The sequence below is a fragment of the Kitasatospora sp. NPDC036993 genome (genome assembly GCF_055607525.1).
Genome location: NZ_JBVJRP010000029.1, coordinates 1 through 57,671, shown reverse-complemented (window position 1 = coordinate 57,671; position 57,671 = coordinate 1). Strand labels below are relative to the sequence as shown.

General features: G+C 73.9%; 42 protein-coding genes, 1 rRNA gene and 1 pseudogene (1 of these 44 running past the window's edge). 11 read left to right on the top strand and 33 right to left on the bottom strand.

What is annotated here, in order from left to right:
• Together eccCa and ACZ7C5_RS36280 are read left to right on the top strand one after the other, a co-directional pair.
• Positions 1-3,573, top strand: partial view of a type VII secretion protein EccCa gene (gene eccCa / locus ACZ7C5_RS36285; RefSeq protein WP_470324316.1) — the 3' portion only. The gene continues 372 nt to the left of window position 1, outside the view; only the last 3,573 of its 3,945 coding nucleotides appear in the window; the start codon falls outside the window, past its left edge; its stop codon occupies positions 3,571-3,573.
• 466 nt (positions 3,574-4,039) lie between these two features.
• Entirely contained in the window at positions 4,040-5,443 is a 1,404-nt protein-coding gene (locus ACZ7C5_RS36280) for an APC family permease (RefSeq protein ID WP_188295048.1), read from the top strand.
• Between the two features lie 140 nt (positions 5,444-5,583).
• Here ACZ7C5_RS36280 and mycP read toward each other — a convergent pair whose 3' ends face one another.
• From mycP to ACZ7C5_RS36260, 4 genes are all read right to left on the bottom strand, one after another.
• Positions 5,584-6,819: a type VII secretion-associated serine protease mycosin gene (gene mycP, locus ACZ7C5_RS36275; protein ID WP_470324315.1), complete on the bottom strand. Its 1,236-nt coding sequence runs from the start codon at positions 6,817-6,819 to the stop codon at positions 5,584-5,586.
• A 99-nt stretch (positions 6,820-6,918) separates the two neighbouring features.
• Complete coding sequence (locus tag ACZ7C5_RS36270; RefSeq protein WP_401092527.1) at positions 6,919-7,209, bottom strand: WXG100 family type VII secretion target; 291 nt, start codon at positions 7,207-7,209, stop codon at positions 6,919-6,921.
• A gap of 120 nt (positions 7,210-7,329) precedes the next feature.
• On the bottom strand, positions 7,330-7,635 hold the full coding sequence (locus tag ACZ7C5_RS36265) for a WXG100 family type VII secretion target (RefSeq protein ID WP_401092529.1): 306 nt from the start codon (positions 7,633-7,635) through the stop codon (positions 7,330-7,332).
• A 185-nt stretch (positions 7,636-7,820) separates the two neighbouring features.
• On the bottom strand, positions 7,821-9,515 hold the full coding sequence (locus ACZ7C5_RS36260) for a type VII secretion protein EccB (RefSeq protein ID WP_401092531.1): 1,695 nt from the start codon (positions 9,513-9,515) through the stop codon (positions 7,821-7,823).
• A gap of 374 nt (positions 9,516-9,889) precedes the next feature.
• Between ACZ7C5_RS36260 and eccE the strand changes: the two genes are divergently transcribed.
• The 3 genes from eccE to ACZ7C5_RS36245 all read left to right on the top strand — a co-directional run bounded on the left by eccE (position 9,890) and on the right by ACZ7C5_RS36245 (position 14,114).
• A complete protein-coding gene (gene eccE / locus ACZ7C5_RS36255; protein ID WP_470324314.1) occupies positions 9,890-11,110 on the top strand; it encodes a type VII secretion protein EccE in 1,221 nt (406 codons plus the stop codon).
• Entirely contained in the window at positions 11,110-11,877 is a 768-nt protein-coding gene (locus tag ACZ7C5_RS36250; RefSeq protein WP_470324313.1) for a hypothetical protein, read from the top strand. Before eccE ends, ACZ7C5_RS36250 begins: the two co-directional genes overlap by 1 nt.
• A 131-nt stretch (positions 11,878-12,008) precedes the next feature.
• On the top strand, positions 12,009-14,114 hold the full coding sequence (locus ACZ7C5_RS36245) for a MinD/ParA family ATP-binding protein (RefSeq protein ID WP_470324312.1): 2,106 nt from the start codon (positions 12,009-12,011) through the stop codon (positions 14,112-14,114).
• 60 nt (positions 14,115-14,174) lie between these two features.
• On the opposite strand, the gene ACZ7C5_RS36240 is transcribed toward ACZ7C5_RS36245, so the two are convergent.
• From ACZ7C5_RS36240 to rimP, 10 genes are all read right to left on the bottom strand, one after another.
• A complete protein-coding gene (locus ACZ7C5_RS36240) occupies positions 14,175-15,152 on the bottom strand; it encodes a bifunctional riboflavin kinase/FAD synthetase (protein WP_401092538.1) in 978 nt (325 codons plus the stop codon).
• 92 nt (positions 15,153-15,244) lie between these two features.
• Entirely contained in the window at positions 15,245-18,904 is a 3,660-nt protein-coding gene (locus ACZ7C5_RS36235) for a serine protease (protein WP_470324311.1), read from the bottom strand.
• A 202-nt stretch (positions 18,905-19,106) separates the two neighbouring features.
• Positions 19,107-20,036 carry a tRNA pseudouridine(55) synthase TruB gene (truB, locus tag ACZ7C5_RS36230; protein WP_401092542.1) on the bottom strand — a complete coding sequence of 310 codons (930 nt, stop codon included), beginning with the start codon at positions 20,034-20,036 and terminating at the stop codon, positions 19,107-19,109.
• 41 nt (positions 20,037-20,077) lie between these two features.
• On the bottom strand, positions 20,078-21,184 hold the full coding sequence (locus ACZ7C5_RS36225) for a DHH family phosphoesterase (RefSeq protein WP_401092544.1): 1,107 nt from the start codon (positions 21,182-21,184) through the stop codon (positions 20,078-20,080).
• 2 nt (positions 21,185-21,186) lie between these two features.
• The gene (rbfA, locus tag ACZ7C5_RS36220) at positions 21,187-21,627 is read right to left on the bottom strand and encodes a 30S ribosome-binding factor RbfA (RefSeq protein WP_401092546.1); all 441 of its coding nucleotides are present in this window, start codon (positions 21,625-21,627) and stop codon (positions 21,187-21,189) included.
• Between the two features lie 153 nt (positions 21,628-21,780).
• The gene (locus ACZ7C5_RS36215; RefSeq protein WP_401092548.1) at positions 21,781-22,077 is read right to left on the bottom strand and encodes a DUF503 domain-containing protein; all 297 of its coding nucleotides are present in this window, start codon (positions 22,075-22,077) and stop codon (positions 21,781-21,783) included.
• Positions 22,078-22,228: 151 nt separating this feature from the next.
• Positions 22,229-25,378, bottom strand: a complete 3,150-nt coding sequence (gene infB, locus ACZ7C5_RS36210; RefSeq protein WP_401092550.1) for a translation initiation factor IF-2 — start codon at positions 25,376-25,378, stop codon at positions 22,229-22,231.
• A gap of 229 nt (positions 25,379-25,607) precedes the next feature.
• Positions 25,608-25,901: a YlxR family protein gene (locus ACZ7C5_RS36205; RefSeq protein ID WP_224282505.1), complete on the bottom strand. Its 294-nt coding sequence runs from the start codon at positions 25,899-25,901 to the stop codon at positions 25,608-25,610.
• A 76-nt stretch (positions 25,902-25,977) separates the two neighbouring features.
• Complete coding sequence (gene nusA / locus ACZ7C5_RS36200) at positions 25,978-26,979, bottom strand: transcription termination factor NusA (RefSeq protein WP_401092552.1); 1,002 nt, start codon at positions 26,977-26,979, stop codon at positions 25,978-25,980.
• Between the two features lie 54 nt (positions 26,980-27,033).
• Positions 27,034-27,573 carry a ribosome maturation factor RimP gene (gene rimP / locus ACZ7C5_RS36195; protein WP_188301487.1) on the bottom strand — a complete coding sequence of 180 codons (540 nt, stop codon included), beginning with the start codon at positions 27,571-27,573 and terminating at the stop codon, positions 27,034-27,036.
• Positions 27,574-27,855: 282 nt separating this feature from the next.
• Between rimP and ACZ7C5_RS36190 the strand changes: the two genes are divergently transcribed.
• Both ACZ7C5_RS36190 and ACZ7C5_RS36185 read left to right on the top strand, forming a co-directional pair.
• Complete coding sequence (locus tag ACZ7C5_RS36190; RefSeq protein ID WP_470324318.1) at positions 27,856-28,803, top strand: ferritin-like domain-containing protein; 948 nt, start codon at positions 27,856-27,858, stop codon at positions 28,801-28,803.
• Between the two features lie 362 nt (positions 28,804-29,165).
• Positions 29,166-30,083, top strand: a complete 918-nt coding sequence (locus ACZ7C5_RS36185) for an aminoglycoside phosphotransferase family protein (protein ID WP_470324310.1) — start codon at positions 29,166-29,168, stop codon at positions 30,081-30,083.
• Here ACZ7C5_RS36185 and ACZ7C5_RS36180 read toward each other — a convergent pair.
• The 5 genes from ACZ7C5_RS36180 to dxr form a co-directional block, all read right to left on the bottom strand.
• Positions 30,080-30,643, bottom strand: coding sequence for a GNAT family N-acetyltransferase (locus ACZ7C5_RS36180; protein WP_401092693.1), 564 nt, complete (start codon positions 30,641-30,643; stop codon positions 30,080-30,082). The two genes, ACZ7C5_RS36185 and ACZ7C5_RS36180, sit on opposite strands and share 4 nt — an antisense overlap.
• 69 nt (positions 30,644-30,712) lie before the next feature.
• Positions 30,713-31,588 (bottom strand): GNAT family N-acetyltransferase, encoded by an 876-nt coding sequence (locus ACZ7C5_RS36175; protein WP_188301483.1) that lies wholly within the window; start codon positions 31,586-31,588, stop codon positions 30,713-30,715.
• Positions 31,589-31,757: 169 nt separating this feature from the next.
• A complete protein-coding gene (gene ispG, locus ACZ7C5_RS36170; protein WP_188301482.1) occupies positions 31,758-32,918 on the bottom strand; it encodes a flavodoxin-dependent (E)-4-hydroxy-3-methylbut-2-enyl-diphosphate synthase in 1,161 nt (386 codons plus the stop codon).
• Positions 32,919-33,061: 143 nt separating this feature from the next.
• The gene (locus tag ACZ7C5_RS36165; protein ID WP_470324309.1) at positions 33,062-34,366 is read right to left on the bottom strand and encodes a M50 family metallopeptidase; all 1,305 of its coding nucleotides are present in this window, start codon (positions 34,364-34,366) and stop codon (positions 33,062-33,064) included.
• Positions 34,367-34,436: 70 nt separating this feature from the next.
• A complete protein-coding gene (dxr, locus tag ACZ7C5_RS36160; protein WP_401092699.1) occupies positions 34,437-35,678 on the bottom strand; it encodes a 1-deoxy-D-xylulose-5-phosphate reductoisomerase in 1,242 nt (413 codons plus the stop codon).
• A gap of 79 nt (positions 35,679-35,757) precedes the next feature.
• On the opposite strand from dxr, the gene ACZ7C5_RS36155 reads away from it, so the two are divergent.
• Entirely contained in the window at positions 35,758-36,426 is a 669-nt protein-coding gene (locus ACZ7C5_RS36155) for an NAD(P)-binding oxidoreductase (protein ID WP_470324308.1), read from the top strand.
• Between the two features lie 109 nt (positions 36,427-36,535).
• On the opposite strand, the gene ACZ7C5_RS36150 is transcribed toward ACZ7C5_RS36155, so the two are convergent.
• The 3 genes from ACZ7C5_RS36150 to ACZ7C5_RS36140 form a co-directional block, all read right to left on the bottom strand.
• On the bottom strand, positions 36,536-37,978 hold the full coding sequence (locus ACZ7C5_RS36150; RefSeq protein ID WP_401092703.1) for an aldehyde dehydrogenase family protein: 1,443 nt from the start codon (positions 37,976-37,978) through the stop codon (positions 36,536-36,538).
• Positions 37,979-38,163: 185 nt separating this feature from the next.
• Positions 38,164-39,732 (bottom strand): PucR family transcriptional regulator, encoded by a 1,569-nt coding sequence (locus ACZ7C5_RS36145; protein ID WP_470324307.1) that lies wholly within the window; start codon positions 39,730-39,732, stop codon positions 38,164-38,166.
• A gap of 154 nt (positions 39,733-39,886) precedes the next feature.
• A complete protein-coding gene (locus ACZ7C5_RS36140; RefSeq protein WP_470324306.1) occupies positions 39,887-41,989 on the bottom strand; it encodes an ATP-binding protein in 2,103 nt (700 codons plus the stop codon).
• 241 nt (positions 41,990-42,230) lie between these two features.
• Here ACZ7C5_RS36140 and gabT point away from each other — a divergent pair, with 241 nt between their 5' ends.
• Both gabT and ACZ7C5_RS36130 read left to right on the top strand, forming a co-directional pair.
• Positions 42,231-43,586 (top strand): 4-aminobutyrate--2-oxoglutarate transaminase, encoded by a 1,356-nt coding sequence (gabT, locus tag ACZ7C5_RS36135; protein WP_188301475.1) that lies wholly within the window; start codon positions 42,231-42,233, stop codon positions 43,584-43,586.
• Positions 43,587-44,067: 481 nt separating this feature from the next.
• A complete protein-coding gene (locus tag ACZ7C5_RS36130) occupies positions 44,068-44,730 on the top strand; it encodes a phosphatase PAP2 family protein (protein ID WP_470324305.1) in 663 nt (220 codons plus the stop codon).
• Here the strand turns inward: ACZ7C5_RS36130 and ACZ7C5_RS36125 are convergent.
• Positions 44,703-45,035, bottom strand: coding sequence for a DUF2218 domain-containing protein (locus ACZ7C5_RS36125; protein WP_188301473.1), 333 nt, complete (start codon positions 45,033-45,035; stop codon positions 44,703-44,705). The genes ACZ7C5_RS36130 and ACZ7C5_RS36125 overlap by 28 nt on opposite strands.
• A gap of 167 nt (positions 45,036-45,202) precedes the next feature.
• Here ACZ7C5_RS36125 and ACZ7C5_RS36120 point away from each other — a divergent pair, with 167 nt between their 5' ends.
• On the top strand, positions 45,203-45,727 hold the full coding sequence (locus ACZ7C5_RS36120; protein WP_470324304.1) for a MarR family winged helix-turn-helix transcriptional regulator: 525 nt from the start codon (positions 45,203-45,205) through the stop codon (positions 45,725-45,727).
• 31 nt (positions 45,728-45,758) lie between these two features.
• Here ACZ7C5_RS36120 and ACZ7C5_RS36115 read toward each other — a convergent pair.
• From ACZ7C5_RS36115 to rrf, 10 genes and pseudogenes are all read right to left on the bottom strand, one after another.
• Positions 45,759-45,935 (bottom strand): annotated as a pseudogene (locus tag ACZ7C5_RS36115) (EamA family transporter); the annotation flags it as partial.
• A gap of 198 nt (positions 45,936-46,133) precedes the next feature.
• A complete protein-coding gene (locus ACZ7C5_RS36110; RefSeq protein WP_470324303.1) occupies positions 46,134-46,898 on the bottom strand; it encodes a ZIP family metal transporter in 765 nt (254 codons plus the stop codon).
• A 280-nt stretch (positions 46,899-47,178) separates the two neighbouring features.
• Positions 47,179-48,951 (bottom strand): restriction endonuclease, encoded by a 1,773-nt coding sequence (locus tag ACZ7C5_RS36105; RefSeq protein WP_470324302.1) that lies wholly within the window; start codon positions 48,949-48,951, stop codon positions 47,179-47,181.
• Positions 48,952-49,065: 114 nt separating this feature from the next.
• A complete protein-coding gene (locus ACZ7C5_RS36100) occupies positions 49,066-51,009 on the bottom strand; it encodes a hypothetical protein (protein ID WP_470324301.1) in 1,944 nt (647 codons plus the stop codon).
• 264 nt (positions 51,010-51,273) lie between these two features.
• Positions 51,274-51,930, bottom strand: coding sequence for a YigZ family protein (locus tag ACZ7C5_RS36095; protein ID WP_401092718.1), 657 nt, complete (start codon positions 51,928-51,930; stop codon positions 51,274-51,276).
• A gap of 270 nt (positions 51,931-52,200) precedes the next feature.
• Positions 52,201-53,490: a DUF6986 family protein gene (locus tag ACZ7C5_RS36090; protein WP_470324300.1), complete on the bottom strand. Its 1,290-nt coding sequence runs from the start codon at positions 53,488-53,490 to the stop codon at positions 52,201-52,203.
• A gap of 111 nt (positions 53,491-53,601) precedes the next feature.
• Entirely contained in the window at positions 53,602-55,128 is a 1,527-nt protein-coding gene (locus tag ACZ7C5_RS36085) for a DUF2637 domain-containing protein (RefSeq protein ID WP_470324299.1), read from the bottom strand.
• Positions 55,129-55,351: 223 nt separating this feature from the next.
• On the bottom strand, positions 55,352-56,017 hold the full coding sequence (locus tag ACZ7C5_RS36080; protein WP_470324298.1) for a response regulator transcription factor: 666 nt from the start codon (positions 56,015-56,017) through the stop codon (positions 55,352-55,354).
• Positions 55,969-57,378, bottom strand: coding sequence for a sensor histidine kinase (locus ACZ7C5_RS36075; protein ID WP_401092724.1), 1,410 nt, complete (start codon positions 57,376-57,378; stop codon positions 55,969-55,971). Before ACZ7C5_RS36075 ends, ACZ7C5_RS36080 begins: the two co-directional genes overlap by 49 nt.
• A gap of 202 nt (positions 57,379-57,580) precedes the next feature.
• Positions 57,581-57,671, bottom strand: a 5S ribosomal RNA gene (rrf, locus tag ACZ7C5_RS36070); the annotation flags it as partial.

Sequence of the window (57,671 nt, the reverse complement as noted above, 5' to 3'; positions counted from 1 at the left end):
TTCCTGAACCCGGCGCCGGACCAGCTGTGGTCGATCGTCGAGGACGGCCGGCGGCTGTGGGAACGGCGCACCGGGGACGGCGACTTCGCGCAGATCCGGGTGGGCCTCGGGCCGGTCCAGCTGTCCACCCCGCTGGTGGCGCCGCAGACCGCGCCGATGGACGAGCTGGAGCCGCTGTCGGCGGCCGCGATGCACTCCTTCCTGAAGGCCCACGGCACCCTCCAGGACCTGCCGCTGGCGGTCTCGCTGCGCGCCTTCTACCACATCACGGTGTGCGGGGACCCGGACTCGGTGTACGGCAACGTGCGCGCGATCCTCTCCCAGCTGACCACCCTGCACTCGCCGGACGACCTGATGGTGGCGGTCGCGGCGGCACCCGGCGCGGCCGAGGAGTGGGAGTGGACCAAGTGGCTCCCGCACAACCAGCACCGCAAGGAGGCCGACGGCGCGGGCTCGCGCCGGCTGTTCGCGACCGACCTGGGCGACCTGGAGTACCTGCTCCAGGACGAACTCTCCGGCCGCCAGCGCTTCGTGCGCGAGGTGGCGCCCCCGGCCGACCAGCCGCACCTGGTGGTCGTCATGGACGGCGCCGGGGTGCCGCACGACTCGCTGCTGGCGAGTCCCGAGGGCGTGCAGGGCGTGACGGTCATCGAGGTGGTGCCGGGCGAGGTCGACGAGCCCAGCGGGCACCTGATGGTGACGGTCGGTGCCGACAAGCTGGTGCTGCGCTCGGCCTCCGGCGCGACGTACACCGGCAAGCCCGACCTGCTCTCGGTGTGGCAGTCCGAGGCGCTGGCGCGGCAGTTGGCGCCGTACCGGATCTCGGCCGGCGGCGACGACGAGCCGCTGCTGTCCAACCTCGACTTCACCGACATGATGAGCTCGGGGGACCCGGGCTCCTTCGACGTGGCCCGCAGCTGGCGCCCGCGCGCCCAGCACGAGCGGATGCGGGTGCCGATCGGCATCGGCGCCAACGGCGAGCACGTCTACCTGGACATCAAGGAGGCCGCGCTGGAGGGCATGGGCCCGCACGGCCTGTGCGTGGGCGCGACCGGTTCCGGCAAGTCGGAGCTGCTGCGCACGCTGGTGCTGGCGCTGGCGATGACCCACACCTCGGAGATCCTGAACTTCGTCCTCGCCGACTTCAAGGGCGGTGCGACCTTCTCCGGCATGGCGGACATGCCGCACACCTCCGCGGTGATCACCAACCTGGAGGGCGAACTCACCCTGGTCGACCGCATGCGCGACGCGATCGAGGGCGAGCTGCACCGCCGCCAGGAGCTGCTGCGCTCCGCGGGCAACTACGCCAACATCCACGAGTACGAGCGGGCCCGGGCGGCCGGCGCGGCACTGGACCCGCTGCCCTCGCTGGTGCTGATCATCGACGAGTTCTCCGAACTCCTCGCCGCCAAGCCCGACTTCATCGAGATGTTCATCCAGATCGGCCGGATCGGCCGCTCGCTGGGCGTGCACCTGCTGCTGGCCTCGCAGCGCCTGGAGGAGGGCAAGCTGCGCGGCCTGGACACCTACCTGTCGTACCGGATCGGTCTGCGCACCTTCTCGGCCGCGGAGTCCCGGGCGGCGATCGGCGTGCCGGACGCCTACCACCTGCCGCCGGTGCCCGGTGTCGGCTACCTCAAGTTCGGCGAGGACGTGATGGACCGGTTCAAGGCCGCCTACGTCTCGGGGCCCTACCGGGCGCCGGGGCAGCAGCGGTCGACCGGCGGCCGGCGGATCAACGCGCGCCCGGTGGAGTTCACCGCGGCCTTCGTGGACCTGCCGGACCCGGTGGAGGAGGAGGTCGCGCCGCAGGCCCCGGAGCAGGACGACGCGCTGGTGGACACCGTGCTGGACGTGTTCGTCCAGCGGATGGCCGGCCAGGGCCCGGCCGCGCACCAGGTGTGGCTGCCGCCGCTGGAGGAGGCGCCGAGCATGGACCACCTGCTGCCGCCGCTCCAGGTCGTGCCGGAGCGCGGGCTGACCGCGCCCGGCTACCCGGCGGGCCGGCTGCGGGTGCCGATCGGCATCGTCGACAAGCCGCGCGAGCAGAAGACGGACATCCTGGAGGTCGACTACGCGGGGGCGGCCGGCCACGGCCTGGTCGTGGGCGGCCCGCGCTCGGGCAAGTCGACCGTGGTGCGCACCACGGTGGCCTCGTTCGGCCTCACCCACACGCCGCTGGAGGTGCAGTTCTACCTGCTCGACTTCGGTGCGGGCAGCTTCCAGTCGCTGGCCGGGCTGCCGCACGTCGGCGGGGTGGCCGGGCGCCTGGACGTGGACAAGGTGCGACGGATGGTCTCCGAGGTGCACGGAGTGCTGAACCGGCGCGAGGAGCTGTTCCGGGTCGCCGGGATCGACACCATCGCCACCTACCGGGCCCGCCGGGCGGCCGGCGGGCTGCCGGACGAGGCGTTCGGCGACGTCTTCCTGGTGATCGACGGCTGGAACACCTTCAAGCAGGAGTTCGAGGGCCTGGAGCCGGTGATCGGCGACATCGCCCAGCGCGGCCTCGGCTACGGCGTGCACCTGGTCGTCACCGCGACCCGGTACGCCGAGGTGCGCCCGGCGCTGAAGGACCTGCTCCAGAACCGGACCGAGCTGAAGCTCGGTGACGCGATGGAGTCCGAGGTCGACCGCCGGGTGGCGCAGAACGTCCCGGCGCTGGCCGGGCGCGGCATCACCGCGGAGCGGCTGCACTTCCTGTCCGGCCTGCCGCGTCTGGACGGCTCCTCCTCGGTGGACGACCTCCAGGACGGCGTGGCCGGGCTGGTCGGCGCCGTCGACGGCGCCTGGACCGGCCCGCGCGCCCCGCAGGTGCGGATGCTGCCGGCCGTCCTGGACGGCAACTCGCTGCCGAAGGGCTCCGAGCACCCGGAGCGCGGCGTCGCCTTCGGCGTGGACGAGGCGGAGCTGGCTCCGGCCTTCGTCAACTTCGAGACCGACCCGCTGTTCATCGTCTTCGGCGACACCGAGTCCGGGAAGTCGGCGGTGCTGCGGATGCTGATCAAGCAGATCACCGAGCGGTACACCCCGGACCAGGCGGGCATCGTGGTCGGCGACTACCGGCGCGCGCTGCTCGGCACGGTGCCGCAGGAGTACCTGGTGGAGTACGCGGCCGCGCAGCCGGCCATGGCGGCCATCGTGGACATGCTGCGCGGGGCCTGCTCGCGCCGTCTGCCGGGCCCGGACGTGACCGCCGAGCAGCTGCGCAACCGCAGCTGGTACAGCGGCAAGGACATGTTCGTGATCGTCGACGACTACGAGCTGGTGGCGACGAGCTCGGGCAACCCGCTGGCCCCGCTGGCCGAGTTCCTGCCGTTCGCCCGTGACATCGGCCTGCGGGTGATCGTGGCCCGCAGCGCGGGCGGCGCCGGCCGCTCGCTGTACGAGCCGGTGCTGCAGCGGATGCGCGAGCTGGGCGGGCAGGGCGTGATCCTCTCCGGCAACCGGGACGAGGGCACGCTGCTGGGGACGGTCAAGCCGCAGGCGCTGCCGCCGGGCCGAGGGGTCTACGTGTCACGCAGGGTGACCGGCGGGCAGATGGTCCAGACGGGCTGGCTGCCGGTGGCGTAGCCGCGCCACCCGTCACGGATGGTGATCGAAGGGGCCGGACTCGTGGAGTCCGGCCCCTTCGGCGTCCCGGGTTCCGAAACGTTACCCGGCGATTTCCGGACGGCGGCTGCGGTTCCCGCACCCGGCCCAGGCGTTGCGGGACGCTCCGGGGCCGCCTGGGCCTGTCGCCATCCATTCGGAAGACGACCTTCGAATCACATCCACCCTCTTTTGTTAACCTTCGATTCAATTGGAATGTGGCCAAGGTAACAAGTCGGGCAAAGCTCGCAATGACTGAATGTGATCATCGGATCGTATGTCCGTACCGTTCTTCGCAACGGATTCCGAAGCAGTTCCGACGTTGACGCGATCGATACGCCCAAGGTTCCATGGCGGCCCGGGAGCGACTGGAAACGGACACCGAGCAACCAGCCAGCGGAGGCGATACCGCTCCCACTCCAGGACCGCACAGCCGATCGGAAGCCACATGACCGACACGCTTCGCCCGCCACAGACCGTAGCCGCCCCGGCGGCCGAGGCGGCAGCGCCCCAGCAGCTCAAGCGCTCGATCGGCGTCGTGGGCGGCACACTGCTCACGCTGTCCTGCGTCACACCGGCCTCGACGCTCTTCGTGATCGTGCCGGAGCTGTTCTCCAGCATCGGCAGCGCCACCGCGCTGGCCATCGCGATCGGCACCGTGCTCTGCGTCGCGGTCGCCTTCTGCTACTCCGAACTCGGCACCCTGATCCCCAGCGCCGGCGGCGAGTACGCCATGGTCGGCACCCTGGCCGGCCGGCTGATGGGCTGGCTGGTCTTCGTGCTCTCGCTGATCGTGGTGATGATCGTCCCCTCGGTCATCGCCCTCGGCACCGCCGACTACCTCGCCCCCGTCCTGCACCTGGACAAGGCCATGACCGGCGCCGCCGTGATGCTGGCCGCCACCCTGGCCGGCCTGCTCGACCTGCGCGCCAACGCCTGGATCACCGGCGTCTTCCTGGTGCTGGAGGTCATCGCGGCCGGCGTGGTCTCGGTGCTCGGCTTCGCCCACACCAACAGCGACGCCCCCAGCCTGCTGCACGGCGTGGTCACCGGGGAGGGCGGCGCCACCACCACGGTCAGCGTGGGCGCCATCGTCGGCGCGCTCGGCATCGCCCTGTTCATCACCCAGGGCTTCTCCACCGCGGTCTACCTGTCCGAGGAGCTGGAGAACCCCCGCCGCAACGTCTCGCGCACCGTGCTGTGGACGCTCGGCATCTCCTCGGCCATCATCCTGGTCCCGGTCGTCGCCATCACCATGGGCGCCCCCGACCTCCAGACCCTGGCCGCCGGCGACATCTCCGGCATGGTCACCGCCTGGAGCAACTCCGCGGTCGGCACCTTCATCAGCCTCTGTGTCGCGCTGGCCATCATCAACGCCGGCATCGTCATGGTCATCCAGAACTCCCGGGTGCTGTTCGCCTCCGCCCGCGACAAGGCCTGGCCGGAGCCGGTCAACAAGGCCTTCGGCACCCTCGGCCGGTTCGGCTCGCCGTGGATCGCCACCCTCGCGGTCGGCCTGCCCGGCGCCGCGCTCTGCTTCGTCAAGGGCGAGCTGCTGAGCAACATCACCGGCGTCGCCGTCACCGGGATGTACCTGCTGGTCGCGATCGCCGCGCTGCTCTCCCGCCGCGCCCACCACAAGCACGCCTCCGCCTGGCGGATGCCGCTGTGGCCGGCCGTCCCCGTCGTGCTGATCGTCGTCCTGGTCTACGTGATCACCAAGCTGGACGCCGAGCCCCTGCTGTGGACCGGCGGCATCACCGCCGCCGCCACCCTCTACTGGCTGTTCTACCTGCGCCCCCGGCAGGACACCCGCTGGGTGATCAGCCTCCCCGAGGACCAGCAGGACTGACCCCCACCCCTCCCCCACACGGCGGTGCCCCGGGCCTCCCCCAGCCCGGGGCACCGCCACATCCGCGCGGGAGTTCCGGCGGGCCCCGGCGGGCCTCGGTAGGGCCGGTGGGTCCTGGTGGGGCCGATTCCCGCCGGTCGTCAGTCGGCGGACCTGCGCCGCTGGTCGCGCAGCACCACGCCGCCGCCGATCAGCAGGGCGACCAGCAGGGCGCCGATGCCGAGGACGTACGTCGCGGTGCGGCCGTCGCGGTCGGCCTGGGTCTCGCCGAGGCCCACCGGGCGCGGCACGATCGGCGCGGCGGCGAGCTGCACCGGGGCGTCCGCGGCCGCCGCGAAGGGCGCGTCGTCGGGCGCCTTGGTGACGGCCCTGACCGGGTCCACCACACCCCAGCCGACGAACTCGTCCGGCTCCCGCTGGGTGCGCTGCGCGGTCTGCTCGATCCAGGCCCGCACCTGGGCCGCCTTCCAGCGCGGGTGGGCGCCCCTCAGCAGCGCGGCGAGCCCGGAGACGTACGGGGCGGCGAAGCTGGTGCCGTTGTCCACGCACTGGCCGCTCCCCGGCACGGTGGACAGCATGTCGACACCGGGCGCGGCGACCTTCACGAAGCCGCCGTACTGGGAGAACGGCGCCCGCTCGTTGTTGCGGTCGGAGGCGCCGACGGCCAGCACGGTGGGGAAGGCTCCCGGATAGGTGTCGCCCTCCTTGCCGTCGTTGCCGGTGGAGGCGACCACCACGACGTCCTTCGCCTCGGCGTACTCGACGGCGGCCTTCAGCTCCTGGTAGCCGCCGAAGTGCGCGTCGCCCGCGCCGCGGACGTCCTGGGAGATGTTGATGACCCTGACACCGGGCTGGTCGACCGCCTTCCTGATCGCCGTGACCAGGGTGGAGACGTCGCCGTTGCCGTCGCTGTCGTTCTGCCGGACCGAGAAGATCCGGGCGTCGGGGGCCAGTCCGACGAAGCCCGTCCTGGGGCTGCGGCCGGCGGCGATGATGCCGGCCACCTTGGTGCCGTGGCCGACCGGGTCCTCGATGGACTTGCCCTGGACCGCTTCCTTGGTCTCCCGGTTGACCAGCAGGTTGGGGCCCTCGTCGACCTTGCCGGTCAGCTGCGGGTTGGTGATGTCCACCCCGGTGTCGATGACCGCGACGGTGACGCCCGCGCCGGTGGTCCGCCCGCCCTGCCACAGCTCGTCCAGCAGCAGCCGCTGCAACGACCACGGCACGGTCTGCACGTCGGGCGCGTTCTTGGGGCAGTCGCCGGCCGCGGCCAGTCCGGTCCCGCCGTCGGCGTGCGCCGGAGCGGCGAGCGGGCCGCCCAGCACCGCGAACGCGGCGAGCGCCGCGGCCGCCTTCCGGTACCCGTGTCGGGACACCCTGCCACCCCTCATGTCGTCCACCCGTGCCGCGCGTCGGGGGCGGGCGCCCGGAATCCGGGTACCCGCCCCCTGCCGTTCCTCTGTGGAACCCGAACGTCAGCCCCAGAGCTTGGAGTTGGCGTCCTCGGTCGTCTTGTAGCTCTGCGCGGCCTGGTCCAGCGAGGTCGCGATCTTCGCGCAGGTCTGCTGGAGGTCGTTGGCGCGGGTGTCCCACTGGGTCTGGTGCTGCTGGTAGCCCTGCTGGGCGGCACCCTGCCAGCTGGCGGCGATGCGCGTGACATTCGCCTTGAGGTCGTTCAGCAGGTGGTCGATGCGGCCCGCCGAGGCGCGCACCTCCTCGGCCGCCTGGTGAACGGTCTGGAAGTTGACGAGGATCTGGTCGGACACGTTGTCTCCCTTGACGAGGGCGCGGAGCGCCACGCGGTCAGTGGCGGGCGCTCCGCGGAGCGGTGGATCGGGACAGAACGGCGATCGCCGCGGCCGCGGTGATCAGCGCGAATTCGGTGGTCAGCCCTGGGCCGAGCCGAACATCGCCTTCTGCTCCTCTTCGGTGCTCGCGTAGTGCTTGGTGGTCAGCTCGATCGCGTGCTTGATCGCGGTCAGCGAGTCCTTGAGCTTCGCGATGTCGTCGTTGACCCTGCCCTGCAGAGTCGTGTAGGCCGTGGCCGCCTGGCCCTTCCAGCCGCTGGTGACACCCGAGACCGTGCTGATGAGCTTGTTCCGCTCAGCCTCGATCTTGCCGATGGCCTCTTCGATCTGCTTGGCGAAAGCCAGCATCTCCTGAGCGGTCATCGTGAACTGACCCTGAGCCATGCTCCACCGTCCCCCATGAGACAACATTCTTGCGTGTACGGAGCGCCCGGTGCGGGCCGTCCGTCCCATCACCCGTGTGATGTCCAGCAGCACTGTAGTCGGCACACGCAACTCACCCAACACCGAGCAGGGAGTAGTTACCAGACCATGACACTGAGGCCAATTCGGTTGCCGCGCTTGGCCGGTCAGGCGTTCTGCGGCTGGGCGGCGCTCTTCGCCGTCAACGGCGGGCCCGCCGGAACCAGGTTGGACCACTCCTTCGGTACCGGCAGCGGCTGGACTCCCTGGTAACCCAACCTGGCCTGGTTGCCGCCGGGTTCCTCCGGCTGCTGGGACGGCTGCTGGCCCGGCAGCTGGGACTGCGCCCCCGGGGCCGGGGTGCCCGACGGCGGCGCCGACGGCTTCGGGGTGCCGCTCTGACCGGGCTGCGGCGTGCCGGTGGGGCGCCGGCCGCCGTCCCCGTTGGCCGGGACGGAGTAGCGCAGCCCGGTCTCGGTGATCAGGAAGTCGCTTCCCGAGCCGGCGGTGGAGTGGTCCAGCGAGCGGTAGAACAGCCCGTGACCCGGGGTCACGTACGCGGCCCCGGCTCCGTTGTTGTACGGCGCCGGGTACGAAGTCCCGGCCCAGACGCTGCGCCTGGCCGTGCCGCCGTCCTCGGCGACGCCGTCGAAGGTGCTGCACACGACCATCCGGGCGTCCTGGCGGTCCTGCCAGTTGTTCACCGGGGCACCGGCCTTCAGCGGCCAGTCCGCCGCGGTGTCCGGCAGCCGGACGTCGCCGCCCCACTGGGCGTTGTCGGACGGGGTCATCTCGTCGCTGCGCGGCTTCTTGTCCTGGTCGTACTTGTAGAGCACCTGGAAGGCCGGGTTCTGCCGGATCAGCTCCGCCTGGAACGCGGTGACCAGGTGGAGCTGGTCCTTGCCGACCACGTAGTGGCGGTCCTGGTAGTGCACCAGCCGGCCGACCCTGCGGTCGGCCTGGTTGCTCAGCTCCACCTTGCTGTTGCCGCCCTGGGTGTCGGCGACGCCCTCGACCTTCGGGAAGGTGATCGGGGTTCCGCTCACCAGGGTCTCCAGCCAGTCCCGCTTGACCCGCTGCGGCACCGCGTTGGGCCCGAACACCGCGGTGATCAGCGCCTTGCGCTCCTTCTCGTCCGACTGCGGGGAGCCGATCGGGTGCTTGCGGCCCTGCGCGTCGACCAGGAACACCGCCGCCCCCGCGGCGGCCGGCTGGCCCGGCGCCGGCGCCGCCGACACCTGCTGCTCGTCCGCCTGCTGCACCAGCATCAGCTGGTCGGGGCCGAGCATCCGGTCCTTGGCCGCCAGCGCCGCCGCGTCCGCGCCGGCCACCACGAACACCGCCTGGTTGACGGTCTCCTGCTTGTCGTCCGAACCCGGGCGGTCGCACACCGCCCACTTCATCGGCTTGCTCGCGTTGTCCGTGGTCGGCAACTTGTCCGGCGCGTACGGGATGCCGATCGTCGGCCCGTGGTTGGGGTACCGGTCGAGCACCCCGTCGTCCACCACCACGACCTTGGCGCCCGCGGGCAGCACCAGCCGCGCCGAGGACATGTTGAGCACCTGGTGCAGCCGCCTGGTCCTGCCGTCCGGATCGGTGAGCACCACGTACCTGGTGGTCGACTGCTTGCCCTGGATGACGTTCTTGCCGTCGTCCCACTTCACCGGCGCGCTCGGCTTGAACACCCCCCACAGCCCGAAGCCGGCCACGATCACCACCCCGGCCAGCACACTCGGCAGCACCGCCTTCACCGGACGCGGCGCGTCCTCGTCGCTGCCCCCGCCCGCGGGCAGCAGGAAGGCGCCCACCGTGCGCTTGCGGGCGAAGGTGTACGCGTTCAGCTCGTCCCGGCGCGATGCCATCGTCGTCGTCCCCCTTGTCAGACCTTGCCGGACCCCGTCAGACCGGCCTGCCCCGTGGTCACCCGCCGGGCACGAACCGGCGCGAACCCTCTACGATGCGGCAGCAGACGGTGAGTACGGTACGGGTACGGTCCGCGAACCAGCCAGCCGGGCCGCGGCAACGGATCAGAGAGGGCCACCGGGGGATGCCAAGCCAGACCGCTCCAGGACGCCGCCGCAGCGCGGGCGTCGGGAGGTCGCGCCGGGCCGACCGGGCGCAGCACAGCGCACCGGCGACCGAGGCCGGGACCGCCCCGCCGCAGCCGACCGGCACCGGGGGCGGCGGCGCCGTGCAAGTCCGGGTCAATCCCCGACCCGGGCTCCTCGGCGGCCGGTTGAAGCTCCAGCAGCTCGTCCTGGTCGAGGTCGCGGCGGCCCTGGTCGCGGTCGGCTGGACGATCAGCCGCCCGGTCGCGGCCGGCTTCGGCGCGGTCGCGCTGGTGCTGCTCGTCCTCGCGGTCGTGCCGGTGCGCGGGCGCACCCTCCCGGAACTGCTGCGCGTCAGGGCCGCCCTCAAGTCCCGCCGCAGGAAGGCCAGGACGCTGCTGCCGCCGGCCGGCACCGACCCGGCGCTGGCGCCCGCGCTGGAGCTCGAACCGGGACTGCGCACCTGCACCCACGCCACCGAGGCCGAGTTCGGCGGCCGCCCCGTCCGCCGGGAGACCGGCATGGTCGGCGACGGGACCTTCCTCAGCTCGGTGCTGCTCGTCCAGGCCAAGGACCAGCCGCTGCGCCCGGTGCGCACCGCGCTGCCGCTGCCGCTGGACGTGATCTGCTCGGCGCTCACCGTGGACGACATCACCCTGGAGTCGGTGCAGCTGGTCCAGCACACCCAGCCCGCCCCCGCCCCCCACCTGCCCGAGCAGTCGCTGGCCGCCCGCGCCTACCGCGAACTGCCGGACGGCACCTCCACCCCTGGACTGCGGCTGACCTGGGTCGCGCTGAAGCTCGACCCGGATCGCGCGGCCACCGCCGTCCGGGCCCGCGGCGGCGGCGAGGAGGGCGCCCGCAAGGCCCTGCAGCGGGTCACCGACCAGCTGGCCGGACGGCTCAACAGCGCCGGGTTCAACGCGACCGTGCTGGACGAGCGCGAGCTGATCGCCGCCCTGGCCATCTCCACCTGCGCCAACCCGATCGCGGTGGCGGGCCGGCAGGGCACCGGCAGCGGCGGCGGCACCACCCGCCGCACCCAGGAGGGCAACCGGTTCTGGCGGATCGACGACCGCTGGCACACCACGTACTGGATCTCCCGCTGGCCGCAGCTGAGCCGCCCCGGCGGCGCGCCCGGCCGGGTCGCCGCGCCGGACCTGGTCAACCTGATCACCGGCTCCCCGGCCCTCGCCAGCACCTTCAGCCTGACCGCGGGGCACGGCACCGGCGGCTCGGTGACGGTCAGCGGACACCTGCGGGTGACCGGCCGCAGCGAGAGCGAGGTCGGGCAGGCCGGCCGCCAGGTGGAGACCAGGGCACAGAGCACCGGGCTCGGGCTGGTCCGGCTCGACCTGGAGCAGGCACCCGGCATGCTCGCCACCCTGCCGCTCGGAGGGGCTTCCTGATGGCGTACCAGTCCTATCCCACCCTCGGCCCGCAGCCGGGCGCCGAGCAGCGCCGGACCAGGCCGCGGATCCTGCCAGGCTTCGGGCTGCGCGGCCCCCGCCGGGAGAAGCACGTCCTGGAGGCGGCCGACCTCGCGGCGCTGGCCCTCCCGGTCGGCGACGACGGCGTGGTCATCGGCGTCGACCCGCAGGGGCTGCCCGCGGTGCTCGGCCTGTTCCGCCCGACCTCGTACGACCTGGTGCTGGTCGGCGGCATGTGGACGGCGCAGGTCATCGCGCTGCGGGCGGCCGCGATCGGCGCCCGGGTCGCGGTGGAGACCGCCCGCGCGCAGCTGTGGGGCCCGATGGCCCAGGCGGCCGGCGGCGGCCAGCCGTGTGTGACGGTCCATCAGGTCGGCCGGCTCGGCCCGCAGGGCGCCTCGGTGGCCTCGCCGGTGCTGGTGGTGCGCGACCTCGGTGCCCGACCGCCGCGCAGTCGGCTCTCCGCCGCGCCCTGGCAGACCACCCTGACGCTGCTGCCCTACCTCGGTCCGAACGCCTCCCGGGTGCTGAACGCGGCCGACCTGGTCGGCGTGCAGCGGATCTCGCCGCAGGAGGCGGAGCTGACCGGCCGGGTGCTGTCGCTGCCGCCGGAGGACGTGGCCGCGCTGCCCACCCTCGGTGACGACCTCACCCTGTGGGCGACCCGGATGCGGCGTCAGTACGTCCGGGCCGTGGCCGGACAGGCCGAACAGCAGGTGCTCGGCGGCCCGCGCCGGATGGACTGAGCAGCGGCTCGCCGCACCGGGCGGGCCGGAAGGGAAGCGAAGCCGCCTTCAACGGGGGTTGCCGTACGGCCTAGTCTTTGATGCGGCAACGGCACCGCTGAACAAGCGGCGGCGAACACGAGGGAGCCAGAGTGAGCAGCGATCGGGACGGCGTCTACGTCGGCGACAACGCGGCGGAGGACGACGACGACTGGTCGGACGCGCCTGACTACACTCCCCCGTCCTGGTACGTGCAGACCGAGACCTCGGCGGCACCGGCCGCTGCGGCCGCTGCGGCTGCGGCCCCCGCTGTGCCGGGGGCGCCCGGTGCGGCGGCGCCCGGGCCCGACGCCCCGGTGGCCGCCGCCGTTCCGACGCAGGCTCAGCAGGCCCAGGCCCAGGCCCAGACTCCGGCGGCCGACCAGGCCGCGGCGCCGCTCGCCGTCCCCGCTCCGACGCCCGCACCCGCGCCCGCCGTGCCGGCCCCGCCGGCCCCGCCGGTGCAGGCCGAGGCGCAGCACGTCCCGTTCCCCGCCGCCGCGGTGGCTCCGCCGGTGGCCGAGCAGCCGCAGGCCGCCCCCCCGGCCTGGCCGACTCCGGAGGCCGCGGCGCAGCCGCCCGCCGCCCAGCAGCCCCTGCCGCACCCGTACCCGGCGCCGGTGCCCGCCGCGGCCGCGCCGCCGGTGCACCCCGCCCAGCCCGTCCAGCCCGCCCAGCCGCAGAACTTCGCGCAGCCGCCCGTCCAGCAGGCCCCGCCGCAGCTCCCCCAGGACCCGCAGGGCCCGCCGGCCGGCTGGGACCCGCAGGCCGCGTGGGCCGCCCAGCAGGCCGCCGCAGCACAGCAGGCCGGCCCGGCGCCGCAGCCTGCCCCGGTGCCGCAGCCCGGCCCGGTGGACCCGCGCCAGGGCGGCTGGCCGCAGCCCGCCGCGTACCAGCAGCCGGCCCAGCCGCAGCCCGGCCCGCAGGTCCACCCCGGCCAGCCGCAGCCCGGCCAGCCGCAGCCGGGCCAGCCCTGGCAGCAGCAGCCGCAGGCCCCGCAGCCCAGCGCGTTCCAGCAGGCCGCCGCCCCGCAGCAGACCGCGCACGGCGCGCCGCTCGGTTACACCGCCGCCGTCGAGCTGTCCTCGGACCGGCTGCTGCGCAGCCAGCCCAAGCAGCAGCGCCAGCAGCCGCGCTTCCAGTTCGGCGGCAAGGCGGCGGCGGCCGAGAAGGCCCGCAAGCTGGAGATCATCCGCACCCCGGTGCTGAGCTGCTACCGGATCGCCGTGATCAGCCTCAAGGGCGGCGTCGGCAAGACCACGACCACCACCGCGCTCGGCGCGACCCTGGCCAGCGAGCGCCAGGACAAGGTGATCGCGATCGACGCCAACCCGGACGCCGGCACCCTGGGCCGCCGGGTCAAGCGCCAGACCGGCGCGACCATCCGCGACCTGGTGACGGCCATCCCGCACCTGCGCAGCTACATGGACATCCGTCAGTTCACCTCGCAGGACCTGAACTCGGGCCTGGAGATCCTGGCGAACGACGTCGACCCCGCGGTCTCCACCACCTTCAACGACTCGGACTACCGCCAGGTGATCGACGTGCTGGGCCGCCAGTACCCGATCATCCTGACCGACTCCGGCACCGGCCTGTTGTACAGCGCGATGCGCGGGGTGCTGGACCTGGCCGACCAGCTGATCATCGTCTCCACCCCCAGCGTGGACGGCGCCTCCAGCGCCTCGACCACCCTGGACTGGCTCTCCGCGCACGGCTACGCGGACCTGGTGCAGCGCAGCATCACGGTGGTCTCCGGAGTCCGCGAGACCAGCAAGATGATCAAGGTCGAGGACATCGTCGCGCACTTCCAGACCCGCTGCCGCGGCGTGATCGTGGTGCCGTTCGACGAGAGCCTGGCGGCCGGCGCCGAGGTCAACCTCGACATGATGCGGCCCAAGGTCAGGGAGGCGTACTTCGAGCTGGCCACCCTGGTCGGCGAGGACGTCGCCCGGGCCCAGCAGGCCGCCGCCCAGCAGTCCGGCTGGCAACAGCAGGCCCAGGCCTACCCGCAGCCCTACGCCGACCCGCAGCAGCAGCCCCGGCCCTACCCGCAGCACGCCGGCCTGCCCGCCCCCGGGGCCCCGTGGGCACCGCAGCCCGGCCAGGCCCCGCCGCCCCCGCCCGGGTACGGCTACCCGCAGCAGCCCGCTCCGGGGACGCCCTGGCCGCAGCAGCCGGGCCCCGGCTACGGCTACCCGCCGCAGGCGCCCCAGCAGTGAGACAGCGGAAGGGGGCCCGCCGACACCGGTCGGCGGACCCCCTTCCGTCGTTGCGGGCGCTCAGCCGCCGTCGGTCAGCTCGCGGGCCTGCTTGACGTCGTCGGCCATCCGGTCCAGCAGCGCGTCGATGGAGTCGAACTTCTCCATCCCGCGCAGGTAGGCCAGGAAGTCCACGGCCACGTGCAGCCCGTACAGGTCCAGGCCGACCCGGTCGATGGCGTACGCCTCCACCGTGCGGGCGGTGCCGTCGAAGGTCGGGTTGGTGCCGACCGAGATCGCCGCCGGCATCCGCTCTCCCCGCGTGCCCTCGGGCAGGAGCGGCCCCTCCCCCTCGACGGTCAGCCAGCCCGCGTACACGCCGTCCGCCGGGATCGCGCTGTGCGGCACGGTGTCCACGTTGGCGGTCGGGTAGCCCAGCTCGCGGCCGCGCTGCGCGCCGCGCACCACCACGCCCTCGACCCGGTGCGGGCGGCCCAGCACCTCGTTGGCTCCGGCCATGTCCCCGGTCGCGACCAGCCTGCGGGTCAGGCTGGAGGAGAACGGCTCGCCGTCCCCGGCCGTGCCGCACACCTGGAGGTCGATCACCTCGACCTCGAAGTCGTCCGCCCTGCCCAGCTCGCCGAGCAGCGCGACGTTCCCCGCGGCCCGGTGCCCGAAGCGGAAGTTGGGGCCCTCGATGACGAGCCGCGCGCGCAGCGCGTCCACCAGCACCTGCCGGACGAAGGTCTCCGGGGACTCCTTCGAGAACTCGGTGGTGAACGGCAGCACCAGCACCGCGTCCACGCCCAGCTCCGCGATCAGCTCGGCACGGCGCGAGTGCGGCGCGAGCAGCGGTGGGTGACTGCCCGGGCGGATCACCTCGCGCGGGTGCGGGTCGAAGGTCACCACCACCGAGGGGAGGCCGAGTTCGCGGGCGCGCTCGACCGCCCGCCCGATGATCAGCTGATGTCCACGGTGCACCCCGTCGAACGAGCCGATGGTGACGACGCTGCGTCCCCAGTCACCGGGGATCTCCTCCAGGCCACGCCAGCGCTGCACCTGACCGCTCCTTGTTCCGTACGGTGCGTACCCTCTGTACGCTCAAACGCTCACAACCGAACCCCTATAGCGTGCCATGCGCCTGCCCCGGCTCAGGCACCGGAATACGGGTTGAGCGCACCGACGGCCCCGTCGGCCGACCGGGGCACCGCCCGCTCGGCCTCGGCGGCGGCGCGCTGAGGGGCTCTCCCGGCCCCCGTCAGGACCGGCGTCCGGGCCGTCCGGGGGCCGTCCGCGGCGGTCGGCGCGGCCCCGGACGGCCACCGGGCGAGCAGCCCGGCGAAGGCCGCCGACCGCCCGGCGCAGCGCAGCAGCAGGTCGTCCGCGCCCGGCAGCCCCGGGGTGGCCCTGGCCAGCACCGCCCGGGCCCGGGCCGGGTTCTCGGCCGCGCAGTGCTCGGCGAGCCGCTCCACGGTCGCGGTCAGCACCGCCGGGTCGGTCTCGGTGGCGAGCAGGGTGTCCAGCAGCTCGCAGCGCAGCGCGTCCGCCGCCGGGTCGGCCACCGGGACGGACAGCGCCTCGGCGAACGGCCGCCGGACCGCCGCGCTGCGGGCGGCCAGCGCGGCGCCGAGCAGCGCCCGCAGCTCCAGCCGGTCCGCCGGGCCGACGGCGACGGCACGCGCCAGCCGGCGGCCGAGGTAGTCGACGGCGACCGGGCCGGCCAAAACCGGGTCCGCCCGCAGCAGCCGGGCCGCCAGCTCGGCGCCCCGCCGGACGGCGGCCGGGGCCACCGCGTCGGCGAGCACCCGCAGCGTCTCGGCGGGGGCCCCGCCGGGGGCGGCCGCCCGGTCGGCGAGCGCGGCCAGGACGGGTTCCGGGTCGCTCTCCAGGGCCGGGGCGAGCGCCCGCGGGGTGAGGAGGGCGTCGCCGCCCGCCCTGAGCCGGGCGAGCGCGGCCGGCAGGTACCCGGCCCGGGTCGCCGGATCGCCGGCCAGCAGCGCCAGCGCGGCGCCGTGCAGGCCCGGCTCGTCCTCGCGGGCGAGCAGCGCGAACGCGGTGTGGCGCAGCAGCTCCGCCCCGGCACCGGAGGCGTACGGGGCGGTCCGCAGCGCGTGCACGGCGGCCGCGACGTGCCGTTCGGGCCGCCGGTCGTGGCTCCAGCGGTCCACCGCGCGGCAGAGCGCGGACGGCTCCTCGGCGGCGAGCACGGTGAGCAGCGCGTCCGCCCTCGGGTGCGCGGCGGCGGCCAGGGCGTCGGCCAGCTCGTCCAGCGCGAGCCGGCGGTGGGCGTGCAGCAGGTCGTGGGCGAGGTCGGCGACGGTACGGCCGGGACGGCCCGGCAGGCCGCGCACGTCCTCGAACCAGGCGCACAGCAGCGGGAACACCGTGACCGGGTCGGCGCGCAGCCGCCCGGCCACCACGCCGAGGAAGCGCTGCCCCGGGCCGTCGGCGGCCACCAGGCGGCGCAGCAGGGCGAGTTCGTCCTCGACGGGCAGGCCGAGGCCGGTCCAGAAGGCCGGGCCGAAGCGGCCGAGCCCGGCCGCCGGGAGCGCCGCCGCCCCCACCGGGCCCGCCCGCTCGGCGATCCGGGCCGCCAACTGGTCGAGCAGCGCCCGGTGTTCGGCCGGTTCCGGGCTGGCGGCCAGGCCCGCGGCGAGCAGCCTTGCCGCCCACCAGGCGGGTTCGCTGCCCGGCGGGCGCAGGTCCAGGGCGCGCCAGATCCGGTGCAGCCACGGATCGAGCGCGCCGGCGCCCCACGTCTCGGCGACCCGGCGCAGCGCGGCGGCGACCGGGCCGATCCGGTGCCGGGGGACGGCGCTCGCCCCGGCGTCCCGGCCCTGGCCCGCTCCCCCGGCCGGGTCCTCGGGCGGCGGCTCGTCCCCGGGCCACGGCCGCTCGTCCGTGGGCCACGAAGGCTCGTCCGCGGGCCACGGCGGGGTGTCCTCGGCCTCGCCGAGCAGCAGCCGCAGGGCGGCGTCCAGATCCAGGTGCCGGCCCTGCAACCAGTCCGCGAACTCCCCGTGCGCGAAGCGGAATCCGGGACCGGCCGGGACGAACAGCCCCTCGGCGAGCACCGCCGTGGCCCAGCCGCCCTCGACCGGGAACAGCTCCTCGAAGACGGCCCGGTCCAGCCCGCCGCCCGCCTCTCCGCCGAGCATCCGCCGGGCCGCCTCGTGCACCCGCCCGGCCACCGCCGCCGCGAGCCGGCGCTCCCGCCCGTGCCGCGGACCACCCGGCCGCACCGCGCCCCTGCGGTGGGCGCCCGGGCGGCGCGGCCGGCCGTCCTCGGCCAGCCGCCGGGCCACCCGCAGGCAGCGCAGGTCCAGGAAGGCGCCGAACAGCTCGCCCCGGCACAGCGGACCGTCGCGCAGTCCCTGGGCCCACAGCTCCCCGGCCAGCCGGACGGCCAGCGGGTGCCGCGCGTCCTCGGCGGCGGCCGGGTGGCCCGGCGGCAGCCCGTACCGGCGGCGCACCCGCTCGGCCGCCTCGGGGGGCAGCGGGCCGAGCCGCTGACCGGCCAGGCTCGGCCCGCCCGGGCCACGGCCGTCCATCCGTACGGTGGGGGCGCTGCCCAGGTCGCCGTCCGGGTGCGGCTCCTCCGCGCGCCGCGGTCCCGGGCCGCCGCTCCCCCAGTCCTCGGCCGCGAGCCGCTCCCACAGTTCCTCGCCGCAGGCCGTCACCAGCCGGGCCCCGCAGCCGGTCAGCCACTGCCCGGCGCCGCGCAGCCAGCGCGCGTCCACCGGCAGCGGGGCCTCCTCGGGGCCGTCCAGGACCACCAGCAGCGGCCGGCCGGCCGCCGCGCACAGGGCCGCCACCGGCTCCGGCGCGGGCGCCGGGGTGCCGAGTGCGGCCGCCGCGGCGGCCAGCGCCCGTTCCACCGGCTCGGCGAGCGAGCGGTCCCCGGCGCGCAGGTCCGCGCCGCGCAGCCAGAGGGTGGGCAGCGGGTGGGCGGCGGCACCCCGGCGGGCGGCCAGCGCGGCCAGCTCGGTGGTGCGCCCGCTGCCGGGGGCGCCGACCAGCGCGGTGAGGGTCGCGGCGGGCTCGTCCCCGGCCAGGCCGTCCGGCCGGTCCACCCGGTCGGCGGCCAGGTGGGCCACCCGCCCCGGCCCGGCGCCGGCGGCCGCCAGCTGGGCGGCGGTCAGCCGCAGCACCCCGGCCAGGCCGAGCGCCGGCCCGTACCCGGGCACCGCCGCCACGTTGCCCGCCGACAGCCCGGCCGGTGCCTCGGCGCCCCGACTGCCTCCCCCGGCCGCCAGGGCCGCCACGGCCGCCAGCGCCCCACCGGTCCCGGGCCCGCGCACGGCGGGCGAGGCCAGGGCGACCACCGCCCCGCTGCGGGCGTCCAGCACCGGCGAGCCGGCCGGCACCGTGACCCCGCCGACCACCGGCACGTCCAGCAGCAGGACCCCGCCCAGCCGGTGCCCGCGGTACACCGCGCCGGTGATCCCGAGCAGCCCGCAGCGCAGCACGACCACCCGGCCGTCCTCGCCCGCCAGCGCGGGCAGCAGCACCTCGGGCCCGGCCCCGACGGCGGGCGGCGGCAGCGGCGGCACCGACAGTCCGCCGACCGCGTCGGTGCGCAGCAGGGCCAGCCCGTGCTCGGGCAGCGGCAGGACCGCCTCCGGGCCGAGCACCCGGCTCTGCCCGCCGGGGGTGTGCAGGACGACCCGGTCCAGGCCGGCCACGCTCTCGTGCGCGGTCAGGACGCTCCCCTGCGGGCCGGCGACGAACCCCAGGCCGCGCAGCCGCCCGTCGAGGTCGCGGATCCGCAGCAGGTACCGCCCCGGATCGCCCTCCGCACACCCCGGCATCCCGTGTCCTCTCCGCCGCCGCTCGCCCGCTGCTCGCCCGCCGCCGGGAGCCTGCCCGCCGGAGCGGCGGCCCGACCACGCCCGCGCCGCTCACCACCGGCGAACACTTCGCGCGCTCCCTCGTCCGGGTGAAGGGAATCCGGGAACGGGAGAGCCCCCGTCGGGATGACTCCCGACGGGGGCTCGGAACGGCACGGGACCGTCAGCCGACGAAGACCGCGACCGGCTTCGCCTGTCCGCCGTTCTCCTCGACCAGCGCGAGGAAGCGCCCGTCCGGCCCGAACACCGCGATCGGCCCGTCCACACCCATCCCCGGCGCCTTCAGCCGGGCACCGTGCGACAGCTTCTGCGCCGAGGCCTCGTCCAGGTCCCAGCGCGGGAAGGCGGCCGCCGCGGCCTCCCCGATCGGCAGCACCTCCAGACCCTTGGCGGACTCGCCGGTGACCTCGGCCTCCAGCTGCTCCAGGGTGCGCGCCGACTCCACCCCGTACGGCCCGACCCTGGTGCGCCGCAGCGCGGTCAGGTGCCCGCCGACGCCGAGCCCGGCGCCGAGGTCCCTGGCCAGCGCCCGGATGTAGGTGCCGGAGGAGCACTCGACGGTGACGTCCAGGTCGATCACCGGCGTGCCGTCCTCGGCGACCGCCGCGCGCTGCCCGTGCACCGTGAACGAGTGGATCGTGGTCGGCCTGGCCGCGAGCTCGAAGTCCTCGCCCTCGCGCACCCGCGCGTACGAGCGCTTGCCGTCGATCTTGATCGCGCTCACCTTGGACGGCACCTGCAGGATCTCGCCGGTGAGCGCCGCGATCCCGGCGTCGATCGCCTCCCTGGCGACCGCGCCGGCCGCGGTCGAGGAGGTGACCTCGCCCTCGCGGTCGTCGGTGACGGTGGTCTGGCCGAGCCTGATGGTCGCCTCGTAGGTCTTGGCGGTGAGCATCAGGTGGCCGAGCAGCCGGGTGGCCCGCTCGATGCCGATCACCAGCACGCCGGTGGCCATCGGGTCCAGCGTGCCGGCGTGGCCGACCTTCCGCGTCCCGGCCAGCCACCGCAGTTTGGCGACGACCCCGTGCGACGTGATGCCTTCGGGCTTGTCGACGATCACCAGGCCGTCGGGGCCGGTGCCTTTGCGCTTCATCGAGTTCTTCGGGTTCTTTCTCTGAATGACAGGAGGAACGATCAACGTACCGGTCGCAGCGCGCCCCGGAACCGCTCGACCACCGGGGCCACGTCCTCCCGGACGCTGAACCCGGCCGCGAAGACGTGTCCCCCGCCGCCCAGTTCGGCGCAGGCCGCGGCGACGTCCACCGCGCCCTTGGAACGCGAGGAGCCGCGCAGCGTGCCGTCCGGGTCCTGCTTGAGCACCAGCGCCACCTCGGCCTCGGCCGGGCGGCGCAGGATGTCGATCAGCCCCTCGATCTCCTCGACCGTGACGCTGAACAGCGCGAGGTCCTGGTACGGCACCCAGGTCCACACCAGACCCAGCCCACCGGCCGCCTCCGGCTCGTAGACGGCCCGGTCGAGCGCGCCCGCGAGCACCTTGAGGTAGCCGAAGGAGGAGGTGTCCCACAGCTGCCGGGAGATCAGGTCGTGCCGGATGCCGGTGGCCAGCAGCCGGCCGGCCAGTTCGTGGGTGGCGGGCGTGGTGGCCCGGTACTTGAAGGAACCGGTGTCGGTGGCGACACCGGTGTAGAGGCAGGTGGCCAGGTCCCGGTCGAGTTCGACGCCGAGCCGGCGCAGCAGTTCGTCGACCAGCACCGCGGTGGCCGGCGCGGTCGGGTCGATCAGCTGGTGGGTGCCGAAGCCCGGGTTGGAGGCGTGGTGGTCGAACACCACCAGGACGGGCGCGGCGAAGGCCTTGTCGTGCAGCAGGCCGAGCCGGCTCTCCGCGGCCACGTCGAAGCAGAGCACCAGCTCGGGCACGTCCGGCACCCCGGCCGCGGGCACGATCAGCTCCTGCCCCGGCAGGAAGGCCAGCGACTCGGGCACGACCTGCGGGTCGTCGCCGAACGAGACCCGGACCTGCTTGCCGAGCGCGCGCAGCGCCAGTGCGGCGGCCAGCGAGGAGCCCAGCGCGTCGCCGTCCGGGCAGATGTGGCAGATCAGGTCGATCGAACGGGCCCGCCCGATCTCCGCCACCGCCTGCTGCCAGACCAGCTCGAACCCGCTCTCCTCGGCGCGCGGACCGGGGAGCGCCGCGAGGGCACCCTCCACCGTGCTGGTGGAGGGCGCCCCCGTGGTGGTCGAGCCGGCTCGCGGGGCGGCCTGCGCCGGCTCACCCGCCATGACTACTCGTCCTCGTCGTCACGCTCGGACGCCGGGACCCGGTACGGGTCCGCGGCGCCGGCGTAGTCCGCCCCGGCCGCCTGGGTGCGCACCGCGGCGTCGGAGCTGCGGGCCCGGTCGAGCAGGTCGTCGATGTTCCTGGCGTTGTCCGGCAGCGCGTCCGCGACGAAGGTCAGCGTCGGGGTGAAGCGCACCCCGATCTTGCCGACCTCGGAGCGGATCACGCCCTTGGCGCTCTCCAGCGCGGCCGCGGTGGCCTCGCGCTCGGTCTCGTCACCGAAGACGGTGTAGAAGACGGTGGCCTCGCGCAGGTCTCCGGTCACCCTGGTGTCGGTGATGGTCACGAACCCCAGACGGGGGTCCTTGATCCGCCGTTCCAGGGTCTGGGCGACGACCACCTGGATGCGGTCGGCGAGCTTGCGCGCCCTTGCGGTGTCGGTCACTTTGCCTCCTCGTGCAGTGGGCCCGGTACCCGGGTGGACTGCGCACCCGTCGGGGCCCACGCCCCAAAGTACCGGCCCGCGCCCGGCCTTGCGGGCGCTCTCGGTCCTGATCCGTGTGAGAACGGCGACTTCCGCCGGCCGCCTCCACGGTCCTCATTCGTCGTCGTCGTTGTGGTACCTCCTCCTCGCGGAGAGGAGCTGTACCTCGGGGCGGCCGGCGACCAACCGCTCACAGCTGTCCAGGACCTCGGTGACGTACCCGGCGTCGCCGGCCACCACCGCCAGGCCGATCTCGGCCCGCCGGTGCAGGTCCTGGTTCCCGGTCTCGGCAGCGCACACGCTGTACTTGCGCTGCAGTTCGGCCACGATGGGCCGCACGATCGAACGCTTCTCCTTGAGCGAGTGGACGTCGCCCAGCAGCAGGTCGAAGGTGAGTGTTCCCACGAACATGTATGACAGGTCTCGCCGACCTGGAAGGCCTCGGGGGGCAGCCCGGAACCGGGCTGACGTCGCTACGTCTGGACTACCCAGGACCCTACACAGCGAGACCGGGGCCGGTCGACGGAAATACCACCCGTCGACCGGCCCCGGCTGACACCGACTAGGCGCGCGGCTTCTCGCGCATCTCGTAGGTCTCGATGATGTCCTCGACCTTGATGTCGTTGAACGACCCCAGGGTGACACCGGCCTCGAAGCCCTCGCGGACCTCGGTCGCGTCGTCCTTGAAGCGGCGCAGACCCTCGATGGTGAGGCTCTCCGCCACGACCTTGCCGTCGCGCAGCAGGCGGGCCTTGGCGTTGCGGCGGATGATGCCGTCGCGGACCAGGACACCGGCGATGTTGCCGAACTTGGAGGAGCGGAAGACCTCGCGGATCTCCGCGGCGCCGAGGCGCACCTCCTCGTACTCCGGCTTGAGCATGCCCTTGAGGGCGTTCTCGATCTCCTCGATCGCCTGGTAGATGACCGAGTAGTACCGGACGTCCACGCCTTCCTTGTCGGCCGCGGCGCGCGCACGGCCTTCGGCGCGCACGTTGAAGCCGATGATGATGGCGTCCGAGCCCATCGCCAGGTCCACGTCGGACTCGGTGATGGCACCCACACCGCGGTGCAGGACCCGGAGCTCGACCTCCTCGCCCACGTCCAGCTTGACCAGGGCGTCCTCGAGGGCCTCGACCGAACCGGAGACGTCACCCTTGATGATGAGGTTGAGCTGCTCGATGGAGCCGGCGGCGATGGCCTTGTCCAGGTCCTCCAGGGACACCCGGACCCGACGCTGCGCGAAGGCGGCGTTGCGGTCGCGGGCCGAGCGCTTCTCGGCGATCTGACGGGCGGTGCGGTCCTCGTCGACGACGATGAAGCTGTCGCCGGCGCGGGGCACCGAGGTCAGACCGAGCAGCAGCACCGGGCGGGACGGGCCGGCCTCGGCGAGGCTGTTGCCGTTCTCGTCCAGCATCGCGCGGACGCGGCCGTAGGCGTCGCCCACGACGATCGAGTCGCCGACGCGGAGGGTACCGCGCTGCACGAGCACGGTCGCCATGGCGCCACGGCCCTTGTCCAGGTGCGCCTCGATGGCGATACCCTGCGCGTCCTGCTCCGGGTTGGCCCGCAGGTCCAGCGAGGCGTCCGCGGTCAGGACCACGGCCTCCAGCAGCTGGTCGATGTGCAGGCCCTGGCGGGCGGAGATGTCGACGAACATGGTGTCGCCGCCGTACTCCTCGGCCACCAGACCGAACTCGGTCAGCTGACCGCGGACCTTGGTCGGGTCGGCGCCCTCGACGTCGATCTTGTTGACCGCGACCACGATCGGCACACCGGCGGCCTTGGCGTGGTTCAGCGCCTCGATCGTCTGCGGCATGACACCGTCGTTGGCCGCGACCACCAGGATCGCGATGTCGGTGGACTTGGCACCACGGGCACGCATGGCGGAGAACGCCTCGTGACCCGGGGTGTCGAGGAAGGTGATCGGACGCTGATCGCCGTTCACCTCGGTGACGACCTGGTAGGCACCGATGTGCTGGGTGATGCCACCGGCCTCGCCGGCCACCACGTTCGACTTGCGGATGGCGTCCAGCAGGCGGGTCTTACCGTGGTCGACGTGACCCATGACGGTGACGACCGGCGGGCGCGGGGCCAGCTGGTCCTCGTCGCCCTCGTTGGCACCGAAGTCGATGTCGAACGACTCCAGCAGCTCGCGGTCCTCGTCGTCACGGCTGACGATCTCGAGCTGGAAGCCCATCTCGTCGGCCAGCAGCTGCAGCGTCGCGTCGGAGACCGACTGCGTCGCGGTGACCATCTCGCCGAGGTTGAACATGACGGAGACGAGCGCGGCCGGGTTGGCGTTGATCTTCTCCGCGAAGTCCATCAGCGAGGCGCCGCTCGACAGGCGAACGGTCTGGCCGTTGCCGCGAGGCAGCATCACACCGCCGACGGACGGGGCCTGCATGGCCTCGTACTCCTGGCGCTTCGCCCGCTTCGACTTGCGGCCACGAGCCGGGCGACCGCCCGGACCACGACCGAAGGCACCCTGCGTGCCACCACGGGCACCCGGGCCGCCGGGACGACCGCCGAAGCCGCCGGGACGCGGGCCGAAGCCGCCGCCACCGCCGGGGGCACCGCCACCGGGACGCGGACCGCCGAAGCCACCGCCACCGGCCGGGCGCGAGCCCGGACCGGCCGGACGGCCCTGGAAGCCGGGACGGGCACCGCCGCCGCCACCACCCGGACCACCCGGACGGCCGCCGGGGCCACCCGGACCACGGCCACCCGGGCCCGGACGCGGGCCGGCCGGACGCTGCGGCATCATGCCCGGGTTCGGGCGCGGCATGCCGGACGGGCTCGGGCCACCGGGACGCGGCGCGGCCGGACGGGGCATGCCGTCGGGACGCGGACGGTCGCCACCGGGACGCGGGGCACCGGCACCGGGAGCACCGGCGGGACGCGGACGGTCGCCACCCGGACGCGGGGCACCGGCACCGGGAGCACCGGCCGGACGCGGACGGTCGCCACCCGGACGCGGGGCACCGGCACCGGGAGCACCGGCCGGACGCGGACGGTCGCCACCCGGACGCGGACGGTCGCCACCCTGGGCACCACCCGGACGCGGGGCACCACCCTGACCGCCCTGACGGCGGTCGCCGGGGCGGCCCATGCCGGTGGCGCTACCCGAGGTGAACGGGTTGTTGCCCGGACGCGGGCCGGCCGGACGCGGGCCCGGACGGGCACCGCCGGAGGCCTGCGCCGCCGGACGCGGGGCCTGGGTGGCCGGACGCGGGGCGTCACCACCGGCCGGAGCCGGCGAGGAGAACTCGGCCGCGGGCGCGGCCGGGGCCGCCGGAGCCGCCGGAGCGGCGGGACGCGCAGCCGGGCGCGGGCCCGGAGTCGGCGCGCTCTGCCGCGGGGCGGCGGCAGCGGCGGGGGCGGCCGCGGCCGGCGCGGAAGGCGCGGCGGCAGCCGGGGTCGGACGGGGACCAGGGGTCGCGCTGGGGCGCGGACCCGGGGTCGGAGCCCCCGGCTTCGGGGTACCCGAGCCGGCAGCGGGGGAGGGCGCCGCGGTCTTCCGCGGGCCCGGCTTGGCGGATCCACCACCGGTGGGGGCCACACCAAGCGCGTCAGTCAACTTGCGCACGACCGGCGCCTCGATCGTCGAGGACGCCGAACGAACGAACTCGCCGAGCTCGGTGAGCTTGGCCATGACGGCCTTGCTCTCCAAGCCAAGCTCCTTGGCGAGTTCATAAACCCGGACCTTAGCCACTTCACTCCTGTCTATGAGTCCGGGGGTCTCGTCCGCCGGACTGTCGCTACTTCATGGGCGTACTCATCGCGTACTCATCGCGTACTCATCGAGTGCTCATCGCAATCTCGACCTACTTCCACATCGCGAGGTACCTGACTGGTGGCACGGCGCGCGGCGGCCCGCGCGCTGGGCTTGTTGCGGTGGTTCCCCGCCGCGCGAGCGGCGGCTGTCGCGGAAGGCGGCCCGCCTAGGAGGCTCCGCCCGCCCGCTCCCCGATGAACTCGCGGAGCCGCTCCGTGTCGAGCGCGCCCTGGAGCCGGAAGGCCCGGGGGAACGCCCGACGGCGGACCGCGAGGTCGAGGCAGGCCGGATCGGGGTGCACGTGAGCGCCCCGGCCCGGGAGTGCGCCACGGGGATCAGGGACGCACTCGCCCTCGACCGCCGTGACACGCAACAACTGGTGCTTGGCCGCGCGCTTGCGGCAGCCCACGCAGGTGCGTTCCGGGCGTGCTCGGACATGCGTCCGGCCAGACGAAGGCAAGTCTACCCCTCCGAAGGGACATGGCGCCGCCCTGCCGGTCCCGGAGGACCGACGAGGACGCCCACGACGACACTGATCACCGGGCCTGCGATTCCTCGGCCTGGCCCTCGGTGTCCGGCCGGATGTCGATCCGCCAGCCGGTCAGACGCGCGGCCAGGCGGGCGTTCTGGCCCTCCTTGCCGATCGCCAGCGACAGCTGGTAGTCCGGCACGATCACCCGCGCGGAGCGCTGGACGGCGTCCACGATCTCCACACTGGTCACCCGCGCGGGCGACAGGGCGGCGGCCACCATCTCCCTCGGGTCCTCGGACCAGTCGACGATGTCGATCTTCTCGCCGTGCAGCTCGCCCATCACGGCGCGCACCCGGGCGCCCATCGGGCCGATACAGGCGCCCTTGGCGTTCAGGCCCTGGCGGCGCGACCAGACCGCGATCTTGGTCCGGTGGCCGGCCTCGCGGGCGATCGCCGCGATCTCCACGCTGCCGTCCGCGATCTCCGGGACCTCCAGCGCGAACAGCTTCTTCACCAGGCTCGGGTGGGTGCGCGACAGCGTCACCGAAGCCCCGCGCACGCCGCGGCGCACGGCCACCACGTAGCACTTCAGCCGGGTGCCGTGCCGGTAGTCCTCGCCCGGGACCTGCTCCTGCGGCGGCAGGATGGCCTCCAGCTTGCCGATGTCGACCAGCACGTTCTTCGGGTCGTTGCCCTGCTGGACGACACCGGTGACGATGTCGCCCTCCTTGCCCGCGTACTCACCGAAGGTCTGGTCGTCGGCGGCGTCGCGCAGCCGCTGCATCATCACCTGGATGCCGATGCTGGACGCGATCCGGCCGAAGCCGCTCGGGGTGTCGTCGAACTCCTTCGGCTCGACGCCCTCGTCCAGCTCCGCCGGGTCCTCCATCGCCCACACGGTGACGTGGCCGCTCTTGCGGTCCAGGTGCACCCGGGCCCGACGGCGCGAGCCCTCGGTGCGGTGGTACGCGGTGAGGAGGGCCGACTCGATGGACTCGACCAGCAGGTCGAAGGGGATGTTCTTCTCGTTGACCAGCGTGCGCAGGGCACTCATGTCGATGTCCACGGCTACGCCTCCTCGTCTTTCGTCACGTTCGTCATGGTCGTACGGCGTCCGGAATCACTCGGTGCCGTCGTCCCCCTCGTCGATGTCCGCGGCCTCGTCCAGGAGCTCGTCGTCACCCTTGCGGTTGAACTCGACCTGGACGCGCGCCCGGGCCACCTCGGCGTACGCCAGACGGCGCTCCTTCGGGCGGCCACGCCCCTTCACCGGCTGCACCTCGACCAGTGCGCCGTCCTCGTCGGCCTCCAGCACCCGGGCGACGATCTCCCCGCCGTCCGCCAGGTGGATCTTGGCCAGCCGACCCTCGGCGCGCTGCCAGTGCCGGGGCAGGACCAGCGGACGCTCCGCACCCGGCGAGCCGACCTCCAGCAGGTACGCGTCGTCCCCCATCAGGTCCGACCCGTCCAGGGCCTCACCGACCACCCGGCTGAACTCGGCGATGGCGTCCATGTCCACGCCGTCGTCGGTGTCGACGTCGATCTGCACCTGCCGACGGCTGCCCGCCCGGGTGACCCTGACGTCCTCCAGGTCCAGTCCGGCCTGCTCGGCCAGCGGCTCCAGCAACGCTCGCAGCCGGTCGGTGTGGGTGGTGCTCATCCGGGTGGACTCCTCGGCCGCGTCTGCTGTTGTCAGAAGGTCGCTCCGCGCCCCCGGTGCCACACCGGATCACGACAGCTCGGCCCAAAGCCTATCCGGTGAAGCCCCCAACCACCGATTCCGGACCGCCCCCGGCCGCTCGCGCACCACCCACTGCGAGCAAGCTCACACCCGGCACGGCATCCCCGAACCGGACACGGGAACGTGGGGATTCTGTAATCATTCACGCCAACGAGCGGAGGCGGGGAGGCCGTCCTCCCGTACCCACCCGGAGTGACCCCGATGCAGCCGCCCAGCCGACGGACCTTCCTGGCCCTCGGACTGCTCACCACCCTCACCGCCTGCACCGGCGGCTCCACCGACCACCCCGCGGACCCCACCCCGCCCCGCGACCCGGACACCCCCGCCCGCCTCCGCGCGATCGGCGCCGCCGACCTCCTGCTCGGCGCCTACGACGCCCTGCTCACCGCCCCCGGTGCCCAGACCGCCCTGCTCCGGCCCCTGCGCGACGACACCGCCCGGCACCGCGCCGCCCTCGCCCAGGACCTGCCCAGCTCCAGCCCGTCCAGCCCCTCCCCCACCGGCACCCCGGCCGGCGGTACCCCGACCCGCTCCCTCCCCACCCTCGCCGAACTGGCCGCCCTGGAACGCCGGACCGCCGAAGCCCGCCTCGACGGCCTCGCCGAGGTCACGCCGCCCCTCGCCCGCCTGCTCGCCTCCATCGCCGCCTCCAACGCCCTGCACGCCGCGGCCCTCGGCGACCGGACCCCCGTCACCACCCCCGACAACCGCGACGCCTCCGGCCCCACCGCCGCCGTCGCCGCCGTCCCCGCCCTCCAGGCCGCCCTCAGCGCCGAACACGCCGCCGTCTACGGCTACGGCATGGTCGGCGCCCACCTCCCCGACGACCCCCAACGCACCGACGCCCGCACCACCCACGCCGCCCACCAGGCCCAACGTGACGCCTGGCAACGCCTCCTCACCGCCGCCTCCGCCGCCCCCACCCCCGCAGCCGGCGGCTACCAGCTCCCCTTCCCCGTCACCTCCCCCGCGGACGCCACCAAGCTCGCCGTCCACCTCGAAACCCGCCTGACCACCGTCTACGCCGACCTGGCCGGCACCATCTCCGCCCCCTACCGCCACCACGCCGCCACCGCCCTGCGCGAAACCACCCTCCGCGCCCACCACTGGGGCGCCCCCACCACCCCCTTCCCCGGCATCCCCACCTGACCCGGGAACCCAACAGACACCCAGCCCGGCCCGCCCCCTGCCCCCAAGCCCGCCGCCTGCCCCCAAGCCCGCCGCTCTTCCCCACCCACCCACCTGTCCGCACCCACCCACCCCGCCCCTCCCCCTCCCTCCCCGGCGAGAGGGACGCGCCGCGGGCGGGGGCGGCGCAGGGGGTGGCCCGGAGAGGGGCGTGACGGGTGATTTTCAGACTGCCACCGCCGTCGAGCACCGCACCCACGAGAACGGCAGTCCGAAAATCACCCAGCCCCCGGAGCGGCCACCCCCGGAGCCGCCCCCGCCACCCCACCCTCCCGAAAGCCCCCCGACCACACCCCCACCCCCCAAACCCCGACAATGGACCCATGTCGGGAGCCGAACCCACCATCACCGTCCCCCCCTGGCTGACGCACAACGTCACCGCCACCCACCACGACCCCGGCCGCCAATGGCTGGCCACCCTCCCCACCAGGACCGCCACCCACCTCGCCGCCTGGAACCTCACCCCGGAACGGACCCTCGACCCCGGCGGCAGCCTCAGCCTGGTCACCTACGTCCACCGCGACGACCTCTCCCCCGCCGTCCTCAAGGTCGGCCTCCCCACCCCCGAGACCGCCCACGAGGACGCCGCCCTCACCCACTGGGCCGGCCGGGGAGCCGTCCTCCTCCTCGACGCCGCCCCCGCCGAGGGCGTGCTCCTGCTCGAACGCCTCCACGGCGAGATCCCGCTACGCTCCCTCGCCGAGCCCAAGGCCATGCTGGAGGCCACCAGCCTGCTGCACCGCCTCTGGACGGAACTCCCCGAGGGACACCCCTTCCCCACCGTCCCCCAGCGGATCGCCACCGCCGCCCGCCTCGCGGAGCACCCCCACCCCGTCAGCACCGAGGCCCGGCACCTGATCGCCGAGGCCCTGGACACCGCCCGCAACCTGGCCGGCGACGCCGACGAGTCCTTCCTCCTGCACGGCGACTTCCACCACGGCAACGTCCTGGCCGCCGACCGCGCCCCCTGGCTGGCCATCGACCCGCGCCCGCTGGCCGGCGAACGCGCCTACGACCTGGCCCGCCTGGCCCTGGACCGCGCCGACACCCTGATCGGCTCCCCCGGCGCCCCCGCCGCCGTCCGCCGCCGCCTGGGCCGGCTCTCCGAAGCCCTCGAGGTCGACCGGGACCGGCTCCGCGGCTGGACCCTCTTCCGCGCCGTCGACCTGGCCCTCCGCGCCCTCGTCCCGGACCGCCGAGAGGACGCCGAGCTCTACCTTGAGTTCGCCAACTCCCTCTAGCCCGCAGAGATTCGAGCCCCGGCCCCGCGCAGGGGCAGCCGGGCCCCCATCACCGCGTACAGCCGGTCCGTCGCCGGAAACCGCACCGCCCGCGCCAGGTCCCGGTACCCCAGCGCCCGGTACAGCCGCCGCGCCGGCGTCTCCGCGTCGATCGCCGAGAGGATGCTCCGGTCCAGTCCCGACCGCTCGCACAGCGTCCGGATGATCCGCGAGCCGATCCCCTGCCCCTGGAACTCCGGCAGCACGTGCAGCTCGGTGACCGCGAAGACCCCGTCCAGCCAGCCCTCGTGCCCCCCGGTGGTCAGATAGGGCTCGATCACCGTGCTCCACCAGTGCTCCCGCCGGTTGGGCATCCCGTACCCGAACCCGACCAGCCGCCCCCCGCTCACCGCCCCGAGCGCGATCACCCCCGGCTGCTGGGCGTGCCGCCCCACGATGTGCAGCCGTACCGCGACCTCCTCGGGCGTGAGCCCGAACGCCACCGCCTGGACCTCCAGCGCCTGCGGCGCCCAGTCCGCAAGGTCGATGGCCCCGATCGTCACCCCGGTCAGCTGATCCATGCTCCGGACGTTACTACCAGCCGCCCCGCGGCGCGGCCGAAGATCCCAACAACCCCGCACGCGAACCGCTCAGAAGAGAACGCTCATGAACGCCCCGACCTCCCGGAACCCCACCCGCCGGTACGCGGCCCTGGCCCGCAGGTTGAAGTCGTTGACGTACAGCGACACCACCGGCGCCACCTCCCGCAACGCGATGCCCAGGACCGCCGCCATCCCCGTCTCGGAGAGCCCCTGCCCCCGGTGCTCCGGAGCGACCCAGACCCCCTGGATCTGGCAGGCCCCCTCCGTCACCGCCCCGATCTCCGCCTTGAAGACGACCTGCCCGTCCTCCCCGAACCGGGCGAACGACCGTCCGGTGGACACGAGTTCGGCCACCCGGGCCTGGTAGAGGAGCCCGCCGTCCCCCGCCAGCGGCGACACCCCCACCTCCTCGGTGAACATCGCCACGCAGGCCGGCATCAGGGTCTCGACCTCGTCGCGCCGCACCCTCCGCACCAGCGGATCCGGCGCGATCTCCGCCGACGGCACCGAGGTCGCCAACAGCGGCTGGTGCGCCCGCACTTCGCGCGCGGGGCCCCAACTGCGCTCCAGCAGCGCCCAGAAGGCCGCCGTGGCCGCCGCCGGCCCGACGATCGAGGAGCAGCGCCGTCCCTGCCGGCGGGCCCGTTCCGCGAACGCCGCGACCGCCTCGGGACCGGCGTCGACCAGGACCAGGTTCGCTCCGGCGTAGCAGAGCGCGGCCAGCACGCCGTCGCCGTCGTACCAGCCCCAGATCTCCCCGCCGAGCCGCCACGGGTCCAGCCCGACGGCCTCGACCCTGGTCGCGACGAAGGCGTTGGCGACCGGGTCGCGGTGGAGGATCTCCAGGGCGTCCCCGAGGTCGGGCGGCTCCAGCACCCGGGTGGTGGCCAGGGCCCTGGCGGCCTGGAAGGAGCTCGGGAGCATCACACCTCGATCGAGCATCGAGACAGCACCTCACTGAGACGACTCTGGCCGCACCCTACTCCGTGGCCCCACCCGGCTACGGCCGCGGGGCCGTCCGCGAACGGACGGCCCCGCTTCCGGAAAACGCCGCGCGGACCCTCCCGCGCGGTCAGGACAAGCTATGCGGGGCTCACTCGCCCGCGACCACGGTCGGCGCCCCCGACTCGACGCCGGCCGCCTGCATCTGCTCGGCGAGCTTGAGCGCCTCCTCGATCAGGGTCTCGACGATCTTCGACTCGGGAACGGTCTTGATGACCTCGCCCTTGACGAAGATCTGCCCCTTGCCGTTGCCGGAGGCGACCCCGAGGTCGGCCTCCCTGGCCTCGCCGGGACCGTTCACGACGCAGCCCATGACGGCCACCCGCAGCGGCACCTCCATGCCCTCCAGCCCGGCGGTGACCTCCTCAGCGAGCTTGTAGACGTCCACCTGGGCGCGGCCGCAGGACGGGCAGGAGACGATCTCCAGGCCGCGCTCGCGCAGCCCGAGCGACTCCAGGATCTGGTTGCCGACCTTGATCTCCTCGGCCGGCGGGGCCGAGAGCGAGACCCGGATGGTGTCGCCGATGCCCTCGGCCAGCAGCGCGCCGAAGGCGACCGCCGACTTGATGGTGCCCTGGAAGGCCGGACCGGCCTCGGTCACGCCGAGGTGCAGCGGGTAGTCGCACGCGGCGGCGAGCTGGCGGTAGGCGTTGATCATCACGACCGGGTCGTTGTGCTTGACCGAGATCTTGATGTCGCGGAAGTCGTGCTCCTCGAACAGCGAGCACTCCCACAGCGCGGACTCGACCAGCGCCTCCGGGGTGGCCCGGCCGTACTTCTCCATCAGGCGCTTGTCGAGCGAGCCGGCGTTGACGCCGATCCGGATCGGCACGCCCGCGTCCTTGGCGGCCTTGGCGATCTCGCCGACCTTGTCGTCGAAGGCCTTGATGTTCCCCGGGTTCACCCGCACCGCGGCGCAGCCCGCGTCGATCGCCGCGAAGACGTACTTCGGCTGGAAGTGGATGTCCGCGATGACCGGGATCTGCGACTTCCTGGCGATGATCGGCAGCGCGTCGGCGTCGTCCTGGGAGGGCACGGCGACCCGGACGATCTGGCAGCCGGACGCGGTGAGCTGGGCGATCTGCTGGAGCGTGGCGTTGATGTCCGAGGTCACCGTGGTGGTCATCGACTGCACCGAGACCGGGGCGTCGCCGCCGACCGGCACGTTGCCGACCATGATCTGCCGGGAGTAGCGGCGCTTGGCCAGCGGCTTGAGCGGCAGGGACGGAATACCGAGCGAGATCGCGGTCATGTGCGCAGGGTTCCCCGGGGTAGAGGTGTGGTCGACCGCCCGGCCGTGACACGGCCGAGGCCGGGCGCGCTGACGATCGCGCACCCGGCCTCCACGGTACGGCACCGCCACGGCGCCCAGCACACCCGCGGTACCCGAACGCCCTAGCCGATCTTCACCGGGTTCACCAGGTCGGCGACCATCACCAGCAGCGTGAAGCCGATGAAGACGCTGGCCACCACGTACGCCACCGGCATCAGCCTGGCGACGTCGAAGGGCCCCGGGTCGGGCCGCCTGAACACCTGTGCGAACCGACGCCGGACCGCCTCCCAGGCCGCGCCGGCGATGTGCCCGCCGTCCAGCGGGAGCAGCGGCAGCATGTTGAAGAGGAGGAGCGACAGGTTGATGCCGGCCAGCAGGTTCACGAAGACCGCGATCCGCTGGGTGCCGGGGATGTCGAGCGAGAAGACCTCGCCGCTGACCCGGGCGGCGCCGACCATGCCGATCGGCGAGTCCGGGTCGCGCGGGGCGTCGCCGACGACCGCGTTCCACAGCCCGGGGATCTTGCCGGGCAGGGCGATCAGCGACTTCACCCCGTTCTCGGCCATGTCGTACATCCGGTCCACCGACTGCCCGAATCCCAGCTGGACCACACCACTCGCAGGAGTGAATCCAAGGAACCCGGCCTGGACGGTCGCACCCTTGATCGGGATGTTGTTCCCGTCGTACTTCTGGACGTCGTTGACCGCGATGGTCGGGGTGAGGGTGTGCTGCTGACCGTCCCGCTCGACCACCACCGGCACGGTCCTGCCGGCCGACCTGCGGATGTCCTCCTGGAGCTGGTCGTAGCTGCGGATCCGGTCGCCGTCGAAGGAGAGGATCTTGTCCCCCGCCTTCAGCCCGGCCTGGGCGGCCGGGGTCTGCGGGGCGCCCTCCGGGCAGCTGTCGGTGGGCTGGCCCGCCTTGACGACGCACTGGGCGACGGTCTTGACCGTCGGCACGCTCATCTGGACGCCGAAGCCCATCATGACGGTCAGGAAGAGCCCGAACGCCAGGACCAGGTTCATGAACGGCCCGGCGAACATGACGATCATGCGCTTCCACGGCTTGCGGGTGTAGAAGAGCCGGCTCTCGTCACCCTCCTGGATCTCCTCGTAGGAGGCCTCGCGGGCGTCCTCGATCATGGTGCGCCAGGGCGAGCTGCTGCGCTTGGTGATCCTGCCGTCCTCGCCCGGCGGGAACATCCCGATCATCCGGATGTACCCGCCGAACGGGATCGCCTTGATGCCGTACTCGGTCTCGCCCTTGCGGCGTGACCAGAGGGTCGGGCCGAAGCCGACCATGTACTGGGGCACCCGGATGCCGAACAGCTTGGCCGTGGAGAGGTGGCCGAGTTCGTGCCAGGCGATCGAGATCAGCAGCCCGATGACGAAGACCAGGATGCCGACCACCGTCAAAACCGTTGCCACCGCTGGTCCTCCGTCATGCCGCTCCGCTCATCGTCTCGTCCTACCGCAATCGGGGCCGTTCAGTCGACCGTCAGCCGGCCGCCAGCTCGCGGGCCCGGGCGCGCGCCCAGTCCTCCGCGTGCAGGACGTCCTCGACCGTCAGGGAAGTTCCCGCCGCCGGAGCGCCGTCCCGCTGACCGTGCTCGGCCACGACCTTGGCAACAGTGTCCACGATTCCGGTGAAGGCGAGGCGGCCCTTCAGAAACGCCTCCACGCACTCCTCGTTGGCCGCGTTGAAGACCGCCGGGTTGGTGCCGCCCAGGGTGCCCACCTCGCGGGCCAGCTCGACCGCGGGGAAGGCCTCGTCGTCCAGCGGGAAGAACTCCCAGGTGGCCGCCTTGGTCCAGTCGCAGCCGGGGGCGGCGTCCGGCACCCGGTCCGGCCAGCCGATCCCCAGCGCGATCGGCATCCGCATGTCCGGCGGACTGGCCTGCGCCAGGGTCGACCCGTCGGTGAACTCCACCATCGAGTGCACCACCGACTGCGGATGCACCACGACCTCGATCCGGTCGAAGGGCACGTCGTACAGCAGGTGCGCCTCGATCACCTCCAGGCCCTTGTTCACCAGGGTGGCGGAGTTGATCGTGACGACCGGGCCCATCGCCCAGGTCGGGTGCGCCAGCGCCTCCTGCGGGGTCACCCCGGCCAGCTGCTCCCTGCTCCTGGTGCGGAACGGGCCGCCGCTCGCGGTCACCACCAGCTTGCGGACCTCGGCCCTGGTCCCGCCCGCCAGCGCCTGGAACAGCGCGGCGTGCTCGGAGTCCACCGGCACGATCTGGCCCGGCTTCGCCACCGCCTTCACCAGCGGACCGCCGACGATCAGCGACTCCTTGTTGGCCAGCACCAGCACCCGGCCCGCCTCCAGCGCGGCCAGCGTCGGCCGCAGGCCGATCGAACCGGTGATGCCGTTCAGCACCGAGTGGCACTCCATCGCGGCCAGCTCGGTCGCCGCGTCCGGGCCCACCAGCACGGCCGGCAGCGGACGGCCCGCCGCCTCGGCGGCCAGCGCCTCGCGCAGCGCCGGCCCGGCCGCCGGGTCCGCCACCGCCACGGTGTGCACGCCCAGCCGCAGCGCCTGCTCGGCCAGCAGCTCCACCCGGCCGCCCGCCGCCGACAGGGCGACCACCCGGAAGCGGTCCGGGTTGCGGAGCACCACGTCGATGGCCTGGGTGCCGATCGAACCGGTCGAGCCCAGGATCACCAGCTCCCGGGGGCCGGAGGGGTCCGCCACGGTGGGCGTGAAACGCAGCTGCGGGTGAGCGAGCGAAGTCATGCGCCCATTGTGTCCTGTCCGCGGCACCGCACCCGACCCCCACGGGCCGCCCCGCCCCTCCCGGGCTACCGTCGGAACCATGCGTACCGTCATCGCCGGGGGCCACGGACAGATCGCGCTCCGGCTGGAACGGCTGCTCGCCGCACGCGGCGAACGCCCCGCCGGGATCATCCGCCGCCCCGAACAGGCCCAGGACCTCGCCGACGCCGGCGCCGAACCGCTGCTGCTCGACCTGGAGGCCGCCACCGCGCCGCAGCTCGCCGCACTGCTCACCGGGGCCGACGCGGTGGTCTTCGCCGCCGGCGCCGGCCCCGGTAGCGGCGCCGCCCGCAAGAACACCGTCGACCGGGACGCCGCCGTGCTGCTGGCCGACGCCGCCGAACTCGCCGGCGTCCGCCGCTACCTGATGGTCTCGGCGATGGCCGCCGACGCCGACGCCCACCACCCCGCCGACCAGGTCTTCGAGACCTACCTGCGGGCCAAGGGCGCCGCCGACGACGCCGTTCGGGCCCGCACCGCGCTGGACTGGACGGTGCTGCGCCCCGGACGGCTCACCGACGGCCCCGGCACCGGCCTGGTCCGGCTGGCCCCCTCGGTCGACCGCGGCGCGGTGGACCGGGCCGACGTCGCCGCCGTCCTGGCCGCCCTGCTGCACGAGCCCGCCACCGCCGGGCTGACCCTGGAACTGGTCGCCGGGAACGCCACCGTCGAGGAGGCGGTCGCCGCGGCCGCCGGACACGACGGCTGAGCACCGGACGGCCCCGGGAACGCGAGGAGGGCCCGGTTCGGTGAACCGGGCCCTCCCGCTACGGCACTGCTGCGGCACTGCCACGACTACGGCACTGCCACGACGCCGATCAGAGGTCGAGGCCGGTCAGGACCATGACCTTCTCGACGGTGTAGTCGTCCATCGCGTACTTGACGCCCTCACGGCCGACACCGGAGTCCTTGACGCCGCCGTACGGCATCTGGTCGGCGCGGTAGGACGGCGCGTCGCCGATGATCACACCGCCGACCTCCAGCTCCCGGTGGGCGCGGAAGGCGGTCTGGAGGTCGTGGGTGAACACGCCCGCCTGAAGGCCGAACGCCGAGTCGTTGACGGCCGCGAAGGCCTCGTCCACGCCGTCCACCCGGTGCAGCGACAGCACCGGGCCGAACACCTCGGCCTTGGCCAGGATGGCGTCGCCGGGCAGGTCGGCCAGCACGGTCGGGGCGTAGGTCGCGCCCTCGCGGGTGCCGCCGGTGAGCACCTTGGCGCCCTTGGCGACCGCGTCCTCGACCCAGGACTCGACGCGCTTCGCGGCGTTCTCGTCGATCAGCGGGCCGACGTCGGTCGCGTCGTCACCCGGGTCACCGGTGACCTGCGCCCTGACCTTGGCGACGACCTTCTCCGCCAGCGCGTCGTACACCGACGCGTCGGCGATCACCCGCTGCACCGAGATGCAGGACTGGCCACCCTGGTAGTTGGCGAACATCGCGATCCGGGTGGCCGCCCAGTCCAGGTCGGCCTCCGAGGACCAGTCGGCGAGCACCACGGCCGCGGCGTTGCCGCCGAGCTCCAGGGTGCAGTGCTTGCGCGGCACCGAGTCCATGATCTGGTAGCCGACCTTGTCCGAACCGGTGAAGGAGATCACCGGCAGGCGCTCGTCCTGCACCAGGGCCGGCATCCGGTCGTTCGGCACGGTCAGGATCGACCAGGAGCCGGCCGGCAGGTCGGTCTCGGCCAGGATCTCGCCCAGCACCATCGCCGACAGCGGGGTCGACGGGGCCGGCTTCAGGATGATCGGAGCGCCGACCGCGATCGCCGGGGCGACCTTGTGGGCGACCAGGTTCAGCGGGAAGTTGAACGGGGCGATCCCCAGCACGACACCGCGCGGGAAGCGGCGCACCACCGCGAAGCGGCCCACGCCGCCCGGGTCGGTGTCCAGCCGCATGGTCTCGCCGTTGGTGCGGCGGGCCTCCTCGGAGGCCCAGCGGAAGACCGACACCGCGCGGCCGATCTCACCGCGGGCCCACTTGATCGGCTTGCCGTTCTCGGCGCTGACCAGCTGGGCCAGCTCCTCGGTGCGCTCGGTCAGCCGCTTGGCCACGTGGTCCAGGGCGGCGGCACGCTGGTGCGCCGGGGTGGCGGCGAACACCGGCAGCGCGGCGACGGCGGCGTCGAGCGCCTCCTCGACCTGGGCCTCGGTCGGGATGCTCACCTTGCCGACCAGACGGCCGTCCCAGCTGTTGTGCACCTCGAAGTCGGCGTCACCGCTCGCCCGGCGGCCGGCGAGCCAGAATTCGTACGTGGTGGTCACCGTGGTACCGGCCCTCTCCTCGTCTGTCCTACGGCCCACGGACGTGGGACCCGGTTTTGAGGGTAGGGGCGGCGGCGCGCCAGCCGGATTGGCCGACTCGGAGCGTTCGACCCCGGGGCCACTCCACCGCGTCCTACCGGCGGGGCGTCCGCGTCACGCCGGGGCCCCGAGGACGCCTCAGGGGCCTACTCCTCGCCGGAGCGGAGCGCCAGCCACAGCTCCATCCGCACGTCCGTGTCGTCCAGCGAGCGGCCCAGCAGCTCCTCGACCCGGCGCATCCGGTAGCGCAGCGTGTGCCGGTGCACGCCCAGGTCCGCCGCGGCCGCGTCCCACTGGCCGTGCCGGGACAACCACGCCCGCAGCGAGGCCACCAGGTCCCCGCGGGCCGTCCGGTCGTGATCCCGCAGCGGCCGCAGCAGCCCCTCCGCGAAGGCCGTCACCGCGTCCTCGCCGAGCAGCGGCAGCAGCGACCCCGCGCCGACCTCCTCGTGGTCCACCGACCTGCGGCCACCACGCAGCGCCACCGCCAGCGCCCGCTCGGCCTGCGCGTGCGCCGTCCCTGCCTCCTCCAGCGCGGCCGGCGCCGACACCCCCAGCGACAGGCCCTCGTGCTCCTCCACCGCCCCCAGGCAGGCCCGGTGCACCGCGCCGTTGTCCAGCGCCAGCACCATCAGCCGCGGCCCGTGCGCCCCGTCCTCCCGCGCCACCAACAGCTTCTCGCCCACCCGGGCACCCGCCTGCTCGGCCCGGTCGCCCAGTTCCCCGAGCGACTCGGCGGAATCCGCGTTCGCCGCACCGACCCCGGCCACCAGGACCCGTATCGTCCCCTCGGGCATTCCCCCGAACAGCCCCACCGCCACCTGGCGGGCCGTCGCCACCTCACCGGCCAGCACCATCCGCAGCAGCGCCGCGCCCATCCGCTCCTCGGCCTGCCGCAGCTCCCGCGAACGCTCCAGGGTGAGGGTCAGCAGCGCCACCGCCGCGTTCAGCACGTACCGCTCGGTCGGCGTGATCCGGTCCTCGGTCCCCACCGCCAGGAAGCCCCGGGCCCGCCGGTCCGCCCCCAGCGACTGGACCACCACGTAGTCCTCGTCCGCCGTGTCTATCCCCGGCGCGCGCCCCTGCAGCGCCGCACTCGACGGCGCCGGCCGCCGACGCAGCCGGTCCACCTCCGCCGCCAGCCGCCCGGCCCGGCGCGCCGCCCAGTCCGGAGCCACCACCGACAGCGCGCCCGACCCGTCGTACAGCGCCGCCCAGCCCCCCAGCCGGGCCGCCAGCCGACGCACCACCGCCGTCGTGCCGTCCTTGCCGAGCGCCGCCCTGGTCAGCTCCTCCTGCGCCTCGAAGCTGGTCGTCACCGCCTCGTACTGCTCCGCGGCCAGCGCCGCCGACACCACCTTGCTGATCGCGATGAACGGCGTCGGCTCCGGCACCCGCAGCAGCAGCAGCCCGCGCTGCGCCGCCGCGTCCACCAGCGGCTGCGGCACCTCGGTGTGCGACAGCCCCACCCCGAGCCCCAGCCCCACCACCCCGGCATCGGCAAGCCGGTGCACGTACGCCTGCAACCGCGCCGCCGTACGGCCCAGCTTGATACCGGTGGTGAGCAGCAGCTCGCCACCCTCCAGGAACGGCGTCGGATCGTCCAGCTCACTGGTGTGCACCCAGCGGACCGGCCGCTCCAGGTGATCCGCACCGGCGAGGACCGTCAGATGGAGCGACGTGTTGCGGACGACGGAGGCGAGTGTGGGGGGCATGGCACCTTCGGGGGATCGACCTGACCGCGCCGTTGCGGCCGGGCGAGGAGAGGGACACGGGACCGATGAGGGTCTCTCCCCTTCATTATGGACGCTCCGGACAACCCGCACTGCCGAATCCACCTCGAAGGCGACTTCCCCCGCCGCCCCGCCGTCACCCCCGCAGATCCACCAGCAACGGCGGCACCTGCTCCCCCGACACCGCCGTCAACGACACCACCGCGTGCCCGGCCGGCAACGCGTGCGCCAGATCCGACGGCGACCACCGCAGCCGCTCCACGTCCCGCGTCGTCACCGACTCCGTCTGCGCCGCCGTCCCCGACAACGCCTTCCGCCCGACCCGCCCGGCCCGCCTGATCACACCACCGGAGGTGTCGGGGGTGTGGGTGACCTCCGTCTCGTGAACAACGTGCGTGCCCCACGCTTCGGAGAAGAACTTCCCGTCCCAGGGAGCGATTCCGGGGAAGACCATCCGGCAGCCGACCGCGCCGAACAAGGGGGTCCTCAGCGATTCAGGCAGATCCATCAAGGTGCGGAGCAACAGCACCGCACCTGCATTGGCACCTCGCATCCGCTGAAGGCCACGAACGGTATTCGCGTCCAGGGCAGCGGAAGCGTCGTCCACCACGAGCCCCGCGAACAGCGAACGATCCTCACGGGCAGCCGCTGCCACGACGAACTGCCCCACCACGAGACGGGAGAGAATCCGGGCGGCCTCCGGGTGGCTTCGCTCCGGCAGCTTCACCCGCACCCTCAGCGGATGGTCGAGTGCCCGCATGGCGAAGGGCAAACGGCCCGTACCGTCCGTGGCGAAGGCTCCCGCGAATGCCGGGCGGTCGAGCAGTGCCAAGCGATCCGCAAGGAGGATCCCCGGATCATCGGCGCGCTCCAGCTGTCGCTGCCGATAGTCTAGGTCCCGCTCGTAGACCGACAGTCGGCCAGTTGCACGAAGTACCTTGACGAGCGCTTCCATCACGTCCGGCTCACCGCAGAGCAAGGCCCGCAACTCGCGGACTCCCGGGTAGCGCCCGTAAGCGGTGTTGAACGGTCCGACGACCTGTTGGAGCGTCGTCCGGGCGCTCTCCGCACGCGCAATCAGCTCGTCCGGCAGTAGCGCGTCCGCGAGCCGGGCGGCCGCTTCGTCCGGATCCTGCGTCGCGCCGTAGAGGTCAAGCCCGTAGACCGAACCCGGCTCGCCTGGTGCGATCACCACGTCGTACCAGCCGTCTGGGCCGAGGTCCGCGTCCGCTGCTCCGACCACCACGACACACGCGGTCCCGGCCAACGTCTGGAGGCACAGGGACTCCGTGACAGGACGGGCGAGTCGAACCGTCTTGCCGGTTCCTGCAGGACCGACAGCCAGCAACGAGGTCCCAAGGACGGCCGGATCCAAGGCGAATCCAGTCGACCGGTGGCCGTGCGGGTTCTTCAACACATCCTGTGTCGTGCCGAGCCTCACCTGTTGCAGCAGCAGGTCATGCCACGCACCCCTGGTCGACAGGTCACGGGCCCCCGAGGGATGCGAGAAGGCTGCGGCGCCCCGCGCGAGCACCTGATCGACGAAAGCAGGAAGGAAGACGGCATCTGCCTGAGCGGACTCCCACGCCCGCTGGATCCGGACGTAGTCGACGTCACTGGCATTCGCACGGTCCAGCGCCTCGGCCGCCGTCGACGCCCCGCCCGATCGTTGGGCAAACCACGGGTCGGCGACGAGCGACGGAGCAGATTGGGCAGTCGGCTTGGCTGGGGCGGGCCCCTCGTGAGTGATGGCCCGGGCGAGAACCGGAGCGACGTTCTTCCGCCACCCGGAACGCGTGAGGAATCGGCGGCCGACCTCGCGCCACCGCCCGGTGCGCCAGAACACCGCCGCGGCACAACTGACGGTGATCAGGTTGATGAGGACCTGGACGGTGTTGAACTGCTCCGGTGAAGTCCCGGCGAACCATCCCAGGAGCCCGGCCACCCACACGAGCACGAACGTGCCGATGTAGTAGGTCGCGACAGTGGCGACGAGATTCAGGACCGCACGCCACAACAGCTGCCCAGTGGGGACCTTCGCTTCCTCCGCTTCGGTGGGATCGGTCCACTTGTAACCCTGACGAAAAATCCCTGGCGCCGCCTCCGCGCGCGGGATCGCCGCCCAGGCCGCGAGGTCGAAGGGGCCGTTCGCGGCCGTGCCGGGCCGTTGGTGGGGCAGGGGGGTCGGGGGTCTGGTGCCGGTGCGCTCGCCGTGGTGGTGTGCCCCGCCCTGTGCCATGTACGGCCCCGCTCCCTCGCCCGCCCGGCCCGACCGCCGTCGGTGCCGCCATACCCGTGCCGCCGTACCGGCGACACGCCCGCGCTCAGGGTAGTGGAGCGCGGCCTGCGGGTAGTCGCACCACCCGCGCTGGCCGTGCCGGACAAGTCGGAGGGCGCACTGCTACCGAGTGGCGCGTGCCCGGGTGGGGAGGGCGGCCGTAGCCTGCGAAGCACCGAGCCGAGAAGTCTGGAGAAACCCCATGAGCGCCGCAACGCCGCTCCCGCAGGAGCGCCGCCTGGTCACCGCGATCCCCGGTCCGAAGTCGCAGGAGCTGCACGCCCGCAAGCTGGGTGCGGTGGCGGCCGGTGTCGGCACCACCCTGCCGGTGTACGTGTCCCGTGCCAACGGCGGCGTGCTGGAGGACGTGGACGGCAACTCGCTGATCGACTTCGGTTCCGGCATCGCCGTGACCAACGTCGGCAACAGCGCCGAGGCCGTGGTGGCCCGGACGACCGAGCAGCTGGGCAACTTCACCCACACGTGCTTCATGGTGACCCCGTACGAGGGCTACGTGGCCGTCGCGGAGCAGCTGAACGAGCTGACCCCGGGTGACCACGAGAAGCGCACCGCGCTGTTCAACTCGGGCTCCGAGGCCGTCGAGAACGCGGTGAAGATCGCCCGCGCCTACACCAAGCGCCAGGCCGTCGTGGTGTTCGACCACGGCTACCACGGCCGCACCAACCTCACCCTGGCGCTGACGGCGAAGAACATGCCGTACAAGCAGGGCTTCGGTCCGTTCGCCCCCGAGGTCTACCGGGTGCCGGTCGCCTACCCGTACCGCTGGCTGACCGGTGCGGAGAACGCCGCCGCCGAGGCCGCCGCCCAGGCGATCGACACCATCAACAAGCAGATCGGCGCCGAGAACGTCGCCGCGATCATCATCGAGCCGATCCAGGGCGAGGGCGGCTTCATCGAGCCGGCCAAGGGCTTCCTGCCGGCCATCGTGGAGTTCGCGAAGGCGAACGGCATCGTGTTCGTCGCGGACGAGATCCAGACCGGTTTCTGCCGCACCGGCCAGTGGTTCGCCTGTGAGGACGAGGGCATCGTCCCGGACCTGATCACCACCGCCAAGGGCATCGCCGGCGGCCTGCCGCTGTCCGCGCTGACCGGCCGCGCCGAGATGATGGACGCCGCGCAGACCGGTGGCCTGGGCGGCACCTACGGTGGCAACCCGGTGGCCTGTGCCGCCGCGCTGGGCGCCATCGAGACCATGAAGGAGCAGGACCTCAACGGCAAGGCGCAGCGGATCGGCGAGATCATGCTGGGCCGCCTGCGGGCCCTGCAGGAGAAGCACGCCCACTCCGAGCGGGTCTGCATCGGTGAGGTCCGCGGCCGCGGCGCGATGATCGCCGTCGAGCTGGTGAAGCCGGGCGGCAAGGAGCCCGACGCGGAGGCCACCGCGGCCATCGCCAAGGCCTGCCACGCCGAGGGCCTGGTCGTGCTGACCGCCGGCACCTACGGCAACGTGCTGCGCTTCCTGCCGCCGCTGGTCATGCCGGAGCACCTGCTGAACGAGGGCCTGGACATCCTGGAGGGTGCGTTCGCCGCTCTCTGAGCGGTGCCGCCCGTCAGGTCGTGAACCCCCTTCCGGAGGGTTGTCCGGACAGCACTGAACGGCCCGTGGGGACCTCTGGTCCGCACGGGCCGTTCGGTTTCCGGGCACGCCGGGCGAGCGGTCCCGGCATGGTCGACGGGGCGCCCGCGAGGCCGCCCGGCGCAGGGTGAAGATGATGTGCGGAATCACTGAAGGCACTCGGCGTGGAAGGGCTGTTGACGTAGTGTCATCGCAGATGGACAGCGAGCCCCAGCCATTGGCGAGGCCGTCCGCGGGGCCCCCTCCGGGGCCGGTTCCGCGGGTGCCGCGCGAGGACGACCAGGCCGGCCCGGAAGGGGCGGCGCACACCGAAGGCCGATCGACCGACCGTCCGACCCACACCCCCCGGGGCGCACGGAACGGCGATCATCAGAGCCGCCCCGGAGCTCTCCCCCCTGCTCCGGGGCGGCTGTCCGCCGTCCTGGGCCGGGCGGCGCGCTCGGTGGCCGTGCCGGTGGTGGCGGCGGTGCTGTTGCTGGTGGTGTCCTGGCAGGTCGCGGCGGACGGGCCACTGCTCGGCGTGGACCGTTCGGTCCGCCACGCGGTCCGCGCCGCCCACCGGGGTTCTCCTGACGCGCTGCCCGACCGCCTCGGCCACCTCCTGTCGGACCTGGGCAGCAGCGTCCCTGCGGTCCCGGTGCTGCTGCTGGCCGGCGCGCTGGCCGCCTGGCGGGGGCGCCGGACCGGGGCCGGACGCTGGTGGCTGCCCCTGCCGGTGGCGGCGCTGACGGCGGCGCTGATCCCCCTGCTGGTGGTCCCGGCGAAGTCGGCCTTCGCCCGGCCGGGCCCGCTCGGGGAGCCGCTGACGGCCGGCCAGTGGGGCTGGTACCCCTCCGGGCACACCGCGACCGCGGCGATCTCGTACGGGGTGGCGGCGCTGCTGCTGGCCCGGGTGGCGGGGCCGCGTGCGGTCCGGGGGCTGACGGCGGCCGCGGTGCTGCTGTCGCTCGGGGTGGGCGCGGGGCTGGTGTGGAGCGACTTCCACTGGCTGCTGGACGTCGTGGCGAGCTGGTGCCTGGCCGTCCTGGTGCTGTGGGCGCTCACCCGGTGGCTGCCCCGGCCCGGGGCCGGGAGCCGTCAGGCCTCGGGGTCCTCGTTGCGGTGAACCATGCCGGGCTCGCCGTTGTCCCGGTGCCACTCGATGACGAGTTCGTCGCGGGCGCCGAAGCGGACCAGGTGGCGGCCGACGACGTCCTCCAGGCCGGGGAGGTTCTCGCGCTCGCCCTCGACGGTGAGCAGCAGGGCGTCCGGCTGCGCCTCCAGGGTGGCGGTGCCGGCGCCGAAGACGAGCGTGCCGCGGCCGGTCTCGTCGGAGTAGGTGGCCTCGATCTTGCGCCCCATGTGGGCGGTGAGCTGCTTGGCGTAGCGGCCGGGGCGGTCGGTGGTGACGCGGGCTTCGGAGCGGGGCATGGGCCCTCCAGGATCGGGGAGGGGAACTTAGGGTCCCCTCACTAGAGGCAACGCTAACCCAGATACTGAGCTAGGCTCAACATATTTCCGCGATCGCCGTCCGCCACCGGCCGCGGGCCCCGGACCGGCCGCTACCCTGGGGCGGACGCCAGCCGAGGAGACCGCCGATGACCACCACGCCGACCGACGGACCGGCGGACCCCTCCCCCGGCCCCCGACCCGGCACCCCGGGCGGCGCCGCCGAGCTGGCCGACGCGATGACCAGGGCGATCAAGCGGATCCGCCGCCAGACCGGCTGGCGGCTGGAGCCGTACGGCATCACCCCCGGCCAGGCCAGGGCCCTGCGCATGCTCGCCCACGTGCCCGGCTGCGAGACGCCCGGCCGGGCGATGCGGCTGAGCGACCTCGCCGACCAACTGCACATCGCCCCCCGCTCGGCCACCACCGTGGTCGACGCGCTGGAGGAGGCCGGCCTGGTCGAACGCAGCCCCGACCCGGCCGACCGGCGGGCGGTGCGGATCCTGCTGACCGAGGCCGGACGGGCGGCGGTGGAACGGATCGGGCAGGTCAGGGACGAGGTCGCGCAGGAGTACTTCGGCGAGGTCAGCCCCGCCGACGAGGAGGTGCTGCTGCGGGTGCTGCGCTCCGCCGAGGCCCGTTTCCTCGCAGCCGGGCCGCCGAGGCGGTACTAGCCAGGGCGTTTCCCGGCCGCCCCCCCGGACGGAGCGCGGTGAAGCCGGCCTGCCCCTGGAGCACCAGGGAGGAGAGCCCGGCCGGCATCCCGACGTGCGTGCCGAGGAAGAACAGCCCGAACTTGACCGCCCCGAGGGCCACGCCGACCACCACGACCCAGCGCCGGGCCACCCAGGGCGGGCCGACGAGGAAGACCGCCGGAACCGAGCCGCCGGGTGTTCGCGCTCTGGCGCTCCCGGGCCTCCCGGCGGCCGGCCATCACCGCGGCGCCGGTCTCGATGCCGGAGGGCTGGGGGGCGACTGCCGGCCTGAGCGCCGGCCCCGCCCAAGCAGCGGGGTGTCCGGTTCGAGGGGCACGGCATCCGGTTCGGCGACCGACGGGCCGGTACCCGCCTCAGCCGGGCCTCAGCCGGCCAAGCCGATCACCAGCCACATGAAGCCGACCCCGGCCACGGTGCACAGCAGGGTGCTGCGCGAGGGGTGCGGGCTGTGCGCCTCCGGGAGGATGTCGGAGGTCGCCAGGTAGAGCAGGAAGCCGGAGAAGAAGCCCAGGTAGAGACCGAGCAGGTGCCCCGGGATGGTGAACGCCAGGGTGATCGCCGCGCCGGACACCGGGGCCACGGCGTCCGCCGCGAGCAGGGTCAGCGCCCGCCGCCGGTTGTTCCCGTACAGCCGGGTGATCGTGTACGTGTTGAAGCCGTCGGCGAAGTCGTGCGCGACCACCGCGATGGCCACCACCGTGCCGACCGTGGTGCCGGCCTGGAAGGCCGCGCCGATCGCGAATCCGTCCATCACGCTGTGCCCGACCAGGGCCAGCGCGGCAGTCAGCCCGATGCCCTGGCGCCCGGCCTCGTGCGCGTGCCCGTCGTGGTGGCCGTGGGAGTGCGCGGCGTACTCGCCCTCGTGGCCGCGGTGGATGGCGACCGCGCGCTCGACCACGTGGATGGCGAGGAAGCCGGCCGCGAACATCAGCAGGGCCTGCGGCACGCCGTGCACCTCGCCCGGCGCCTGGTGGATCGCCTCGGGCAGCAGGTCGAAGGCGACCACGCCGAGCATCAGTCCGGCGGCGAAGCCGAGCACCAGGTGGCGGCGGTCGCGGGTGCGCTGGGCGACGAAACCGCCGACCAGGGTCATCAGGAACGCCGCGGCGGCGACCAGTACCGCGGTCATCGGGCCGGCTCCACCGCGGGTCCGGCCGGCCGGCCGGGGCCGTCGTGTGGTCCGCCGAACGCTCTGCCCATTCCTCTCCCCCTGGGGTTCGCCCGTGGCCGGGACGACCGCCGACCGTACCGGACGCCCGTACGGCGGTGATCACCCGGGGTGCCGGGGCCCGGCCGGGAGCCGTTCCCCCAGCCTCGGTCCGGGGGTGCCGGGCCGCCCGCCGGATGGGCCGTCGGTGTGAGGCTTCCGGCGGGGCTCCCGGCGGACCGGCCGACCGGAGCCGGGGTGGTCAGCAGCCGGTGGCGAGCGGCAGCCCGAGGTGGGTGCCGGCGAGTTCGCGGACGCCGTCGCCGTCGATCAGGTGGAGGTGCCGGTGGCTCGCCTCGGCGGTGAGGTCCAGCACCTCGTCGGTGAAGCTTCCGGTGGTCAGCCGCAGGCCGCGCTCGGCGGACTCCTCGCCGACCGCCTCGGCCAGGGTCTCGATCTGCTCCGTGCCGATCGGCACGGTGTCCCGGGAGGCCCAGACCACCCAGCGGCCGGGCAGCGAGCTGCCGGGCGCGCCCTCGCCGGTGGCGACCAGCCCGGCCGGGCCGCGCAGCCGGACGCTCCACTGCGCGATGCCGCCCCGGGTCAGCAGGTCGCGCACCAGCTGGGCGAACTCGTTGGCGGACAGGTCGGAGGCGGCCGGCACGGTGGCCCCGGCCTGGGCGGCCGGCTGGATCCCGGCCCACGCGTACGGGTTCGGGGTGACGGCCGCACCGAGCTGGCGCAGCCGCACCAGGGCCTCGTCCTGCTCCGCGTCGGCGTAGACGCCCTCGTCGTCGCGCTCCTCGTACGGGGTGCCCGGCGGCAGCAGCCGGGTGCGGGCCAGCGCGTCGCGGTCGGCGTCCACGCTGACCAGGCAGAGCGGCTCGGTCATGGCCGGATCGCGCAGCCAGCCGTTGAGGACGACGCCGGCGAGTATCTCGTCGGTGTCGACGGCGTCGGCGGCCTGGAGGGCGCGCAGGGCGAGCCGGGCGACCAGCCGCAGGTAGTCGGTGGCCCGGTCCGCGGGCGGGCGCGGCACCGGGAGGATGTCGCCGTCCGGGGCGAGCCGGTAGCCGGTGAGCGAGGGCACCAGGCCGAGCGGCGGCAGGTCGAGGTCCAGCACGGCGGTGCGGGTGAGCGGGCGGAACACCGCCCGGCAGGGGGCGGGCAGGTCCTGGGTGGCGGTCTCGGCGGCGGCCAGCGCCCGTTCCAGCAGCGACTCGACGGCGGCCAGCTCGGCCAGCCGGTAGGCCCGCCGGCACTCCTCCAGGCTCTCGTTGTACTCGCGCACGGCGCGGGCCCTGGCCTCCTCGGCCGCCTCGTGGGCGCGCCGGGACTCGTCGGCGGCCGGGCTGCCGGCCTCGGCCCTGCGGGTGCGCCACTCCCGCAGGGCGCGCTGGTGGGTGAGTCTGGCCTGGGCCAGTTCCCGCTGGTAGCCGGAGTCGAGCAGCCGGCGGGACGGGCCGCTGTCCGGATCGGCCGCGGGCGGCTCGGCGGGGGCGAAGTCCTCCCAACGGGGCTCCTGCCGGTCGTCGGTGCCGGGGGCGTCGGCCGGGTAGGGGCGGGGCTGGTAGTGGCGCAGCTGGCTCTCGAAGTCCATGGCCGAGACGGGCAGCGCGGCCCGCCGCAGCAGGTCGGTCAGCCGGTCGTGCTCGGCCTGCACGGCGAGCGTGCGGTGGTGGGTCAGGGCGGCGGCCCTGGCGTGTGCCGCCACCGCCTCGTCCGGGTCGGCCTCGCCGGGGCCGGGGTGGCCTGCGCCCTGCTCGGCGGGGCCGGGGCTGACCTGGTCCCGGTCGGCGGCGGCGCGGTCGGCAGGGCCGTCCCCCGCACCGCCGGGGCCGGGCCCGGGGTCGGACGGGACGTCACCGGACGGGCCGCCACCGGCCGTCCCGCCGCCGGGGCGGCCGGTGGCGGGACCGTCCGGCTCCCGGTCCTCCTCTGCGCCGAGGTCACGGAATACCGAGGCGAGGAAGCCCGGTCGGGGGAACTGGACGGTGGCGGTTCCGTCGGACTGGCCGTCTGCTGAGTACTGCATCGGTCGTCGTTCCCCCATGCTCGTCCGGCGCCTGCCAGAGGCGGTCGGCGAACCCGTGGACCCGCCCCTGCCGGACATTGTCCCCCGAACGGGCGCAGCGGTCAGCCAAGCCGCTCAGTTGGTGCGGGTGTTGGTCAGGTGCAGTCCGATGTAGCCGACGTAGATCCGGCCGCTGCCGGAGCAGTCGTCCAGGTAGTGCAGCCGTGGCGCGGTGCGACCGCCGCCGATCCGCAGGTGCGCGCCCATGAACGCGCGCCGCGAGGAGTCGACGCATTCCGGCACCGGCAGCATCCGCTCGCGCTTCCACTTGGTGTGGCTGAACACCGTCCGGGACTCCCCGCGCACCGCCTTGCGCGGCGGGAAGCCATGGCAGCCCTCGGGGGTGCGCTCGCACCACTGCTTGAAGTCCCCGCCCGCCGCGCCGCGCACGGCCGCCTCGGCGTACTCCTGAAGGGCGGTCAGACCGTCCCAGGCGAGCCGGGCCCAGCCGGCGCCGGCGCACTGGAGATCGTCCAGGGCGAGCGCGTTCTTCTGGTCGCCGGTGAAGGTCACCAGTGGGAACTCCTCCAGTCTGGCCATCAGCTCGGTGAAGGTCTCGGGCGTGCCACGGCGGTCGGCGGGCCGGGCGGCGGAGTGCGGGCCGACGGCCGGCCCGGTGACCGGCGTGAGGCAGTGGCGGCTGGTCAGGCCCCGGGCCCCGGAGCGGAGGCGGCCCTCCCTGACGTCCCGGCCGTCGCGGCCCTCCCGGCCCTGGCCCCGCTCGCGGTGGTCCCTGCGCTCCAGGCGCAGGGTGTGCCGGACCCGTGCCAGCTCGTCGGCCCTGGCCTGCTGCTCGGCGCGGTCCTGCTGCTCCTCGCGGGCGACCGCGGCCAGGTCGGCGCCCTGGCGGGGGGCGGCCAGGTCGGCGGGCAGGTCAGCGGTCCGCGCAAGGGCCTGCTCGGCGGCCCGCTCCGTGGCCGGACGGAGCTGCGGCGGCGGGACACGCAGCACCGGGACGGCCGCCAGCGGAGCCGGCAGCGGCTGGTCCGCGGCGAGGCGGCGCGGCTCGCGGGCGAGCAGCCCGGCGGCGCGACGCAGGTCCTCCTCTATTCGGCCCCGGGCGAGCACCGGATGCCGGGCGCTGTCCTGCCGGGAGGCCGGGTCGACCTCGGGCAGGAAGGTGCGCACCGCTCCGCCGTAGACGGTGTGGTACTCCAGTGCGACGTTGAACCCGGTGCGGGCGCCGGGGTCCAGCACGCAGACGGTGGCGAGGCCGGGCAGCTGCTGGCAGAGCGGGCCGACCACGTCCTGCACCCAGCGGTCGAGCGGGAGGTTCACCGGGACGCTGGCGACCACGGTGGGCAGCCTGCGCTCGGGATCGCACAGCTCGTCGATCAGGGCGTCGACCTCGTCGGCCGTGATCACCCGGGGTGCGGAGTGGACGGCTGCCGGGCCGTCGGTGGCGTCGAGCAGCGGGAGGAGCGAACGGGCGAGTTCGGGCACCGGCACCCGGCAGGGGGTGCGCACACCGCTGCCGGTGCTGTGCGTCTCGGCCTCCAGCCGGACCCAGGTCGCGCCGTCGGACCCGGTGGCCACAGTGAGGGTGAGCTGCTGGGTGCCGTGCGGAGCCGGGGTGCGCAGGCGGCGGCGGTCGTAGCGGCCGGCGCCCGGGCCGTCGCGCAGCGGGCCCCGGTCCCGGTCGAGCAGGACGCGCTCGCCCAGGCGGAGCCGCTCGGTGGCGGGGTCCGGTGCGGCGCTCTGCCCGACGGGGGCGTACGGGGCCGGTGGGGGCTCCTCGTAGCCCTCCTGCTTCAGCCAGGAGGCGAGCTGCTCGTCGGCCAGGGCGACGGCCTCGGCGTGCGCGAGGGCCGTGGTGACCGTCATCCGGTAGGGCGTCGCGAGGCCGCGGGGGCCTGGCAGCTCGGGGCCGGCGTGCGAGCGCACGCGGTTCGGGGCGGCGCGGTTCGCGATCGGGTGGTTCGAGGCCTGATGGTTGGAAGTCGGGCGGTCCGGGGCCGAGTGGTTCGAGGTCGGGTGGAGCGCGAACTGGGGAGTCGAGGTCGAACGGCCTGAGGTCATGCGCATACCTCCGTGGTGCGGGGTGGGGTCCTGTGTCCTCCATCGACGGTTTCGTCCGGTTCTGCCGGAACCTTGCCCAGGAAACGCCACGGCCCGGAGCGGAAGTTCCAACTCCGGGCTACGACACTACGTTCGAGTGAATCTGCTCAAGCGGTCTTCCGCGTGCCGCGGACGCTGGGTTACGGGAAACAGCCTGTCACGGGCCGTCCGAGCGGGGCGCCCGGACCGTCCCAGGAGCCCCCGCGCCGCCGCCCGCCGGTGCGGTCAGACCGGCACCTCGACGTAGGTGCGGCCGGCCGGGACGGCCACCGCGGTGCCGCCGGTCGCCTCCGCCAGCCAGACGTGGAAGTCCGCCGTGTCCGGCTCCGGCACGCCCACCTCGATCCGCACCCCGGTGGCCTCGTAGGCCAGGTCGCTCACCGTGTACCCGGCCGCCCGCAGGTCGTTCTCCACCCGCCCGGCCCGGACGTGGTCCACCGTCACCGCGAGCAGCGCGACCGGCCGACGCTCCAGCAGGCCGATCTCGTCCACGGCCTCCGACACCGCGCTGCCGTACGCCCGCACCAGGCCGCCCGCGCCGAGCTTGATCCCGCCGAAGTACCGGGTGACCACGGCGGCGGTGTCGGTCAGGCCCCGTCGGCGCAGCACCTCCAGCATCGGCACCCCGGCCGTGCCGCCGGGCTCGCCGTCGTCGCTCGAACGCTCGCGGCGCTGGTCGTCACCGACCACGAAGGCGGTGCAGTTGTGCCGGGCGTCCCAGTACTGCTTGCGGATGGCGGCGATGAAGGCCTGTGCCTCCTCCTCGTCGGCGACCCGGCCGAGGTGACAGATGAACCGGGACTTCTTGATCTCGATCTCGTGGCTGCCGGCCCGCCGGATGGTCAGGTACGGCCTGGCGGTGGGCTCCGGCGTGGCGGACATGGTGCGGCGGTCCTCCCGAGGACGGCGACGGCTGGCGGCGCGCACCCGGGGCGCCGGGGCGGCACCGCCAGCCTAGTTGGCACGCGGCGGGGGGAGCGGCGACCGGGGGCCGCCCCCGTCCCGGGACCCGGGGCTCTGAGGTCACGGGTCCGCGGGCAGGGGCGCCGGGGGCCAGGACGCTGCGGCCAGGACGCTGCGACTGGGAGGCTGCGACTGGGAGGCTGCGACTGGGAGGCTGCGGCCGGGGCGCCGGGGCTGGCCGGCCGTGGGTCAGCGGCCGGCCAGCGCGTTCAGCCGCTCGCGGTCCAGGCCGGTCAGCGCGGTGACCTCGGCGGGGTCGACGGCGCCGCAGTCCAGGCCGCGCAGCAGGTAGCCGCTCAGCGCCCGGGCGGTGGCCGGCTCGTCCATCACGTCGCCACCCGCCTCGGCGACGTACGCGGCCAGCCTGGCGGCGGCCGCCGCCAGGCCCTCGCGGTAGAAGGAGTAGACCGCGGCGTAGCGGGTCGGCAGGTGTGCCGGGTGCATGTCCCAGCCCTGGTGGTAGGCGCGGGCCAGCGAGCGGCGGACCAGGCCGTGATGGAGCTTCCAGGCGGCGTGCACCTGTTCGGTGGACCCGGCGGGGATGACGTTGGTCGAGCCGTCGGAGAGCCGTACCCCGGTGCCCGCGGCCGCCACCTGCATGACCGCCTTGGCGTGGTCGGCGACCGGGTGGTCCAAGCTCTGGTGGGCCGCGCTGACGCCGCAGGCGGCGCTGTAGTCGAAGGTCCCGTAGTGCAGGCCGGTGGCGCGGCCCTCGGCGGCCTCGATCATCCGGGCCACGGTGGCCCTGCCGTCCGGGCCGAGGATCGCCTGGGTGGTCTCGATCTGGATCTCGAAGCCGATCCGGCCGGCGGGCAGCCCGGCCCGGCCCTCGAAGTCCTCCAGCAGCCGGACCAGCGCGGTGACCTGTTCGGCGTAGGCCACCTTGGGCAGGGTCAGGACCAGGCCGTCCGGCAGCCCGCCGTGCGCCAGCAGGGTGGCCAGGAACAGCTCCAGGGTGCGGATGCCGCGAGCCCGGACGGAGGCCTCCAGGCACTTGATCCGGATGCCGAGGTACGGCGGCGCGCCACCCCCGGCCACGGCGGCGGCGACCAGTTCGGCGGCGCGCACCGCGGCCGCGTCCTCCTCGGCGTCGGGGCGGGGGCCGTAGCCGTCCTCGAAGTCGATCCGCAGGTCCTCGATCGGCTCGCGCTCCAGCTTGGCGCGGACCCGGGCGTGCACGTCGGCCAGCAGTTCGTCGTCGGGGACGCCGAGGGCGCGGGCCAGCTCGGCGGGGGTGGCGGCGTGGCGGTCGAGGGCTTCCAGGGCCCGGCGGCCCCACTCCCGCACGGTGTCGGCGCCGAAGGCGTCGGCCGGGACGTAGACGGTGTGCACCGGCTGCCTGGTCGCGGGCTCGCCCGGGTAACGGCGTGCCAGATCGGCGTCGACCGGGGCGAGCAGTGCCTCCACGGCGGCACGGGTCGCGGTGGAGAAGGAGGCCCCGTCCACGGGCCCGGTTCCGTCGGCCTCGCCCCTTGTCATCCGCACTCCTCCGTGCCGAACCAGCACTTCAACAGTTTGTTGACGCGAAGGTAGCCCCGGCGGGATCGGGCGTCAACGGGCACCCGGGCCCCGGATGCTGACGGCCTGCGGTCAGTCCCTTCCAGCGGCAACGTAGCGGTCGCGCAGCTCCGGGTAGAGCTCGGCGACCTCCTTCGGATGCACCGAACCGTCCTGACCCTTCCCGGTGACGCCGTACTCCCGGGTCAGCCAGTCGGCAAGACGCTGGGGGTCGGGCTGGTGGCCGTGGCTGTCCATGTACGAGACGAGCGCCTCGTAGGCGAGGTCCGGGTCGAGGCGCCCGAGCGTCTGGGGGGACGCCTGGTCCTCGGCGCGGACGGGCGGCTCCATCGGGACCGGCTGCTCCGACGGGTGTGCCAGCTCGGGCTGTTCGGCCCGCTGCTGGTGGCCGGCCGGGTCCGCGGGGGCGGTCTCCTCGGCGATCGGGCGCGGGGGCTTGAACCAGGGCGAGGCCTGGCCGGGCACCCGTCCGCCGGGAGCGGCGTCGGCCGGGTGGCCGGTGGTGCGGACCGGGCGCTCGGTCCAGACGTTCAGCTCCTCGCCGCGCGGCTGCGGGGCGGCCTCCGCCGACGCGTCCGGTTCCTGGGCGGCGCGCAGGCGCACGGCGGCCAGCTTCGCGAGCATAGGTGCGGCGACCTCGGCCGACAGCGGAGCGACGGCCGCGGGCACCTGGGCCGGTTCCTGTTCGGACTGGGCCTGCTCCGGCTGGGCTTGTTGGACCTGCTGGGCCTGCCCCGGCTGGATCTGTTGAGCCTGCTGGGCGGTCTGCGCCGCCTGCTGCGGCTGCTGCGGCTGCTGGGACTGCTCCGGGTGCGCCACCACCGGGGTGGGGGCGATGGCCGCGGCGGTGTGGTTCTCCTGGAGGCCGGTTCCCTGCGCCTCCTTCTCCGCCAGGCCTTCCTTGGCCTCGCGCTCATGTCCCTCGTCGTCCAGCCGGTCGAGCAGCGCCGGATCGAGCGGCACGCCGAACTTGGCGAGCTTGAGCGGCAGCAGCGCCTGGATCGGCGCCGAGCGACGCCAGCCACGGCCGTACCGGAAGCGCAGCTGCGCCCGGTAGACCAGGCGGTTCTGCTCCAGCCGGATGACCTCGTCGTAGGAACGGAGCTCCCAGAGCTTCATCCGCCGCCAGAGCCGGAAGGTCGGCACCGGGGAGAGGATCCAACGCATCACCCGGACCGACTCCATGTGGCGGTCCGCCGTGATCGCCGCGATCCGGCCGACCGCGTGCCGCGAGGCCTCGACCACGACGACGAAGAGCAGCGGGATGACGGCGTGCATGCCCATGCCGAGCGGATCGCCCCAGGAGGCGGCCGCGTTGAAGGCGATGGTGGCGACGGTCAGCAGCCACGCGGTCTGCCGCAGCATCGGGAAGGGGATGCGCAGCCAGGTCAGCACCAGGTCGAGCGCGAGGAGCACGACGATGCCCGCGTCCACGCCGATCGGGAAGGCGTAGGAGAAGGCGCCGAAACCTTTCTCCTGGGCCAGATCGCGCACCGCGGTGTAGGAGCCCGCGAAGCCGATACCCGAGATGATGCAGGCGCCGGCCGCGACCATGCCGAGCAGGCCCCGGTGGGCTTTGGTGAGCGTTGGGCGTGCCATGACGTCTATCAACCCCTGGATGGTCGGCTGCTGCCGTACGCTGCCTCGGCTGCCGGGTACCGCTGATCGGGCCGCCGGACGGTTGAGCAACCTCCGGGCTCGGCCCATCGGAGTTTACTCGTACACCTGTTTAAGCGTTCCCACAGCCTGGGGTGTCACAGGGCGATGGCCCGACGGCGGCCCCCGGCACCGCGCGGACCTGCGTCGGAGGCCGGCCGGGTCGTCAGCCGGTCTGCCCCGCGGTGCCGTTGAGGTAGGTCAGTACGGCCAGCACCCGCCGGTTGGCGTCCTCGTCGGGGGCGAGTTCGAGCTTGGTGAAGATGTTGGCGATGTGCTTGGCCACCGCACCGTCGCTCACCGAGAGCCGGGCGCCGATCGCCGAGTTGGAACAGCCCTCGGCCATCAGCTCCAGCACCTCGCGCTCGCGTGGGGACAGCCTCAGCAGCGGGCCGGGCCGGCGCGAGGTGGTCTGCATCAGCTTGGCGATCACGTCCGGGTCCATCGCCGTCCCACCCGCCGCCACCCGACGGACCGCGTCGATGAACTGTCCGGCGTTGAACACCCGGTCCTTCAGCAGGTAACCGATCCCTCCGGTGCCGTCGGCCAGCAACTCCCGTGCGTAGAGCTGCTGGACGTGCTGCGACAGCACCAGCACCGGCAGGCCATGGATCTCCCGGCGTGCCTTGAGCGCGGCCTGCAGGCCCTCGTCGGTCAGCGTCGGAGGCAGCCGGACGTCCACCACAGCCACGTCCGGGCGGTGGGTCAGCAGTGCCTCCAGCAGCTCGGGACCCGTCTCCACCGCCGCGGCGATGGTGAAGCCGTGCGCTTCCAGCAGCCGGATCAGGCCTTCGCGAAGGAGGTAGAGGTCCTCGGCGAGGACAACTCGCACGGCAACTCCAAGGTGATGGTGGTGGGTCCGCCCGACGTGCTGTCGATGGAGAGGACACCGTCGAAGGTACCCAATCGCTTCTCGATCCCGCGCAGTCCGGTCCCCCGTGAGGGATCCGCCACCCCCACGCCGTCGTCCGTCACCGTGACCCGCAGGAAGCCGGCCCGGTAGAGGATGTCCACCCACACCTGCTCCGCCCCCGAGTGCTTGGCTGCGTTGGCCAGCAGTTCGCAGATGCTGAAGTACACGGTGGCCTCGACCGGTGCCGCCGGCCGGTCCGGCAGGCTCACGAAGACCTCGGTCGGCAGCGCGCTGTCCAGCGCCAACGCCCGGACCGCGTCGCCGAGTCCGCGCTCGGCGAGCACCGGCGGGTGGATGCCGCGCACCAGGTCCCGCAGTTCCTGGAGGGCCCGGGCCGAGGACTGACGCGCCTCGGCGAGGAGCTCCCGGGCAGCGTCCTGGTCGGAGTCCATCAGGTGCTCGATGGTGCCCAGCGTCATCCCGATCGCGACCAGCCGCGCCTGTGCACCGTCGTGCAGGTCCCGCTCGATCCGCCGCAGCTCGGCCGCCTGGCTGCCCGCCGCGTCCGCCCGCGTCTCGGTCAACTCGGCCACCCGCCTGGTCAGCTGGGCGTTCGTCGCGCGGCCGTCCTGGTCCAGCACGCGGCGGGCCGCCTCGGCGTACGCCCTGACCGCCAGTGGGGCCCCGAGTATCCCGACGACGATCATGGTGGCCCCGAGCACGAGGCTCGCCAGGATGGACAGCTCGCGGCCGCTCAGGAAACCGAAGTCGGTCATGGGGACCGCGCCGGTCAGGGTGTAGGCGAGGCCCAGCCCGAGCAGAACCGCGACCGGGCCCACCAGGACCACGGCGAGGACCGGGTTCACCACCAGCCAGACCAGCTCGGCGCGGGTGGTCCGGTCCCGCAGGCCCCAGTGGACCGCCTGCGCGTACTTCGCCACCGTCCGCGAGCGGTGGTAGGTGTAGCCCGTCCACCAGTGCCCGCGACCGTCCAGCTCCAGCTCCGGCCGGGGCTCGTAGGTGGCCGGCAGCCGTATGCCGAACCAGCGTTCCACCTGCCCCCGGGTACGGGCGGCGACGCTGTGGACGAGGGAGGCGGCCACCACGGAACCGACGACCGCCGCCGCCAGCAGCGCGGCCAGGATCTCCGGGACGTAACCCTGGAGGGTCTGGGCCGTCATCACGCCCGAGACGACCGCGGCCATCACCGGCAACACGAACCCCGGCACTGCGGCGAGCAACACCACGACCAGCCGCGTCAGGCCCTCACCGCCGGCCACGAAGGCGGACCGGGCCTGCGCACGTACGGAGACGCCGCTCGTACGACTCACTGTTGTCACGGGAAGCTCCTGATGCCGGTACCGATCGTCCTCCATCAGTGTTCACGAACCACCCGCCACCCACACTGGCCATGGCACCCCAATCCCGGGGTAGACCTAGGACCACCTGCTGGTGGACAGAGTGACACCATCGAGTGAGATGATCCTAAAATGCAAAGAACCCCCATCCGGGATTCCCGGATGGGGGTTCTTCAGAATAATTGTTCGGCGGCGTCCTACTCTCCCACAGGGTCCCCCCTGCAGTACCATCGGCGCTGTAAGGCTTAGCTTCCGGGTTCGGAATGTAACCGGGC

Bases quoted from the DNA above. Each gene is read 5' to 3' on its own strand.
- ACZ7C5_RS36280 (WP_188295048.1), top strand. From the start codon at position 4,040: ATGACCGACACGCTTCGCCCGCCACAGACCGTAGCCGCCCCGGCGGCC.
- ACZ7C5_RS36265 (WP_401092529.1), bottom strand. From the start codon at position 7,635: ATGGCTCAGGGTCAGTTCACGATGACCGCTCAGGAGATGCTGGCTTTC.
- ACZ7C5_RS36260 (WP_401092531.1), bottom strand. From the start codon at position 9,515: ATGGCATCGCGCCGGGACGAGCTGAACGCGTACACCTTCGCCCGCAAG.
- ACZ7C5_RS36250 (WP_470324313.1), top strand. From the start codon at position 11,110: ATGGCGTACCAGTCCTATCCCACCCTCGGCCCGCAGCCGGGCGCCGAG.
- ACZ7C5_RS36235 (WP_470324311.1), bottom strand. From the start codon at position 18,904: ATGCCGGGGTGTGCGGAGGGCGATCCGGGGCGGTACCTGCTGCGGATC.
- truB (WP_401092542.1), bottom strand. From the start codon at position 20,036: ATGAAGCGCAAAGGCACCGGCCCCGACGGCCTGGTGATCGTCGACAAG.
- ACZ7C5_RS36225 (WP_401092544.1), bottom strand. From the start codon at position 21,184: ATGGCGGGTGAGCCGGCGCAGGCCGCCCCGCGAGCCGGCTCGACCACC.
- ACZ7C5_RS36215 (WP_401092548.1), bottom strand. From the start codon at position 22,077: ATGTTCGTGGGAACACTCACCTTCGACCTGCTGCTGGGCGACGTCCAC.
- rimP (WP_188301487.1), bottom strand. From the start codon at position 27,573: ATGAGCACCACCCACACCGACCGGCTGCGAGCGTTGCTGGAGCCGCTG.
- ACZ7C5_RS36190 (WP_470324318.1), top strand. From the start codon at position 27,856: ATGCAGCCGCCCAGCCGACGGACCTTCCTGGCCCTCGGACTGCTCACC.
- ACZ7C5_RS36185 (WP_470324310.1), top strand. From the start codon at position 29,166: ATGTCGGGAGCCGAACCCACCATCACCGTCCCCCCCTGGCTGACGCAC.
- ACZ7C5_RS36180 (WP_401092693.1), bottom strand. From the start codon at position 30,643: ATGGATCAGCTGACCGGGGTGACGATCGGGGCCATCGACCTTGCGGAC.
- ACZ7C5_RS36175 (WP_188301483.1), bottom strand. From the start codon at position 31,588: ATGCTCCCGAGCTCCTTCCAGGCCGCCAGGGCCCTGGCCACCACCCGG.
- ispG (WP_188301482.1), bottom strand. From the start codon at position 32,918: ATGACCGCGATCTCGCTCGGTATTCCGTCCCTGCCGCTCAAGCCGCTG.
- dxr (WP_401092699.1), bottom strand. From the start codon at position 35,678: ATGACTTCGCTCGCTCACCCGCAGCTGCGTTTCACGCCCACCGTGGCG.
- ACZ7C5_RS36155 (WP_470324308.1), top strand. From the start codon at position 35,758: ATGCGTACCGTCATCGCCGGGGGCCACGGACAGATCGCGCTCCGGCTG.
- ACZ7C5_RS36145 (WP_470324307.1), bottom strand. From the start codon at position 39,732: ATGCCCCCCACACTCGCCTCCGTCGTCCGCAACACGTCGCTCCATCTG.
- ACZ7C5_RS36140 (WP_470324306.1), bottom strand. From the start codon at position 41,989: ATGGCACAGGGCGGGGCACACCACCACGGCGAGCGCACCGGCACCAGA.
- gabT (WP_188301475.1), top strand. From the start codon at position 42,231: ATGAGCGCCGCAACGCCGCTCCCGCAGGAGCGCCGCCTGGTCACCGCG.
- ACZ7C5_RS36125 (WP_188301473.1), bottom strand. From the start codon at position 45,035: ATGCCCCGCTCCGAAGCCCGCGTCACCACCGACCGCCCCGGCCGCTAC.
- ACZ7C5_RS36120 (WP_470324304.1), top strand. From the start codon at position 45,203: ATGACCACCACGCCGACCGACGGACCGGCGGACCCCTCCCCCGGCCCC.
- ACZ7C5_RS36110 (WP_470324303.1), bottom strand. From the start codon at position 46,898: ATGACCGCGGTACTGGTCGCCGCCGCGGCGTTCCTGATGACCCTGGTC.
- ACZ7C5_RS36105 (WP_470324302.1), bottom strand. From the start codon at position 48,951: ATGCAGTACTCAGCAGACGGCCAGTCCGACGGAACCGCCACCGTCCAG.
- ACZ7C5_RS36100 (WP_470324301.1), bottom strand. From the start codon at position 51,009: ATGACCTCAGGCCGTTCGACCTCGACTCCCCAGTTCGCGCTCCACCCG.
- ACZ7C5_RS36095 (WP_401092718.1), bottom strand. From the start codon at position 51,930: ATGTCCGCCACGCCGGAGCCCACCGCCAGGCCGTACCTGACCATCCGG.
- ACZ7C5_RS36090 (WP_470324300.1), bottom strand. From the start codon at position 53,490: ATGACAAGGGGCGAGGCCGACGGAACCGGGCCCGTGGACGGGGCCTCC.
- ACZ7C5_RS36085 (WP_470324299.1), bottom strand. From the start codon at position 55,128: ATGGCACGCCCAACGCTCACCAAAGCCCACCGGGGCCTGCTCGGCATG.